Source organism: Priestia sp. D3YE.R1 (genome assembly GCF_049199565.1).
GTDB lineage: Bacteria > Bacillota > Bacilli > Bacillales > Bacillaceae_H > Priestia > Priestia aryabhattai.
In genome coordinates, this window is record NZ_JBLTHW010000004.1 from 1 (window position 1) to 57,671 (window position 57,671).

The window sequence follows — 57,671 nt, forward strand, 5'->3', positions numbered from 1 at the left end:
GAATTGCTGGAGCGCCGTGTGAGGTGAAAGTCTCACGCACGGTGTGGAACGGGGGAAAGCCCAAAAGAGAATGGAATCATACCAGATTTTACACTTAGTAGGCTACCTATCGTTATCATTAGGACCTCGCTTTACCAAAAATGAAGGAACAGGAAACGTGGTGACGCTCATCACCACAGGCCTACAGAAGCTTCGCACTTATCTTGAGCTGTTTTTGCCTAAACTGGCCGCCATCAGCGTTGCACCTTGGCTAGTGCTCGCTTTCGTTTGGTACCATGATCGGCTTTCAGGCATTATTTTGCTTGTAACTATGCCAATTCTAATTTTATTTATGATTTTACTTGGACTGGCTGCCCAGAAAAAAATAGATAGTCAATGGGAGACATATCATGTGCTGTCCAATCACTTTGTAGATTCGCTTCGAGGATTAGAAACTTTAGCATTTCTCGGGAAAAGTAAGGAGCATGCTGAAACGATTGAAAGAGTCAGTGACCGTTATCGAAAAGCCACAATGGGAACGCTCCGAATTGCTTTTTTATCTACGTTTGCTCTCGATTTCTTTACGATGTTATCTGTAGCCATCGTAGCTGTTATGCTCGGCTTGCGACTGGTGAACGGTTCGATGACGTTAGAGCCTGCACTTATGATTTTATTGCTGGCGCCTGAATACTTCCTGCCGATAAGGGAAGTCGGAAACGATTATCATGCAACATTGGACGGAAAAGAATCCGGAGATGCATTAATTAAGATTGTAAAGCAGGCTGAAAAACCGTCGGCTAAAGAAGAAGATGTTCCTAATTGGACTGAAAACAGTGAAATTCAATTACGTCATATCACCGTAAAATATGACGAAGAGCAGCCGCCTTCTCTCGAAGATGTGTCACTTCATGTTAAAGGAAGTAAAAAAATTGGGATTATAGGAAAAAGCGGAGCTGGAAAATCGACGCTTATTGATATACTGAGTGGCTTTGTACCATTTACAGAGGGGTCTGCTGAAGTAAACGGCGTGCCGGTTGATTTACGCTCAGATGCTTGGCAAAAGCAGATTACGTATATCCCTCAGCACCCATTTATTTTTAATGGAACAGTGAAAGAAAATATTGAATTTTATCAGGATAGAGGCGGTTCTTATGATTATGAAGATGCTTTAACGAAAGCAGGACTTTTATCTACGATTCAACAGATGCCTAAGAAGGAAAATGAAATGATAGGAGATGGAGGACGGCAGCTTAGCGGCGGCCAAGCTCAAAGGATTGCCCTAGCTAGGGCGTTTCTAAGCGATCGTCCTATTATTATGCTTGATGAACCAACGGCGCAAGTAGATATTGAAACGGAATATGAATTAAAGCAAGATATTTTAACGATGTTTCAAGACAAGTTATTTATTCTAGCTACGCACCGTCTGCATTGGATGAAAGATATGGACCTAATTGTTGTAATAGAGAACGGAAAGGTTGCAGAAGTCGGCAATCATCAAGAACTGATTCAAAAAAAAGGAGCTTACTATCAATTTTTACATAAAGAGGAGGAGGTATGATGAAATATAAAAGTTGGATCTGGCCCTACTTTAAAACATATAAATATCGTATCTTTTCTATCTTATTATTAAGCTTGTTAACGATTGGTTCTGCTTGTGCGCTAATGTTCACATCAGGTTACTTGATTTCAGCTTCTTCCTTACGGCCAGAAACAATCTTACTAGTCTACGTTCCCATTGTACTTGTGCGTACATTTGGTTTAAGCCGAGCAGCCTTTCGTTATGCGGAGCGTCTTGTTAGTCACGATTTTATTCTTCGGATTTTAGCTAAAATGCGTACACGTCTTTATCATTTGATTGAACCGTTAGTTGCTGCATCTCGCTATCGAACGGGAGATGTTTTAGCGGTTCTCGCTGAAGATATTGAAAGTTTACAAGACTTGTTCTTACGTACCATTCTTCCAACAATCTCAGCTGTTATTTTATACGTTATTTCGATTGTAGCTTTAGGATTCTTTAGCCTGAAATTTGCGTGTTTGATTGCCGTCTATTTATTTTTATTAGTAGCAGTGATGCCGCTTTTTTCCCTTTGGCATATGAAAGCGGCCAATCAGCGATATAAATCAAGCAAAGCACGGTTATATGCCAAGGTCACAGACGGGTTTTTAGGAGTTGCTGATTGGGTGTTAAGCGGTCAGCAGCAGTCATTTTTTCATTCGTATAACAAAACGGAAGATGAGCTAGACCGCATGGATCGCAAGCTTAAACTATGGACGTATTACCGAGAATTGATTGGCCAGGTTATCGTAGCAGGTTTAATTGTCACAATGATTTGGTTTGGGGCTTCTCTTTTTGCAGACAAAGAGCTTGCAGGTGTTTTTATTGCTGCTTTTATTTTAGTAGTATTTCCTTTATCTGAAGCACTGCTGCCAGTATCTAATGCAGTAGAAAAAATTCCTCAATTTGAAGAGTCATTAAATAGAGTGCAGGAAATGGAAAAGAACTGGGAAAATGTGAATGAAAAGAAAAAACATACTCTTTCCCTACCTTATAAAGGTTCATGGGACTCGGTTAGCTTAAAAGTCGAGCATATAAGCTTTCGCTATAGCAATGAGGAAGAGTCAGTTATTCATGATCTTTCATTTCAAGTCGAGCAAGGGAAGAAAATTGCGATTCTTGGCAAGAGCGGAGCTGGAAAATCGACTCTGTTAAAGCTGCTGCAAGGCTCCTTATTGCCTACAGAAGGTATAGTTCAACTAAACGGTCAGTCTGTTGATGAAGTTCGTGAAGATGTACCAAAACTCATCTCTGTATTAAATCAAAATCCTTATTTATTTAATACAAGCGTAGCAAACAATTTATTACTAGCTAATGAAGAGGCCACAAAAGAAGAGGTAATTGAGGCAATGAAGCAAGTCAATATGCACTCCCTTTTAGAAGGTTTGCACCAAGGATATCAAACGTCCATGCTCGAAACAGGTCAGCGTTTTTCAGGAGGAGAGCGTCAGCGGATTGCGTTAGCACGTGTTCTGCTTCAGCGTACGCCAATTGTTATGCTGGATGAGCCAACTGCAGGGTTGGATAACGTGACTGAAAATCGTTTGTTATCCACTATCTTTGAAACTCTTCATGACAAAACTTTAATTTGGGTTACGCATAATTTAGTTGGGATGGAAAAGATGGATGAAATCTTATTCCTACAAGATGGAAAGGTAGCAATTCGCGGAACGCATGAGGAATTACTTGCTACGAACAGTCACTATCAAAAGCTATATGAATTGGATCATCCGGCAAAAAGCCTTTAGCAGCAGCTAAAGGCTTTTTATTATTTTATACTAACGTGAAATTCGACAAACACGAGTAAGATACGTGTCGAACGAAGGAAAATAGCTTGGATTCAAAGAGAGGAGATGCGTTTAGCACTTTTGAAAAAGTGGTAAAACAAGGTAGTGTTTGTTTCTTCCTGTATAACATCGGTTTATTTTAGGGAAAATATATACACATTATGCGAACGAGAGAAGGAAGATACAATGGAACCTATGCTTATACATATCACACTTGTAGTGGGACTAGGAGTTCTATCTCAGTGGCTGGCTTGGAGATTTAAGCTACCAGCAATTGTCGTGATGTCGATTATCGGACTGCTAACAGGCCCTATTTTAGGTTTAATTGATCCTAAAGCACAATTTGCTCAGCTTTTTGATCCTTTTGTATCGATTGCTGTAGCTGTTATTTTATTTGAAGGCAGCTTGAACTTAGACATGAGAGAGGTAAGGGGAATCGAAAAGCCCGTGTTTCGCATTGTGACATTGGGAGCTATGCTAGCTTGGATTTTAGGCTCTTTAGCTGCTCATTATATAGCAGATTTATCCTGGGTGGTGGCAATTGTTATCGGAGGGCTTTTTATTGTGACGGGTCCAACCGTGATTTTACCTCTTTTACGACAAGCTAAATTAAAACCAAAACCAGCAGCGATTTTAAAATGGGAAGGTATTATTGTCGATCCATTTGGTGCATTGCTGGCCGTTTTTTCGTTTGAAATTGTTCAATTTTTAGTGCTGAGAGAAGTGAGTGGAAAAACAATTCTCTTTTTCTTCGTGGCCTCTATTATTGCCGTTTTAATAGGATGGATTCTTGGCCGCGGAATAGGATGGATGTTTCAAAAGGGGCATATTCCAGAGTATTTAAAATCTCCGGTCGTATTTATTGTCGTTATTGCCTGCTTCACAGTAGCTGATGAAATTAAGCATGAAACAGGTCTTCTAGCAGTAACAGCGATGGGGATTACCCTTGCTAATATGCATATTTCATCTATTAGTGATATGCGACACTTTAAAGAGAATATTTCGGTTCTATTAACTTCTACTATTTTTATCATGTTAACGGCTGGACTGACGATGAAGACCATTACTGAAATTTTTCATTGGAATATTATTTTGTTTGTTTTACTTATGCTGTTTATTGTCAGACCTGTCTCCATCTTTTTATCAACGGTAGGGACAGATTTATCTATAAAAGAAAAAATACTGATTGGCTGGATTGCCCCGCGCGGAATTGTGGCGTTAACGGTCTCGAGCTACTTTGCGAAAGTACTAATTGATGAAGGATTTAAAGATGCTTCCATCCTAACAACGCTGACATTTGCTTTAGTGTTTGCTACGGTTTGTGCACACGGTTTTTCCCTTTCATGGGTAGCTAAAAAGCTGGATTTATCGATTGGCGAAGAACCTGGTATTTTGCTTGTGGGAAGCAATGATTTTACGGTTGCCTTTGCTTCAAAGTTAAAACAGCTAGGCTATCCAGTATTAGTTGCTGATTCTTCGTGGGAGCGGTTAAGAGTTGCGCGCAGAGCGGAGGTAGATGTGTATCACGGAGAAGTTCTAGCTGAGCAAACGGAATATCATCTAGACTTAACTCCTTATGAATATGTGATTGCTGCAACTGAGTTAGATGCATATAATGCGCTTGTTTGTACTGCTTTTCTTCAAGATATGGGACGGAATAATGTTTTTCAATTGAGCATTCGTGACCAAGAAGATTCAAGAGAAGATGTCGATGAAATTATGCATACAGTAAGAGGACGTATGCTCTTTAAGAAAGGAATTACGTGGGAGTTTCTGCATCATAAAATGGAGCATGGATATACGATTTACAATACAAAAATCACGGATGAATATACGTATGAAACATATCTTGAGGAGAAAAGCGATGATTCTCTTTTACTAGCAGTGAGTACGCAAGGAAAGGCATTGAGTTTTTTTGCTCATGATCAAGAAATAAACGTCAATGCGGGCGATACGGTATTAAGCCTTCAGCCATTAAAAAGATAAAAAAACAGGCCTTTAATGGCCTGTTTTTTTATGCTTGTCTTTGTTTAAAATGAATGACGAACAGATAAGCAGCAGCTGCTGCAAAATAGATGGTAACGGCTGGTGCTGTAAAGACATGCCCAGCTACAAAAGCAATTCCAAGAGCTAATACAATTGCTGTACTATACATCATAAAGCTTTCATCAAGAAGTTGTGATGGCTCTTTAAATAATCGAACCAATACGGTTAAACCAACTACTAGAAGTGGAAGAACCCATAGTAAAAATCCGATGATACCTAAAGAGAAAAACAAATCATAAAAGTCCATTTCAATCATCTTTGGCGGAAGCTGTTTTGTATAGTCACCAGAAAAGCCCATGCCTATCATTTTTCGTGCAATAGGTGCTTTTGCATACTCTTCCTTATGATGAGCTAAGAATTGCTCACGGCTGCTTAGAATCAGATTTTGAATATCTTTGTCATCTAAATTTGATTCCTTTTGTTTTTTCTTTTTAGCAGGCTTTTCTTTTTCTTTCTTTTCCGGCTTTTCTTGCTTTGTTTTCTCTTTTTTAGCCTCTAACATATCGATGTGCGTATATGTGTTTTTATAAGCTGGAGAAATCGGAGTAGTTGCTCCGGTTATAATTAAAAGCAGAATTGAGATTACTAAGTTGGCTTTAATTAAGCTACGTTTATTCGTAAATAATTTGGCAAATAAGACAACTGTTGCTACAACCAAAGAAAGAATAACGGCACCTAAGCCTACTTTCGTTCCAAGCATGATGGACGAAACGGCTAACAAGATAAAAGGAATCCAGTAATAAGCTTTTGAAAACGAACGTACTTTATCTAAAGCTAAAAGCAGTGTGAGAGGAAGCAAAATAGCAATGGTTGCTCCTAGCTCATTCGCTGCATAAAACCAGCCTTTAAATCCGATTTTATTATACTGATAACTCTCTAGTGCTGTACCTGTTAGCATTGTACCGATAAAAACGATACTGATGATGAGTGAAGCAGTCAATAAGTTTTTGCTCAGTATTCTTTTTACATCGACAGACGATCGATAATGTGAAAACATCACAATCATTCCAAGCAGCGTAACGTTCATATAAACAACTTTATTGAAAAATTTAATTTCTTGCCCAATATAATAAGGATCTTTCCATTGATGATTTAAGTAGATATTGAGTCCAAGAAAGAGTGCAAAAACAATAAGATAGATAATCGAATATCTAGCCCATTTTGATTGTTTGGCAAACACTAAAAGTAGGACACCTGCAAAAATCATATATAGAAAGCGAATAACAACCCCAATTGAGAGACCACTATCCATGTTCAAAACCATGTACGTCGTTAGCATATCAATAATCGGCTGAATTGAAATAAAACCAACGAACAGAAAAAATAACCAGTATGTGTTCTTCATATAGTACTCTCCTGTTTTACGTGAATTAACGTTTTCTTTTAACTAAAAGCATAACACCTTCTACTTTGCATAATAGCGTCGACATTAAGTATACTAAACCACCTGCAATACAGACAATACCAAATCGTAAGATAACATGTAATGAATTCAAAAATGCGATGTCCTTTAAGAAGAACATGACGATAGCAACAGGTACGGAAGCTAAAAGAATTTTTCCTGTTTCTTTCACTAGATATCCGTAATGGAAGTGATTGATTTGTTTTGCCAGCATAACGAATACGATGGCCGTATAGAAAAAGGCAACCACTGACATGGAAAGTGCTAATCCTTGGTATCCCATAAATTTAGTGAAAATCATGTTAAAGATGATATTTAACACAATGGATAATAAGCCTGCTCTCATAATAAGATAACCTTTTTGAAGAGAATAAAATCCTTTTGCAAGAACAGCTTGCAGCGAATAGAAAAACACCGAACCTAGGTAATAATAAGATACATCCGTTGTTTTTAACGTCGAATGTGCGTCAAATGCACCGCGCTGGTAAGCAATCATTACAATGTCTTTCATATAAAAGATCATGATAACAATCGTCGGAATCAGCAGCATCAGCATAAACGTAATCCCTTTTTCAATTCCCGATTTAAAGCGCTCTTCATCTTTTTCAGAAATGGCTCTTGCAATCAGCGGATAAATAATGGTTGCGACCGTAACCCCGAATATTGCCTGGGGAATACTTACAAGTCTGAAAGCATAATTCAAGTATGAAATAACACCTTCGCCAAAGGAACCAGCAAAGAAGAAGTTTACAGTTAAATTAATTTGACCGACCATAATGGTTACACCAACAGGGATGAATACTTTATAAAAAGCCACTACTTCATCACGGTCAATTTTTTGCTTCCATAACAGCAGGTGCTGCGGTTTAAAATAGACAACTTTAATTAAGAAAGAAGCAATTGTTCCTATAAAATAGCCAAGAGCAATTGCGTAGCCGCCCATAATTGAATGTAATAGGATTGTACTTAAAATCGTAAATAGTACAACAACCGTTTGAGAAAACACAGAGAAAGAATATTGACTTCGTGCATCAAATACACCTTCGTATACGGCATTCACTCCAACTAATGAAAGAGATAAGAAGTACATAACGCCCGTATAAATTCCTAGTTCAATTGCTGCTTTGGAAAAATTAGAATACGAAGCGGGAAAGTAAAAGAAAGCAGCAATTGATCCGAGAACCGAAATAATGAAACAAATAAGAAAGGTTGATTTAACAATATTAGTCAAATGAACCTTTCCTTTATTTTCTTTTTCATAACGTAAATAACTAGGGATAAACGCATCCTTCATCCCCGTTAACATAAATAAAATAAAAGCGTTTGGAATAATCATTGCTGCGTTGTATGAATCGACGATATAACTTGTACCGAAATAGTTAGCAATAACTAAATCACGAATCATACTAGAAAATTTCAAAAATAATGTTGATATGAGCAGTAAAATGCTCGCGAATTTTAAGTTTTTCATGCGAAACTCCTACCTTTTCAAGTTATCTCATCAACTATTAGCAATAAAGAAGCATCCGACAATTAGAAGAATACAGCCGATAACTTGTTTTGTTGTAACTTTTTCTTTAATTAAAAAGTAACCGAAAGTTAATGTCCAAATATACGTAATAGACGTGAGCGGAAATACAATAGAATAAGGTAACAGCGTTAAAACATACACATTAAGCAGAGCTGCTGCCCCGTAAAAAAGGCCGCCACCCACAAAACAAATGAGCGCTAGCTTTATCTTTTTTTCATTTAAATACGTAGAAATATACTTGAAAAAGACAGCTCCAACTGAACCTAAAAGAGTCATAATAATTAAAAGTGGGATACTATTCATCTTGGCCACCTACTAAAATTACACCTACGATAATAATAAGAGTACCGACCAGCTTCATAAGGCTAATGGTTTCATTTAATAGAAAGAAACCAAGAGCGATGCTGATTACATATCCTAGGCTTAAAAATGGATGAAGCAAGGAAACTCTTTCAAATTTAAAAGCGGCAATCATAAACACCGCTCCTAATCCATAAAGGAAAAAACCAATAATTAAATTTAAGTTAAATGAAGCTTCGGACAACTTCCAAAAAAGTTGTCCAACAGCTGTAAACAGGGAAGCCACGATAATGAGCGTGATTCCTAGCTTTTTGTTGTAATTGCTCTCCATCAGGAGGTCACATCCTTTTCTTTCTGATCAAATCGGATAAAAGGAAGACCAATAAAGAAGAAAGACACAAATACGCTTGCTAATAAATATCGAAAATCTTGAGCCGGCAATGCTGCAAGAACAGAAAGCGTGTTAAGAGCCCACGGAATGACGATAATAAGTGACGTAATTCCTCTTCGAACCACTAGCATTAATGAAAATAATAAAATGACACAGTGATAAAAAGCTGGTTTCCATAAGAATGTAAAAACAGGGTGCTTAAAAATAGCTAAATAAGCATTAGCAGTATGTGTAATAAAAGGCTCGATTACTTTATTTTTAAGACCTAAATCATTGCCGTAATAAATGTTGGTTACATACGTATCCGTGTAGCCATCTTTAAAAGGATTGATTTGCCATACTAAAGCTGTTTGTTTGAGAAAGCCTTCCGTGGCTAGATAAGGATTTTTGATGACAATGCTAGCATAGTTCTTAAAGTAAAGGCCTAAATCATTAAAAATAAATTCGCGGTCATAGTATTTCCACGTAAATTTAATGGGATCACTTTTGTATGGATTATACTTTTCTTTCCACAATTCAATAGGGAGCACTTTATTAAAATATTCGCGCTCTTCTTTTGACATCTCCCCATCATTTGAAATGATGTTTGCAATTTGTTGAGTTGGAATAGACAAAGCTTCATTTGGATCTGAAGGTTTTACATCAAGCCACGTGAACACAGGTCCTGTAACAATCTTTTGTAAAATAAAGACGACTAAAAAAATCGTGACAAGAGGTTTCCAATTTTTTCTGAATAAGACAATCATTAAAAGGAAAGTCAAAACAAATACAGGAAAACCATTATGTCTAAAGAAAGCTACTCCAAATGCGGAAAGTAAAAGTAAGAAAAAGCTCGCTTTACTTTTAACCCAAGCACCTTTTGAAAGATAAATTTTTGCAATGTTAACCGTAAAAAACAGCAGAAAAGCACTGTATAAAATGTCTTTCCAAATAATAATTGAAAAGATTAAAAAGCTTGGAATAATGACAATAATAGCTGTTAAAAGTCCAATCATAACAGGATGTGCTTTGCGTTTAATGAAAAAGTCAAACGTATAGGCGTATATGCTAACTACAACAACAATTTGTGTGAACGCTACAATGCCTGGATTATCCCATATTTTTGTCAGCAGCATAATGAGCCACGTAATCATAATAGGGTGCCAGTCGTTAAATTCTCCGTTATGTGCCTGTCTCCACTGTGCTAATGAATCGGGAGTCATGGCCGCTGGGAAAAAGGCGAACCAGTAATATAGACTAACGGCTAAAATAAGAATCGTAACAATTCCTAGATACCGCTTTGGGTGTGCAAATGTATAATGAAAATCGTTTATCTGTTTGATAGCGCTGAGTACAGCGGCCGTCAGCAGCATTGCCAATAAAGTACGGCTGATGGCATACAAAACGAGTGAAAAAATAGTTGAGCTCGTCATATGTAAGTTATCTAAAAGTGAAAACTGTACGATAAACGAAAAAACAATCAGCAATAGCCATTCTAGCGGTTTAAATGAAGCATAAGCTCTATTTTTATAAATAAAAATAGAGCTTATGCTGGTAAATACAAGTGCAGCAAAAAGGGAAAGATAGTGAACACCGTCTGGATTACCAATACTTAAACCGATAAGAATAATTAAAGCTGTTACTATAAGCAGTAAAATACTTTTTTTATTCTTCATCATTGTTATTCTCCTACTTGTTCAATCTGTTCAATTTTTTTATTTAGTTCTAATTCATACTGCTTGCGATTTAATGAAGCGATTGTATCTAGAATTAATCCACAGACGAAAGATAAAACACCTAACACCATCAATCCAGTTGCTAAGATAGATGAAGGTACTTTCGTAATAAAGCCTGTATCAAAAAATTCATAAAGTACCGGAGCACCAACAGCTAATCCTGCGACAATAAACAACACTGTCCAAATGGAGAAGAACTGAAGCGGCTTGTACTCTTTAAATAACGTAAAAATCATTCGTAACACTTTAAATCCATCAGAGAACGTATTAAGTTTCGATTCGCTGCCCTCAGGTCGATCGCGATAATCGATCGCGATTTCTTTTAGGCGGAATCGTTTATCTAACGCATGAAGACTCATTTCTGTTTCAATCTCAAATCCCGGACTCATCACAGGAATTGATTTTACAAATAATTTATCGTACGCACGATAACCTGTCATGATATCTTTAATGTTACTTTTGTACAGGCCGTTAATTAAAGAACGTACTAAGTTGTTACCAAAATTATGGAAAGCACGTTTGTTTTCTTCGAGATACGTTCCGTTTGATAAGCGATCTCCAATGACCATGTTAGCTTCTCGATTTCTAATAGGCTCAATTAATTGATGAACAAATTCTGCAGGATACGTATCATCCCCATCTACCATGACATAGCAATCTGCATCAATTTCTTGGAACATTGAACGTACAACGTTTCCTTTTCCTTGCTTGAATTCTTTTTTGACGATTGCGCCGTGTTCAAGTGCAATTTCACTTGTACGATCTTTTGAATTGTTGTCGTATACATAAATATCTGCACTAGGCAGTTCGCGTTTGAAATCGTCAATTACTTTTCCAATTGTTACTTCCTCGTTATAACAAGGAATTAAAACTGCGACTTTCATTTTTCCACCTCATCAAAAAAAATTGTTGGGAGCTGTTCAGCAATTACATCTACTGTGTAGCGGTTTGCTGTTTGTAACGCCTGTTGAGACATTTGCTGTTTCACATCTTCAGGAAGATTAATAAAAGCCTGTAGCTGTGAAGCTAGTTCGTCTACATTTTTAGGCTCAAAGAATAGACCATTCTTTCCGTCTATAATGTAATCTTTTAGACCACCAATCTGACTCCCAATCACGGGTGCTCCGCAAGCCATAGCTTCGAGGCCGACTAAGCCCAAACTTTCTCCTTTTCTTACGGTCGGAAACACGAATGCTTCAATCGCATTATATACGTAAGCAAGAGAAGACTGAGGGAGCAGAGGGAAATGGATGACTTTTTCCTCTAGACCTAGAGTCTTGATCATTTCCTTAAATGCAGCTTCGTCTTTTCCGCTTCCAACGTATAGGTATTTGTAAGAAGAGGGAGTTTGTTGTTCAGCTTTTGCAATTGCTTGAAGGTAGTATTCCCATCCTTTACCCACATCAATGCGGCTTACACATCCAATATAACGGATAGTAGGGTCCAAGTTTAGTTCTTGATAAGCTTGGCTTTTATCTGCATAAGGATGAAACAGATCTTTATTCACTCCTCCGCTTGGAAAAATATAGATTGGGTTATGAATCTTATATTTCTCTTCAACGAGCCCTTTATAGTAGGGAGAAGGAGTAATAATTTTAGTGGAATGGTGCAATAAGTCATTTACTCTAGGCTGATATTTTTCCTGTGAAGCTACTTCAGGTACAACATCTGAACCATGCACGTTTGTCACAATCTTCACATTCTTCTTTAGCTTTTTGAGAATCAGCAGCGGAAGAGCATTATGAGATGCATAATGTACGTAAAGATAGTCGTAGTTTTTTGTTAAGCCCGTCACAATGACATTAGCATAATGAGAAGCATAGCTAAAAAGCTTGCTCAATTTGCTTGTCTTTTTTTGCATGACAATTTTATCAACTTGAATATCATGTTGAACTAAAATTTTTTCAGTGTTTTGAACAAATACACCATAGCTCGGGAATTGTTCAGAAGGATACATATTTGAAATCAACAAAATTTTCATGATTGTTTCACACCTATTTTTCTTTATTAGTTTATGATAATGACAACGGGTGTTCATTTAAATAGAGCTTACATGTATCATCTTACTATTAAGTTGAGCGATTTCATTGATAAACATGCAAAAATGGGTTGCATATCGTCAACATCACAATATTATAGCACACCTACTTTTTAAAATGCGAAAGTTTATCGGACACTTCTAAAACGATAGATAAAGCAGTAAAGAAGATGATTTTCACATAATCATAATCACAAGAAAAAAGCGAACGCTATTCGTTCGCTTTATGTCACTTATTTCACTTCAACGCTTACCCCAAAATGGTCAGAAACAACGGGATAATGGATGCCGTTAAAAACTACAGTCGATGATTGAATATCCTGCGCATGACTCGATAGAATTAGATCAAGGCGCAGTGCCCGTTCATTATCATCCCATCCAGCAATGTTCCCTTTAACTGTAATACCGCTATCTTTTTTGTTCGATAGAGTATACGTATCATAGAGGCCTTGACTCAACAGGTAGTCGTAACCTTCATTTCGTCTATGAGCGTCATTATTAAAGTCTCCAAGTAGGAAAAACGGGTTATCTTTGTGTACATGAGCCAGCAGTGTATCAACTTGCTGCTTGAATGGCTCTTCCTCGTCATCCCACCAGCCGAGATGACAAGAATAAAACGTAAGGAGCTCTTTTTCATATTCAATTGTTGCTCCAACAATTCTTCTTGTTTTCCAATAGTCAATATTTGACGTCTGTGAAACAAAAAATGAATGCTCTTCAATAATCGGGTGTTTCGTTAAAATGGCAATTCCTTCTTCATATACTTCATAGCCTATATGAGATAAATCCCATACCAATTGATAGTCTTCACCTTGTTTACCCAGTTCTTTTGCTAAAAGCCAAGCGTAATTATCGCTACGAATGTAGTCATGTACATAAGGTGCGTTTATTTTTTGGCTTACTTCCTGTAAAGCAATGACATCATATTTTTCTTTTTTAATTACTTCAGCTAGACAAGATAACTTGTCTAGCTGATTTTCCTCTTGCCAAGAGTGGCAATTTAACGTTAATAGCTTCATTATGTTAAGCTCCTAACAAATCTTGAATGTCGGATTTCAAAACATCCGCTTTAGGTCCATAAATAGCTTGTACCCCTTTATCTTTCAAGATTAAACCAAGGGCTCCGTTTTGTTTCCACTCACTTTCTCCTGCAACGGCATGTATATCTTTTACCGTTACACGTAAGCGAGTCATACAAGCATCAACGTCTTCAATATTGTTTTCTCCACCAAGCAGTCTAATAATGACTGGGGCAAGCGAATCATTTTTCACCTGCTTGCTGCTTGTTGCAGTTGTTTCTTCATCAATATAGTTTCCGTTGCGTCCCGGCGTTGGGAAGTTAAAACGTTTGATTAAGAAGTTTGCCACTCCAAAGTTTAAGCCAAAGAATACAAGGCAGGCGATGACAAAATTCATTAAGTCAGCCCATAGTCCCGCTTTGATAATCATTGGTGTACGTGTTAATAGTTCAATTACGCCAAATGAGTGTACACGAACATGAACAATATCAACAATGGCAAAAGCCAGTCCCGTCATAATGGCGTATACGACGTATAGAAGAGGCGCCGCGAACATGAACATAAATTCAATCGGTTCTGTTACGCCTGTTAAGAAAACAGCTAGTCCAGCTGAAAAGAACATTGAACGATATTTTGAACGTTTGTCAGGATCTACGTTGCGATACATTGCTAAAGCGATTCCAATTAATGACGCACAAGATAAAATCATTTGTCCTACTTTAAATCGTGCAGGTGTAACGTCATGTAAGAGCTGCTTGTAGCTGTCCATATCTCCTGCAGCGCGGAAGTTGTTTAAGTCTGCAATCCACGCAAGCCACAAAGGATCTTGACCGGCAACAGTGGAACCTGCTCCAGAACCCGTTAAAATTTTGTACGTACCGCCTAGCTCCGTGTAGTTCATAGGCACTGTCAGCATATGATGTAGACCAAACGGAAGAAGGAGACGCTCTAATGCTCCGAAAATAAATGGTGCCAGAATAGGAGCTGTATCTCTAGATGTTGCAATCCACTGTCCGAAGCTGTTTAGCGAACCTTGGATGAACGGCCACACAATGGATAAAAGCAGTGCCGTTACAACTGAACCACCGATGACCACAAATGGTACGAAGCGCTTGCCGTTAAAAAACGAAAGGGCTTCAGGCAATTTATCATAATTGTAATATTTGTTGAATAAATTTGCGCCTAAGAAACCAGCGATAATTCCTACGAATACTCCCATGTTAAGAGCGGGAGATCCTAAAATAGATGTGAAGTAGTCTTTTACAACTAATTCTTGTCCAAATAGTGATTGAACCGTTGCTTTTGAATCTGAGAGCATTTCTGCTTTAACTCCAAAAATGGTTCCTGTAATTCGATTAATAAGAACGAATGCAATGAGTGCAGCAAATGCACCGCCAGCACGTTCTTTTGCCCAAGATCCCCCGATGGCAACAGCGAACAAGATGTGAAGATTTGTAATGATGCCCCATCCTATATCTTCCATCACTCGTGCAATTGTTTGTACAGCAGTGATGTCTCCCCCAGTCATCGCAACTAGTTTTCCAAGTGAAATCATAATACCAGCTGCGGGCATAACCGCTACTACTACTAATAAAGCCTTACCAAATTTCTGCCAAAAATCAAATGAAAAGAACTTCTTCATAGTTTTTCCCCTTCCCCTATGTATGGGTTTTCATTTTATTTTTTGATAAACTATATCTTTAATATAGTGCAACCGTTTGCATAAACCTATTGTAATAAAAGGGCTTTCATAATGCAATACTGTAATTTCTCTTTTTTTGAAAAAATTATTCGTGAATTACAAATGATGAAAAAATTTTTATGATAAAGTGAACAATATCAACGGTATTTTAACATGATGGAATGTAATAAAAGCATTTAAGTAATGGCATAAAGATAAGTACAGAGGAGGATAATATGAAAAAAGAAGAGCTACAAGCGATTATTTTTGATTTAGACGGTGTTATTGCAGATACGGTGCATTTATATTATAGAGCAAATAAAAAAGTAGCAGATCAACTTAACGTTTCATTTTCTCCAGAACTGAATCAGCAGCTGCAGGGCATCAGCCGAGTGAAAACTGTAGAGCTCATTGCTGCACAAGGCAATGTAAAGCTGACAGAGGAAAAAAAAGAACAGCTTGCTTATGAAAAGAATAAGCATTATCAAGCATTAATAAGGGAAATGACAAGGGATCATTTACTTCCAGGAATACAATTGTTGTTAGAGGATTGTAAAAAACAAGGCATTAAAATGGGAATTGCTTCTTCTAGTTCAAATGCAAATACTGTAATAGATGCGCTAGGAATACGCTCTTTTTTTGATTGTATTGTGGATGTGAGAAAAATCAAGAAGGGAAAACCAGATCCAGAAATATTTTTGACAGCTGCCGATCAATTAAAAGTAAAACCCTATGCATGTGTGGCAATAGAAGATGGAGAGGCTGGTATAAAAGCTATTAATCAAACAGATATGGTTTCTATCGGCGTTGGTAAGCATCTGAGGGAAGAGGATGTAAATTTTCACGTATATTCAACAGCTGATTTGCATTTAAAGACGGTCAAAGAGGTTTTCGAAAAAGCAAGAAAAGGAACAGATTATAACAGCGCGTATACAAAAAATTAGTAAATCTTTTACATGCAAGTAGCAAAGCGCTAAAAAACATATGCTAGAATACAATAAGAGAGCAAAGATACATAGGAAGGGGTACATCATGATTAAATGTATTGCGATCGATATGGATGGAACGCTAGTAAATAGTGAACAAGTTGTAAGTAAAGAAAATGCCCAAGCGATTAAGACAGCTCAAAAGGCAGGGGTGGAAGTTGTTGTTGCTACGGGACGTTCTTATGAAGAAGCCCGTTATGTTTTAGAAGAAGCAGGACTTCATACATATTTAATTTGTGCAAACGGAGCAGAGCTTCGCAATCCACAAGGGGAAAAACAATATTCAGTAGGCATGACGATGGAATCTATTCGCGAAGTAGAAGATATTTTTAAGAAGTTTCAGCTGTACTTTGAAGTCTATACAAGTGAAGGTACGTATTCAAATGACTACGAAAAAGCTTTGTCCGTATTAATGGATATTTATTTAAGTGCTAGCTTAAAAGATAATTATGAAAAATCGTTAGAAGCGGCAAAAGAGCGTTTCAATAGCGGCAGAGTAAAGCTTATTGAAGAGTATGAAGCGTTGTTTCAAGATCCAAACAAGGACATTTATAAGCTGCTTGCTTTCTCTTTTGATGAAGAAAAGTTAGAACAGGCAAAAATAGAACTTGTGAAGTTAGATTCTATTGCAGTCAGTGCATCTGGTAAAGAAAATATTGAAATAAATGATGAAAATGCTCAAAAAGGAATTGCGGTTACCTCATTTGTTCAAGAACGCCATATTTCTTTAGAAGAAACGATGGCCATTGGAGACAATTATAACGATGTATCGATGTTTCAGCGAGTTGGACGTGCCGTAGTGATGGGAAATGCTCCTCAAGAAATTAAAGAGTTTGCCCATATAGTAACAGGAACCAATGACGAGCACGGCGTAGCTCAAGCTATCTTAAATGCGCTTGAAACAGTCAAACAATAAGCAAAATAGAAAAGCATGCCTTTAGGCATGCTTTTAGTTTGTTACTTTTTCTTTTTTACGACGGTATGCACCGTGATTTGTTGGTCCGACATATTGATTTAAAGCAAATGAATGGCGAATTGCTTCTGTAATAAACTCTTTTGCTGTATAAATAGCTTGTTTGACGTCACTGCCTTTTGCCAATTCAGCAGCAATCGCAGCTGAATATGTGCATCCAGCACCGTGTGTAAATGTCGTTTCAATACGTTCAGACTCTAAGATCTCAAACGTCTTTCCATCATAAAGCAAATCGATTGCTTTTTCGTGTGCTAATTTACTTCCACCTTTAATCAATACATATTTGGCACCAAGTTCAGAAATTTTCACGGCTGCTTCTTTCATTTGATCAACCGTTTTGATAGGGCCAAGTCCGCTTAATTGACTAGCTTCAAATAAGTTAGGGGTTACGACTGTTGCTTTTGGAACTAGTACATCACGCAAGCTGACAGTTGTTTCCGGGTGAAGCGCTTCGTCTTCTCCTTTACATACCATCACAGGATCTACTACAACATTTTTTAAATCGTATTCTTCAATTGTTTTTGCGGCTAGTTCAATAATTTCCACTGAGCCAAGCATACCAGTTTTTAGAGCTTGTACGCCTACGCCTTTTACAATTGTTTTCAACTGCTGTTCAACGGTTGCAGTTTCTTGTGGAAATACGTTATGAGACCAGCTGTTATCGGGATCCATTGTTACAATTGTTGTTAAAGCTGTCATTCCGTAAACACCAAGTTCTTGGAATGTTTTTAAATCCGCTTGAATACCAGCTCCGCCGCTGCTATCAGAACCGGCAATGGTTAATGCTTTATTCATTGTCATAAAAAATCCTCCCGTATTTTAAGTTCATAGAGAAAATCGAGTAAAATTTCTACCGGGCGGCTTTTAGTTGCCCAATGTGTTTTAGATAAATTTCTTCCATTCACTTTTTCTTCTATTTTATCGCTTTTAATGTAGATATTCAATTTCTAAAAACTGTATGAATCCTAAGTGTAATTTAGAATTATTATGACTGACTGTGAAGCATGAGTTAAATGAAAGTTAACGAATGAAATGTAAGGTGGCTTGAACATTTACTTTACATAAACTTAAGGGTAGCCACCTTCAGAAGTAATCGTATGCTAAAAAACCTCTTATTAAAAGGCTTTTTACCTTATTGTACAAGCACTCTTTTTCTTAATGAATAAAATAAATAGAAACTTAAGAAAGGGTGATTCACATAAAAAAACATTATAATCATGACAGTTATAAAGACGGCCCGGATTCTTCTAATCAGTCACAACTTCAAAAGAAAGATCACAAAGATTGTTATATAAAATCGAATTTAATAAGCGATAACTTCAAAACTATTAAGACAGGTACTTTAAATGTTTGTATAATCGTATTACCAGGAGCTAAAGTTGATCGAAATTCCAAAGATAATCAGTCTATAGTTCCCAACCGTGTAAAAAGAGACATAGCGGCTGCTAATAGGATATGGAAACAATATGAGAAAAACCGATTAATCCAAGGTGTTACATTTACCATTACACGTTCATTTGTTTTTTTAGAAAACATCAGTGGCATTGTTAGCAATGCGGAAAACTTTCCAATTGGAGGGGCTAGTCATCTCACAATGGTACAAGCAATGCTTAAAACTGGCCGAAAAATTTGTCAAAACGCTGATGTATATGTGTTTTATATGAATGGAAACAGATTTGGGCCTATTAATTTTGACTATTCATCTACTCTTGCTGTAACATATAACTCTTTTCCGCTTATTATTATGACAAATGCAAGTACAGATGAGTATCTCCTCGCACATGAATTAGGTCATTTTATGTTTATTACGAATCGGTTTAGCGAGACGGATGATCCAGAACCTTTTCATGAACTAGATAGAAATCATAACAGAACGCCTGGTAACCTTATGTTTCCTACTCCTGAATTCTGGCCAATAGTACCGGAGATTACCGGTGAACAGATATACAAAGCTTTAAATAGTCGCGTTTTTTACAGCTAATTGTTGTTCATTCAAAATAAAAACGCCCTTAACAGAGGGTTAAGGACGTTTTTCACTATTTATTAGATAGAAGCTAATTCTTTTTCAAGAGCTACGTCTACTGATACATAATCATAACCTAAATCATGTGCAACTGCTTCGTACGTAATGGCTCCGTTTGCAACGTTCACTCCTAATTTTAACGCTTCGTTTTGAGCGATTGCTTTGTGAACACCTTTAGAAGCAATTTGAAGTGCGTAAGGTACCGTTACATTTGTTAGAGCAATCGTTGACGTGCGAGGAACAGCTCCCGGCATGTTTGCAACTGCATAGTGTACAACACCGTGCTTTTCATACGTCGGCTGATCGTGTGTTGTAATGTGATCGATTGTTTCAACGATACCACCTTGGTCGATTGCTACGTCAACAATAACAGAACCTGGCTTCATTGATTTCACCATTTCTTCTGTTACTAGTTTTGGAGCTTTTGCACCTGGGATTAATACTGCGCCAATCACTAAATCTGACTCTGCTACTGCATCCGCAATATTATAAGGATTTGAAACTAGCGTATTGATTTGGTTGCCAAAGATATCGTCTAATTGACGTAGGCGTTCAGGACTTAAATCAATAATTGTTACATCAGCACCGAGGCCGATTGCGATTTTTGCAGCATTTGTACCAACACCGCCGCCTCCAATAATCGTTACTTTTCCGCGGCTAACTCCGGGAACGCCTGCTAATAAAATTCCTTTTCCACCGTTTGATTTTTGAAGGAATTGTGCACCGATTTGAGCAGCCATACGACCTGCTACTTCACTCATAGGTGTTAATAGAGGCAATGTACGATTTACCGCCACTGTTTCATAAGCAATAGCTGTTACGCCGCTATCTTTTAATGCCTTTGCAAGTGCTGGTTCAGCTGCTAAGTGAAGGTATGTGAATAAGATAAGACCTGGTCTAAAATAACCGTATTCACTTGCTAATGGTTCTTTTACTTTCATGATCATTTCAGCTTGTGCCCAAACGTCAGCTGCTGTCTCAACAATTTCAGCTCCAGCTTTTACATAATCTTCATTTGTGAAGTTACTTCCAATACCCGCTTCATTTTCAATTAATACACGATGACCTGTACCAACAAATGATGCTACGCCTGCTGGTGTAATCGCTACTCGGTTTTCGTTGTTTTTGATTTCTTTTGGTACGCCAATAATCATGATTAATTTCCCCCTTGGTCGTTTGTGTACCTTTAGTATAAAGAAAGTTTTGTGGAATTTCTTTGTCTAGAAAGAAGAATTGAAGAAGTGGTTTTTGTTTAAACACACAAATGTAAACGCTTACTTATCGGAATTTTTGGTTTTTATGTAAGGTCACCTAACATCATAAGGAAATAAAAGGTAAAAAAAGAGCTATTCATTTATTTTCTAATAAATGAATAGCTCAATGTTAAAAGAAGTTACATTATCTGTTATTTTTTATATTTCATTAACTTAATATCAATATAAAGAGTCATTTTTTGATTAACGTCCTTTAAGTTGATATCACCAATCTCGGAAATTCGCTTTAACCGATAGCTAAGTGTATTCATATGCACATTTAATTCTTTGGCTGCTTCGTTAATGTTATTATCATTATTTAAAAATACTTCGAGAGTCTCCACCAAGTTGCTATTATGACGAAGATCGTAATCAGTTAGCTTCTTTAAAGAATGGTTTTCAAATTGATCTTGCACGCGCTTGTCTAAAATAACATCTAGAAATTGATAAATACCTAATTCTTGATAGTTAATAATCTCTTTCGTTTCTTCTGGAAACTTACTTTTCATATCTAATACGTTCAAGGCTTCTTTATAGCTTTTTTCGATATGATCGTGCGATGAATAAATACTGCTGCAGCTGGCTTTAATTTGAGTAACATCAAAGCGTTCATACATGTTACCTCTAAAATAGTCTACAAAATCTCGCTGTTCATCAAGAGGATTTTCAACCGCATCCAAAGAAAGCAGTAAGATTAAATCATTGCAATCAATCGTATAAAGAACGATTTTCAAGCGATGCATTGTTTTTAACATATACGAGATTTGGCGTTCAGCTTCAGGCGTAATATCTTCTTGGAAGCGGAAGATAGCAATGGAAAACGTTGATGGAGCCGTAATTTGAGCTTCATAAAACGCTTCTGAAATTTCTTGGCGAGACTTAATATGACCAGTTAATAATTTCCAGAAAAATTCCTGTGAGCGCTCTTCTCGTTTATATTTTCGAATTTGAAGCTGCAGCAATTTGTTTTTTAATACATTCGCAGCTTTTTTTAATAGTTCTACTTCTTCATCGCCTAAGGCTTTCTCAATTTCAACAGCCCAGATGAATCCTAGAACTTCTTCATTTTTCCAGATGGAAATAGCTATACGATCTCCAAGCCCAATTTCATTTATATTTTTCACTCGCACAGGTTCATTTGTCTCAAGCAGTTTAGGAATAATGCCTTCTTTCCATAAGTTGTTGATGACTTTTTCCGGAACTCTTCTTCCAATAATCGTGGCAATACGCGCCTGGTCCGTTCTTTCGTCATGGGTGCTATAAGCTAATAAGCGATGATTAGCATCTTCAATCGTAATAGGACAATTCAATACCTCGCTAATGCGATCAGCGAATTCTTCAAGCGTATCAAAATTTTCTTTGAACGGATCTTTGATTGGTTTCGTCATATATAAAATCCCTCTTCATAAAACAAAATAAGTACTAGTGCGGCCTTTTTAGCTGCAGTAAATATAGTAAAACGGTAACAACCGTGTTGATCATCAATTCGTTGAAATGATTAACTGCTTAATATTTTAACAAAAGTAATTGTTTAAGAAAATGTTAAAATGCGTCTAAAAGTAGTTAAGAATGTACGGATGATTAGTAACTGCGTTCATTTCACTTATTTTATCGAAATTTTCTTCAAAATAATCAATGTTCGGTGAGCATGATTCTTTTCAAGTGTGTATAATAAAACGTATGATTATGGTTATATCAAACTTGAATCTGTAACTTTCTTTATGATATGTTCAGTTACGATTAGGTTGACCAATTCATATTACACATGAAGGGAAGAATTTAACATGGCAAAACAACAAATCGGTGTTATCGGTTTAGCGGTTATGGGGAAAAACTTGGCGCTAAACATTGAGAGCAGAGGCTATTCTGTTTCAGTTTATAACCGCTCTCCTGAAAAGACAGAAGAGTTCCTAAAAACAGAAGCAGAAGGTAAAAATTTTGCAGGTACATACAGTGTGGAAGAGTTTATTAATTCTCTTGAAAAACCGCGTAAAATTTTATTAATGGTTAAAGCTGGTGCTGCTACAGATGCAACAATTGATTCGTTAAAACCATACTTAGAAAAAGGCGACATTTTAATCGATGGCGGAAATACATTCTTCCAGGATACAATTCGTCGTAACAAAGAGCTAGAAGAATTAGGTATCCATTTCATCGGTACAGGCGTATCCGGCGGAGAAGAAGGCGCATTAAAAGGACCTTCAATCATGCCTGGCGGACAAAAAGAAGCATATGAACTTGTAAAACCAATCTTAACAGCTATTTCAGCGAAAGTTGAAGGCGATGATTGCTGCACGTACATTGGACCAAATGGTGCAGGTCACTACGTGAAAATGGTTCATAACGGCATCGAGTATGGCGATATGCAGTTAATTTGTGAAGCATACTTCATTATGAAAAACGTATTAGGCTTAGAAACAGATGAATTACATGAAGTATTTGCTGAATGGAATAAAGGCGAGCTAGATAGCTACTTAATTGAGATCACAGCTGATATCTTTACGAAAAAAGATGAAGAAACAGGAAAAGCACTTGTAGACGTTATTTTAGATACTGCAGGTCAAAAAGGTACAGGTAAATGGACAAGCCAAAGTGCGCTTGATTTAGGTGTACCACTACCAATCATTACGGAATCTGTATTTGCACGCTTTATTTCAGCTATGAAAGAAGAACGTGTAAAAGCAAGCAAAGTATTGAGCGGTCCTAATGCAGCTGCATTTGAAGGCGATAAAACCGAATTAGTAGAAGCAATTCGTAAAGCATTGTACATGAGTAAAATTTGTTCATATGCGCAAGGGTTTGCTCAAATGAAAGCAGCTTCTGAAGAATATGACTGGAATTTACAGTACGGTGATATTGCAATGATCTTCCGTGGTGGTTGTATCATCCGTGCACAATTCTTACAAAAAATTAAAGAAGCTTACGATCGCGATGCAGATCTAACAAACTTATTGTTAGACCCATACTTCAAGGATATTGTAGAAGGCTATCAATCGGCTCTTCGTGAAGTTATTTCAATTGCGGTTAAACAAGGTATTCCTGTACCAAGTTTCTCAAGTGCATTAGCTTACTATGACAGCTACCGTACAGAAACGCTACCAGCGAACCTTTTACAAGCGCAACGTGACTACTTCGGAGCTCACACATATCAACGTGTTGATAAAGAGGGCGTATTCCATACTGAGTGGTTAAAATAAAAAATAAGAAAAGCAGCTGTATACTACAGCTGCTTTTTTTTATTTACTCTTTAGGTGAGAAGTTGTCTTCTCCGACTGGCCACCAGTGGAAACCGTCTTCAGCGAGCAATGCGTCTGATTCTTTTGGTCCCATTGAACCTGATTCGTAGTTCGGGAAGTTTTGTGCTTTTGTACTTTCCCATGCTTCTGAAATAGTATCAACAAATTTCCAAGAAAGGGCTACTTCATCCCAGTGAGTAAAGTTCGTTGCATCTCCAAGCATGCAATCATAAATAAGGCGTTCATAAGCTTCCGGTGTATTCATTTTATCTCCACAGTTATTGCAATAGTTCAAGTTAATCGGTGTGGATGATGTGGCACCTGGCGTTTTACGCGCGTTTAAGTGAAGCGTAATGCCTTCTTCCGGTTGGATATGAATGACAAGCAAGTTTGGATGAATTTCTTTATCTTTATTGAAGTACAGGTTCATTGGTAAGTCTTTGAACTGTACAACAATTGTCGTTGCTTTTTCTTTCATGCGTTTACCTGTACGGATATAAATCGGTACGCCAGCCCATCTGAAGTTATCAATCATAAGCTTACCAGATACAAACGTTGCGGTATTAGACTCAGGATCAACCGAGTTTCCTTCGCGATAGCCGATAACTTCTTCTCCTTCAAGTACACCTTTGCCGTATTGGCCTCGTACAAAATAATCATCTACTTCATCCACTGATAAAGAGCGAAGAGCACGCAGTACTTTTACTTTTTCACTGCGAATTTCTTCCGGTGTTAATTTAATCGGCGGTTCCATTGCAAGCAGGGCCACCATTTGAAGCATATGGTTTTGTACCATATCTCGAAGGGCGCCTGAAGATTCATAGTAACGGCCACGATCTTCTACACCAAGCGTCTCGCTAGACGTAATTTGGATGTTTGAAATGTATTGATTGTTCCACATCGGTTCAAATAGAGCATTTGCAAAACGGATAACTTCGATATTTTGCACCATTTCTTTACCGAGGTAGTGGTCGATACGATAAATTTGATCTTCCTTAAATGCATGGCGAATTTGTTCATTTAATTCTTTAGCAGAAGGATAATCATGGCCAAACGGCTTTTCAATGACTAGGCGACTCCAACCTTCTGTTTGTGTTAAACCTTCATTTTTTAAATTCGAAGCAATTGTTCCGAAAAATTCAGGTGCCATTGCTAGATAGAAAATACGATTTCCAGGCACGTTGTATTGCTCATCAAGGCTTTCTGTTAGGCTTTTTAATTCTTGATAAGAAGCGACATCTGTTACGTCAAACGGTTGGTAATAAAAATGTGAAGCAAACTTTTCAATGTCAGCGTCACTGTTTTTGAAACTGCTCACTGATTTTTTTACATTTTCGCGTAATTCGTCATTAGTCCAAGGTCTTCTTGCGACACCAACAACAGCGAAATCTTCCGATAGTTTGTTCGCTTTATATAAGCGGAAAATAGAGGGGAATAACTTACGTTTTGCTAAATCACCTGTAGCGCCAAAAATTACGATAATGGATTTTGGTTGTACATTTGTCATTACTTCTAGGACCTCACTTTGTCGTAGTTACGTTCAATTTTTTTCCGCTTTAACAGACAACACTTAAATGAAATCTGGGGATTCATTGCCCGTTAAACCCGGCCTTTATAAACAAACGAATGATTGCTTGTTTACCTTTTCCTTTATGTATAGAACTACTAATAAATTGTAACGATTTTAAAGGGTTAACGCAAATAGATTAAAACAATTTGTAGTTATTATTCCATGTTTTTAACAAGTTTAAAAGTATTTTGTTTCGAATACGGAGAAAAAGCTACTGTTATTTTAACAGTAGCTTTTCTCATTTATTTATATTGATACAGGGAACCGATAGATTTTTTTGTTGAAAATGGCAGCTCAGGGCTATCGGCAATGATAAAAATAGGACAGTGCATTAAAAGTGGATGTTTTTCGAAAAAAGAAGCATCAGCGTGATAGATAGACGATAGAATGACAGGGAGCTGTTCTAAAAAGTGAAGGTAGCGTGTAATGGTTTCATCTGTTGATGTATGCGCACCGATGTAATAATACACAGTAAGGGAATAAAAACCTTTATCGAAGACGAAGGATGCTAAATATTCGTTCCGCTCTTTTTGCATATGATCGTAGGCAAATTCAATGCCGATTTGAATGGAAGGAACAGAAGTGTGTTGACCTGGGAAAACGGTGTATTTTCTTGGTATCATCGGTTCAACGGGTGTAACACCCAGGCTGTAGGTTACGTCTATTTGGTGGGGATTGCTGATGATCATATGGAATCCCTCCTTTAATATAAAAATACACTCTTTATAAGTGTATACAAAGTTTCATTGAACATGACAATATTAAAATATGCCCAGGCTCTCAGCATATTTAAAGCAGGCAACGTTTGAGCAGGGGGCAGAGTTTACGATAAAATAACAAAAAAGATTATTATGAGGTGATAAGCAATGAGTATTTTAAAAAATGACTGGGCTCCTTTATTAGAAGAAGAATTTCAAAAAGACTATTACATACAGCTTCGAGAATTCTTAGTGGATGAATATAATCACCACACCATTTACCCTGATAAATATGATATTTTTAACGCTTTACACTATACGGATTATAAAAATGTAAAAGTTGTCATATTGGGACAAGATCCTTATCATGGACCAAATCAAGCGCATGGACTGAGCTTCTCTGTTCAGCCAGGAGTAAAAACACCGCCTTCTTTAGTGAATATTTACAAAGAGCTGAAAAATGAAATGGATTATCACATTCCGAATAACGGTTATTTAGTCAAATGGGCAGAACAAGGCGTTCTTTTGCTTAACACTGTTTTAACAGTTAGAAAAGGAGAAGCGAATTCTCACAAAGGAAAAGGATGGGAACAGCTGACCGACCGCATTATTGAATTAGTGGCACAAAAAGAGGAGCCAGTCGTGTTTTTGCTGTGGGGCAAACATGCACAAGCTAAAAAAGAGCTCATTCATCATTCCCATCATTTAATTTTGGAAAGCCCGCATCCTAGCCCATTTTCAGCTAATCGAGGCTTTTTTGGCAATAATCATTTTCAACGAGCAAATGAGTTTTTGCTCCAACACGGACGTCAATCCATCGATTGGCAAATTGATGATGTGTAAAAGTGAGCATTTCATGAAGATTAGCTTCAGACATAGCCTCCTATTTCATCTTTTGATAAAATAGCTGTATAAAGTCATATTGAATGTAAGATGAGGTGTCTACATGGATATAAAAATGGCGCAGCTCCTTGATAAAATTGGTGCAGAAGTACAAAAAGCAAAGCACCATTCGAATAGTGCGAACGTTCGAGATCAATTGGTTGCCATAAAAGCACTGTGTGAGCTTGCATTAGATCAAAATGAAGAGGTTCCAGTATCGAAACCTGTCTCGGTTTCAAAACCTGTTGTCATGTCTTCACCGGAAATTATGCAATCGCCTGAGATTATGCAGCAACAGATTATTCAGTCATCCAAACCTAATTTTGAGGGAACGAAATTGAAATCAGATGATGCAAACGGCGATAGTTTGTTTGATTTCTAAAGTGAGGAGAAAAAAATGAAACTATTTTTAATAATCGGTGCAATCAATGCGATGTTAGCGGTTGCTCTTGGTGCTTTTGGAGCACACGGGTTAGAAGGGAAAATCTCAGAGAAGTATTTAGAGGTATGGAAAACAGGAGTGCAGTACCAGATGTTCCATGCAATGGGGCTGTTTGTCATTGCGTTTCTATTAAGCAAATTTCCTCAGTCTTCTTTGTTAACAGCTTCGGGCTGGATTATGTTCGCAGGGATTGTGCTGTTTTCAGGCAGTCTTTATGTATTAAGTACGTCCGGCATTAAAGTTCTCGGTGCAATTACTCCCCTAGGTGGAGTAGCGTTTATTGTGGCTTGGATTTTAATTGTTGTTGCAGCTGTAAAATGGCTATAAAAAAACCCCTGAAAAGGGGTTTTTTTAACGCGGAGAATAATTGCTCAACTGCTGGCCTCCTCCACCGCTAAACGGATAATTATATTTGATTGGACCCTCAAAAGTAATGTAATCGAGATAAACCATAAGCAGTAAATAACGGGTGCCAGTTTGCGGATCACTTAAAATGATATGATCGCGTCCGGCTGCTTCAATTTCTCCTCTAAAGACCTTCGCGTTCCACTGCGTATTATTTTCAAACGTCATATATACAGTCGCTATTTTTCCTCGATTTAAACGTAAAATATTTTCAATATATGATTCTTCAATGGGCAGTTGATTTGGGTCTTGCGGGGCACCACTGCCTCCAGAAGAGGTAGGGGGCGGACCTCCTTGGCTTTGCCCTTGAACCTGCTGGCCTCCTGGTTGGGGCTGCTGCGGCTGAGGCATATAATAAGGGTAGTTTGGACTCATATACGGATTTTGCATATATTGCTGTTGCGGTTGATTAGACTTTGGTTTTTTCATAGGAACCTCCTTCAAACAAAAAGAAATTAGTAAACTCCTGGACAATCAGCTTGAGTTGGTGCAAAGAAACAGTGAGATTTAAATCGTCCTGTGTTATTTTGGTTATACCATTGAGCAGGACAGTCGCCGCTGGGCTTGAAAAACCACAGTGAGTTTTCCGCGGGGTTAAAACGTTCCCCTCTTAATACACGTCGTGCAAGTGTAATTTCAGACTGGCGGGCACGCTGGTAAAAGTAGCCTTTTTGAGTTGCTTCAAATCCGCCTGGGTTTTGAAACACCATCTGACGAATGGTTCTTATATTTCTAAAATCCAAACAGGGAGCTTTAGCGCGGTTCACGCCTACATTTCCTACCAGTAACATCCCTTGTTTTCCTTCACTTTCAGCTTCAGCTCGAATGAGTCTGGCTAGGAGCTTAACATCTTCTTCGTTGTGTGCAACGACTGCCATTATCCCACCTCGCTTACTTGTGACACTGTTGTATATATATGGTCCTGCAAGTGCGAATATGCCATGGCTAGAAAATAAAAAACCTGTTTCCACTTGGAAACAGGTTTTTTACAGGTGAAGCTCATTGATGTTCATTGCTCTAGGCGTTACAAAAGAGATGAACGCTTTTGCGGCTTAGTTTACACGTGTAAAAAGCGTGCAATAGCTTCTTCTTTTAATAAATTTCCCACAAAGAAGCTGCCAAATTCCCCGTAGCGAGCACTTACTTCGTCAAAACGCATTTCGTATACTAATTTTTTAAATTGAAGTACGTCATCTGCAAAAAGAGTAACGCCCCACTCGTAATCATCAAAACCAACAGAACCCGTGATGATTTGCTTTACTTTTCCAGCGTATTGACGTCCAATCATTCCATGACTGCGCATTAAGCTGCGTCGTTCTTCCATAGGAAGCATGTACCAATTGTCATTTCCTTGACGACGTTTATCCATTGGATAAAAGCAAACATGACCAGCTTTTGGTAAAGTTGGATATAGTCTAGCTTGGATTTGAGGATTTTCATAAGGATCCTCACCGGCAGGTAAGTAGTTGCTTAATTCAACTACTGATACATATGAATAAGTAGGAATGGTAAACTCAGCAAGCTTTGTTTTATTAAATTCTGTTTCAATTTCATTTAGTTCTTCCATAGTAGGACGAACAAGCATTAGCATAAAATCTGCTTTTTGACCGACAATGGTATATAAAGCATGACTGCCTTGCTGCTCAGCTTCAGTTCCTTTCCATTTCTCAATCAATCCTAAAAATTCATGGATAGCCGCTTGACGATCATCGCTTGATAACTGCTTCCAAGCGCCCCAATCGATTGAACGGAAATCATGAAGTGCATACCAACCGTCTAATGTTTGTGCTGCTTCTGCCATTTCGTTTCACTCCTATTGTCCGATTATGATAAATTCCAATTCTACTATATCATAGTTTGTCCGAAGATCTGGAATGAAAAACCTGTGATTTTGTGACTAAACTTTAAACAATTGTCACAAAGTAAAAACAGGTTTTATTTTAGGTGTTAGTGGAAAATTAAGAATTAAAAGACTTTTTCGTAATCATGGATTCTTGAAGGACATGCCTTTGATTTTTAAAAAAAGTGGAGTATCCTATTATGAGAAAAGTTTTTTACATATCGAGGAGGATTTACTTTGAGTGATTTATTTACAGGTTTAAAACAAAAAGTATCAGCTAGCGATGTATCAATCGTATTCCCAGAGGGATTAGATGAGCGCGTATTAGGTGCTGTTTCTCGTTTAGCTGCCGACAATATCTTAAAGCCTATCGTTGTTGGAAATAAAGAAGCTGTAGCATCAAAAGCAGCAGAACTAAATGTAAAATTAGACGGTGTTGAGGTTTTGGATCCTCAAAGCTACTCTGAATTTGATGAAATGGTTGCAGCATTTGTTGAGCGTCGTAAAGGCAAGGCAACAGAAGAAGATGCTCGCAAAATTTTATTAGATGAAAATTATTTTGGCACAATGCTTGTTCACATGAACAAAGCTGACGGTCTTGTAAGCGGAGCTGCGCATTCTACAGCAGACACAGTGCGACCTGCTCTACAAATTATCAAAACAAGACAAGGTGTTAAGAAAACATCTGGCGTATTTATCATGGTTCGCGGCGACCAAAAATACGTATTTGCTGACTGTGCAATCAATATTTCACCTGACAGCCAAGATTTAGCTGAAATTGCTATCGAAAGTGCTCGTACAGCTGAAATGTTCGATATCGATCCTCGTGTTGCTATGCTAAGCTTCTCAACAAAAGGATCAGCAAAATCTCCGGAAACAGAAAAGGTAGCAAACGCAGTAGAAATTGCAAAAGAATTAGCACCAAGCGTAACATTAGACGGCGAATTCCAATTCGATGCAGCATTTGTTCCTTCTGTAGCTGAAAAGAAAGCACCAGGTTCAGTGATCAAAGGAGATGCAAATGTATTTGTATTCCCAAGCCTTGAAGCAGGTAACATTGGTTACAAAATTGCACAGCGCTTAGGAAACTTCGAAGCAGTAGGTCCAATCTTACAAGGTCTAAACAAACCGGTAAACGATCTATCTCGCGGTTGTAACGAAGAAGATGTGTACAAGCTTGCTTTAATCACAGCAGCTCAAGCACTTTAATAAAAAAAACTCCGTCCTAGGGCGGAGTTTTTTTATTCGGCTAATGAACCCAATGCTTTTTCGTTGCGGTCATACATGCGCTGCAGCTGCGTCTCAAACAGCTCTTGTTCGGTAGCATTTAAAGGCATATTTACAAGAGAAGAGCTCATGCTATTTAGTGTTTGCAATAAAAGCAGCATGACATCAGAAACGGTTAAATCAATCTGTAATAGCTCAGATAGAGAAGCCATTGTATGAGGCTGGATATCTGGGTATGAAAATTTAGTTTCTGTGTTTTGGAGACCTTTTTTGTAAAACTCTCGAATGAGAGAAGCGCGTTTAGAGCCGCTTCCGTTAACGCATAAGTAAATTTGTACAGCCACTCCGCCGCGAACGCGTCGCTGTGAAATGCCTGCAAACTTTTGATTGCGAATGCTTAAATCAAAGCTGCCAGGGCAATAGGAGCCTACGATTTCCTTCGCTTCAATTGCGGTACCGTAAGATGCAAACATGGCCTTAATCAAATCAAACATGGCTTCATAGCCACGATCAATATCAATTCCTTTTTCGGCATCTGGAAAAATTAAAGAAATGTTTAGAACATCCTGATCAAGTACGACAGCGAGGCCGCCTGAATTGCGGACGATTGTTTTATACCCTTGTTCATTTAAATAAGCTGCACCTTCAGCTAGGTGAGGGAGCTTTGTATCTTGAATGCCTAATACAATCGTATCGTGATGAACCCATGAGCGCATGACAGCTGGAGATTCACCTCTTCCAACGGTTGTACAAAGCGTGTCATCGATGGCAAAAGAATGACGGGCATCAAAATGAGGACCTAGACTGGATTGATCAATAATACGCCAAGCGGGCTGTGCTAAAAGTTTTAAACTATTCTGCTGCATATCTCAAACCCCTTTATAAACAGTAAACGAACATATTATAGCATAAAGGCGTCATATCATTGTCTGTAAAATAGAAAAAGAAGAAAGAAGAGCCAAGTTTGGCATCTCTCTTTCTTCGTTCGTATAGCTTATTCAGCCATTTTCTCAAGATTTCCGTTACGATCCATTTTAAACGTAGTAGAAGAACGTTCTTCTTCATCAAATAGAGCTAACTTCCGCGCACGGTTCATGATTTGCATTAATGTTTCATAGTCTTCTTGAATAGTAGTAGCATTAGCTTCGAGATGTTTAATTTGTTTTTCCAACTCTGTGTTTTTCTTAGCTAACTCTGCATTTTCTTGCATCAAGCGTTTGTTTTCACTTTGCAATGCCTGTAAATTGCTCGCTTGATTTGGCATTGTTTGCAAAAAGCGAATAACGTCAGCCATTGAAAGCTCTTCACTGCTGCTTTTTTCTACTTGTGTTTCAGATAAGCTATATGTTGCTGTAGGTGCAGACATCATTTGTTCCACATGCTCTACAGATGCTGGTGGCGTATATAATAATTTCTTTTTGCCTTGCTCTTGTCCAAGTGCACGCATGCGCTGTTTTCGCTGTTTTTTAGCCAGCTGCAGTGCTTTTTCATACTGATGGCGTACCACAGCATTCCATCTGAATCCACATGCTGCTGACGTTCGATTTAATTCATCTCCAACTTCTTCAAACGCATTCAGCTGCGTACTTCCTTCGCGGACATGGCGCAATACTGTTTCAGCTAATAATAAGTCGTTTTCTTCTGTCCAAGCATCTTGTCTATCTTTCACTTTGTTCACTCCTCTATTTTCCATGACTCATAGTAATCATGTTTTGTAGTATCATCATGTACAAAAAATCCATACTTTATACCATTTCTTCTAGGAGTATGATAGATTTTGCTTCTTTCTTTAACTTGCATCGGACTTCAAATAGGGGTAAAATACCCCTTAGACAAAATGATGAACCAATTTTGAAAGGATTGTGTCAACATGGCAAATGAATTTAGAATTTGTGATGATTGTCAGGCAACAAACGTCAAAACGTTGTTACCTCGACTTAAAAAAATAGATGAACAAGCTGAAGTACAAATCGGTTGCCAGTCTTACTGTGGGCCCGGACGTAAAAAGTCATTTGCATTTGTAAACAACCGTCCTGTAGCAGCGCCAACAGAGGATGAACTAATCGAGAAGATTGAGAAAAAAGTAAAAAAATAGATAGTGAAACAATAAATAGCTGCTTTTCTGCTACTTATTTGTCGAACGAGCTTCTTACAAACAGAATCGCCTTGTTTGTTAGGTAAATCACCTTGGTTGCTTGACAAGGTGATTTTTTATTCTGAATAGGAAAATAGGAAGTGAGTGTCGAAAAATTATAGCAACAACAAAGTGAAGATAGAGAGGTATGTAAATGACATATCCTAATGAAAAACTCAGTGAAGAAAAAGTATTTAAAGATCCTGTTCACCGCTATATCCATGTAAGAGATCGTGTTATTTGGGAGCTAATTGGGACAGCCGAATTTCAAAGGCTCCGTCGTATTAGACAGCTAGGAACGACATACTTAACGTTTCATGGGGCTGAGCACAGCCGTTTTAGTCATTCCTTAGGTGTTTATGAAATTGTGCGCCGTATTATTGATGACGGCTTTCAAGGACGCCCTGAATGGAATGAAGATGAGCGTCTTCTTTGTCTTTGTGCTGCTTTACTGCACGATTTAGGTCACGGTCCGTTTTCACATTCGTTTGAGAAGGTTTTCCACTTAGATCATGAAGAATTTACACAAGCCATTATCGTAGGTGACACGGAGGTAAATCAAGTGTTAACGAAAGTAGGAAAGGATTTTCCTAAAAAAGTGGCCGAAGTAATCGCGAAAACATATGAAAATAAGCTTGTCGTTAGTTTAATTTCCAGTCAAATTGATGCAGATCGCATGGATTATTTGCAGCGTGATGCGTATTACACAGGAGTAAGCTACGGTCACTTTGATATGGAACGAATTCTTCGTGTTATGCGTCCTCGGGAAGATCAAGCCGTGATTAAACACAGCGGTATGCATGCGGTTGAAGATTATATTATGAGCCGCTATCAAATGTACTGGCAAGTGTATTTTCATCCTGTTACGAGAAGTGCTGAAGTTATTTTGACAAAAATTTTACATCGTGCGAAAGAGCTCCATCATCATTACTATGAATTCAAGCAGGAGCCCACTCATTTTTATTCGATTTTTGAAGAAGAAATATCGCTAAAAGAGTATTTGAAATTAGATGAATCTGTTATTTTATTTTATTTTCAAGCATGGGAAGAAGAAGAGGATGAAATTTTATCTGATCTATGCCGAAGATTTATGAATCGTCAGCTTTTTAAATACATTGAGTTTAATCCAAATTCACAAATGAAAATGTGGATGGAGCTTACAACACTTTTTAAAAAAGCGGGCATTAACCCAGATTATTATTTAGTCGTCGATTCTTCAAGCGACTTACCATACGATTTTTATCGACCGGGTGAAGAAGAAGAACGTTTGCCGATTCATCTGTTGATGCCAAATAATGAAGTGCGTGAATTATCACGTCAGTCGGAGATTGTTGAAGCAATTTCAGGGAAAAAGAGAACCGATCATAAATTATATTTTCCACAAGATCTCATTGATCAATTGTCGTCTAAGCGAAAAGTTAAAGATCAGATTATAAACTTACTAAAAGGAGATCAGAGTTAAATAGTATAGGAGTTGAAGGGGCTGTGTTAAACGATCACGCAAAGATTGTGAAAGTATTTTCCGCGGCGGGAGAAGTTGTTGGCAGAAAAAAGTTACAAAAGATGATATTTATCGGAAAAAAACTGAAGTTTCCTTTTTATGAAAAGTATAATTTTCACTTTTTTGGGCCTTATTCTGAGGAATTAACGCTTCGAATTGAAGAGCTGTGTAACTTAGGCTTTTTAAGTGAAATTAAAGAGAAAAAAGGCGGGTATATGCAGTATCGCTACGTATTAACAGAAGCGGGAGAAGGATTTTTAAGTCATTATGACTTGGAGCTTCCTCACTTGCAGGAATGTATGAAGGATATGAACGAACAAAGCTCTAAATTTTTGGAGCTCGTCTCTACGATTTTATATTTTGATAATTTACCTAAAGAAGAAGTAAAAGAAAAAGTGTTTACGTTAAAGCGTAAGCAAAATTATACAGAAGAAGACATTGCAGAAGCATACGAATATATTGAAAAACTTCAGGCAACTCTGTCTGTGCATTAAAAAGGTGCCATAGGTCAACTCCTATGGCATCTTTTTTATGTAGGCGTTATTGATCACTCATGCGCTTGCCTGCTACAGCATAATGGCTTTTAGACATTTCTTCGATGATAATGGATACTTTTTCAGGTGATGCACCTGTTGTTTCTACAACAGCATCCGTTACTTTTTCAACAAGAGCTCTTTTTTGATCATCTGTACGCCCCTCAAGCATCTTAACAGTTACAACTGGCATAATGTGTACACTCCTTTTTGGTCAGTATATGATTAGTGTACCCGTTTTCTGAATAAAATGACAGTATGAGGTAGTGATGCAGGTCATAATCTGTAGTATACTTTTATCATAACATCGATGCAGAAAACTAGGTGTGGCCAAAGGGAGCCCATGTTTGGTTTTTGAGACCTTTGAGGCCATATTAAAGAAGCCTTGTATCCTTTTTAGCGTAAGCAAACGTTTTATTTAGTAGATATGATGTGTAGAAATTATTTTAAAATAAAGGAGATAAAGAGTGGAACATTTTTTAGCTTTTTCATTGCAAGATCTTCCTTACGTGGTGATGACCCTTATTGTTGCATTCACACTGCATGAGTTTGCACATGCATATGTAGCTTATTTATTTGGAGACCACACGGCTAAAAAGCAAGGAAGGCTAACGCTTTCTCCGCTGGCTCATTTAGATCCATTTGGAACGCTTTTGTTAATTATTGCAGGTTTTGGGTGGGCAAAGCCGGTTCCTGTTAATCGCTATTTCTTTAAAAAGCCTCGTTTAGCTGGTATTCTAGTATCGATAGCGGGACCGTTTAGCAACTTGGTATTGGCATTTATCGGCTTGCTTATTTACTATTCGATGAATAATGCCGCAGTGGACAACGATGCGCTTTATCGTTTTGTTACATTATTTATTCAAATAAACCTAACACTAGGTGTATTTAACTTGTTGCCTTTTCCGCCTTTAGACGGCTACCGCGTGATTGAGGATCTCGTTCCGCCGTCTACGCGAGCTAAAATGACGCAGTATGAGTCTTGGGGTATTTTTGTATTTTTGATTCTTGTGATTACACCTCTGGATCGAATTGTGATCTGGCCGCTTCTAAACGGAGCAGCAACGTTTGTTATGAATATCTTTCAGCAGATATTAGCACCACTGATTTAATGAATAGAGGAGGCTTACTATGACTCAGCCAAAAAAGAAAAGTATAGGATTTAATATCATAAAAGACGATTCAACCGACGGCCACGGTGGCTACGGAGTTGGAGCGTTAAGTTTAGAAAACATTTCACCCGTTTTTGTTTGTCCCAGCGACGAAGAAGTATTTGTGGATATCGGTGCGATGCATGCAAGAAGTGTAGTGGAAAAAGGAATTAAGTTCTTACCGAATAAAGACGAGGTGCCAAACGGCAAGTTATATTGGCTCGTATGGGTAACGATTGATCGCAAGCAAGAAGGACCTTACTACGCAGGTATGACAGCATGTGAAATGACCGTTGATCGTGAAATTCGCCGCGGCTATAAGTCACTTCCTGAACATGTGAACAAAATGGATAAATCTTTAAAACGACGCATTATGGTAGAAGAGATGGATAACAAGTCTAAGGCTTTGCTTCGCGAGTTTTTGAAGTCTCATAATGAAGAAATCTGGACGTTATCTAATGATGACTTAAAAGAAGCGCTTCAAACATCGTAATGCTAAAAAAAGCTTAAGGCCTTGGCCTTAAGCTTTTTTTAATCAAACCATTTTGGTAGCCAATGAAACTTTTTATTCTCTGCTTCATGCTGTTTCTTCTTCGTTTTTGCTGCATGATCGATGTGGTCAGTACAATATGTTTTCGGCTGTGTACCAGTTAAATAATAAGCTTTATATTGAACAGGGCATGATTTGGATGCTAACTTTCCATTTTGAGGATTAATGTTTACGCTCATTAATCCATTTGGTGCTTTAAACTTTTCTTTTTTCTTTCCTTTTAAAGCATCTTCCATAAATAGCGCCCACATTTTTTTTGCGTATCCTTTTTCAGCTACATCATCCATTGTCCTTCCTTGATCATACCCAACCCAAACGCCTGAAACGAGCTGAGGAGAGTAGCCAATCATCCAGCTGTCCGTAGAGGTTGTGCCGGATTTTCCCGCGTAAGGACGAGATACATATTTAGAAATAGGCTTTCCTGTGACGGTTGTATAGCCATTTAGCTTTTGATTAAACATGCCTGTCATTAAATGGGTAGTAAGAAAAGCATAGCGTTTATCAATGACTTGTTTCCGTTCAGAAGGAGCTTGATAAACAACTTCTCCATCATGGGTTTCAATTCGTTTAATAAATGTTGGACGAATTTCTTTTCCGCCATTAGCAAAGATGCCGTACGCATTAACCATATCAATGACTTTGACAGGTGAAGTTCCAAGAGCTAAAGATGGAACTTTCTTTAAAGGTGATGATATACCAAGTGTTTTAGCGGTTTCGATCAAGCGGTTTTCCCCAATGAACAAATGCGTTTTTACCGCATAAATGTTGTCTGAAAGTGCGATGGCTTGAGCCATTGTAATAGGAGCATCTGCATAATAATTGTGATAGTTACTAGGTGTGTATGTCGAAACACCATCTTCTAATTTGAACGTCGTTTCTTCACTTTTCATTGGAGTGGATTCAGTAAAACCATCTTTTAATGCCGCATAGTATAAAAATGGCTTCATCGTTGAGCCAGGCTGTCTTATTGCTTGAGTAGCGCGATTAAATGGGCTCTTTTCATAATCTCTTCCACCAATAAGAGCTTTCACTTGTCCATTTTTAGGATTCATGGCAACAAATGCACTTTGTACGTCTGAAGAGCTGCTGATAACATCTTTCATTTTTTCTTCTGCCGTTCGCTGCATCTTTTCATCCAGCGTTGTATAAACGCGAAGTCCATTTGTATAAATCATGGTTTCATCAATGCCTAAATCTTGCTTTAATTCTGCTAGCGCTGCATCCATAAAGTAAGAAGCATCTTCTTTATTAGGATCTTTTTCGGCAGGCTTTGCAAATGCTAGAGGGGTTACAAGCGCTTTTGTTGCCTGCTTAGCTGTAATAATTCCATCCTCTTTCATGAGAGATAAAATGATATTTTGTCGTTTTTTTGCATTTTCTTGATGAATAAGAGGAGAGTAGTAGCTAGGGCCTTTTGGGATACCTGCTAACATACTCGCTTCACTCAACGTCAAATTTTTGGCATGCTTATCAAAATACAGCCTAGCTGCCGCTTCAATTCCATAAGCTCCATGGCCATAGTAAATCGTATTTATGTAGCCTTCTAAAATTTGGTCTTTGCTATAATTCATTTCTAACCGAATCGTATACAGAGCTTCTTGAAGCTTTCGAGTCCACGTTTTATCGTGCTCTAGAAACAAGTTTCGTGCATACTGCTGGGTAATGGTACTCGCACCCTGTACTTTTCCCATAGCTTTTATGTCAGCTACAATTGCTCCGGCGATTCGATGCATATCAAAGCCGTGATGCTCATAAAAGCGCTTATCTTCAACGGCTAAAGTTGCATCTTTTACGTAAGGTGAAATTTGATTAAGTGAGACCCAGTAGCGCTTTTGTCCATTGTGAACTTCATCAAGAACTTTACCGTTTGCTGAGTAGAAAACAGCTGTTTGAGAAACGTTTAGCGGAGGAGGGCCAGCGATTTTGGCGTAGAGAAAGATGCTTATATAGGCAAACAACAATAAAGCCCCCGCTAATATACCAAGGACGAGAAGAATTCGGAAGACGCGTCTTGCCTTTTTTAAATGTTCGGTTAATACCGTTTCCATTTCCATTCACCACCAATATGTGTCACTATGCACCGTACATGTTGCTTATAACGCAACAAAATTCTATTAAAAGAGCGGTGCAAGTAGATTCTAAAGCTTGTATCTATCATCAGTATGAAATAGAAAAGGTGGTTTTAAACCTCCATTGTTAAAAATTTTACTTGCTTTTTTGCTGAATTCATCTATACTTTTTTCATGTTTGTATAAATTATGTTAGGGTAATCTATGCATAGGTTAATTCTCAAAATAGAAGGGAAGAGTTTGAAATGGAATTATGGTTCACAGAAAAGCAAACAAAGAACTTTGGTATTACAGCTAAAATTAATCGCACTTTACATACAGAGCAAACGGAGTTTCAAAAATTAGATATGGTTGAAACAGAAGAGTTTGGTAACATGCTCCTACTTGACGGTATGGTTATGACAACAGAAAAAGATGAGTTCGTTTATCATGAAATGGTTGCGCATGTACCGTTATTTACGCATCCAAATCCAGAAAACGTACTAGTTGTAGGTGGAGGAGACGGAGGCGTAATCCGTGAAATCTTAAAACACCCAAGCGTAAAAAAAGCAACGTTAGTTGACATCGATGGAAAAGTTATTGAGTACTCAAAAAAATTCTTACCTTCAATTGCGGGCAAACTAGAAGATCCTCGTGTTGATGTACAAGTAGATGACGGATTTATGCACATCGCTAAAAGCGAGAACGAATACGATGTCATTTTAGTGGATTCAACAGAGCCAGTAGGTCCAGCTGTAAATTTATTTACAAAAGGGTTCTATGCAGGTATCTCAAAAGCACTTAAAGAAGATGGTATCTTTGTTGCTCAATCGGACAACCCTTGGTTCACGCCAGAGCTTATCTCAAATGTTCAGCGTGACGTAAAAGAAATCTTCCCGATTACACGTCTATACGTAGCGAATATTCCAACATACCCAAGCGGTTTATGGACATTTACAATGGGCTCAAAAAAACATGATCCATTAGAAGTAAGCGAAGATCGTTTCTTCGATATTGATACAAAGTATTACACAAAAGAATTGCACAAAGCGGCATTTGCTTTACCTAAATTTGTGCAAGATCTTATTAAATAAGCTATCACATACAAGTTAGATGCCAGAGGTTTAAGGCTGGCATCTTTTCTATGAGTAATGAAGGAGGAACAAAATATGCGTTTTGATGAAGCTTATTCAGGTAATGTATTTATCGGCAGTCACCCTGTTTTTGAAGAAAGTGAAGCGGTTCTTTACGGAATGCCAATGGACTGGACAGTGAGCTATCGTCCAGGTTCACGATTTGGCCCAACTCGTATTCGTGAAGTATCAATTGGATTAGAAGAATACAGCCCGTATTTAGATCGGGAGCTAGAAGAAGTAAAATATTTTGATGCAGGAGATATTCCACTTCCATTTGGGAATCCTCAGCGCAGCTTAAATATGATTGAAGAGTATATCGACCAGCTTTTAGCAGCGGACAAGTTCCCATTAGGCATGGGCGGAGAGCATTTGGTTTCTTGGCCTGTTATGAAAGCTATGTATAAAAAATATCCTGATTTAGCCATTATCCATATGGATGCTCACACAGACCTTCGTGAAGAGTATGAAGGAGAACCACTTTCTCATTCCACTCCAATTCGTAAAGTTGCTGAACTAATCGGACCGGAGAATGTTTATTCATTTGGTATTCGTTCAGGAATGAAAGAAGAATTTCAATGGGCAAAAGAAAACGGCATGCATATTTCAAAGTTTGAAGTTTTAGAGCCGTTAAAAGAGATTTTACCAAGTCTTGCAGGTCGCCCTGTTTATGTAACAATTGATATCGACGTATTAGATCCAGCGCACGCTCCTGGTACAGGAACAGTAGATGCAGGCGGTATCACATCAAAAGAGCTTTTAGCTTCTATTCACGCAATTGCTAAATCAGATCTTCGCATTGTCGGAGGGGATTTAGTAGAAGTAGCTCCAATTTACGATCCGTCTGAACAAACAGCTAATACAGCAAGCAAGCTTATTCGCGAAATGATCTTAGGCTGGGTTCAAAAGAAATAAATAAAGTAAAAAGGCGGCCGCCTACGGCCGCCTTTTTTGTTTGAAATATGTGAGTACGTCAAACACAGTGAAAAGAGGAATTCTCGGCTTATCTATCATATTTCCTTTGAAGTATTATTGAATTCTTTCTTTAGAATGTTTATACTATTTAAGTTATAACGTATTCATTTTAATAAGGAAGTGTCTTTTGTGAGTAACGCTTCAGAAGTCAAGAAACCCATTGAAGTTAAAATTGTGACGGATATCCGCGATGGTCATCGAAAAGAGACAACATCGGTAAATGCAAAAGGTATGTATTATGAAAAAGGATCGAAAGTTTATCTTACATACACAGAGCGCCAAGAGGAAATCGGAGATATTAGAACAATGGTGAAAATTAGTGAAGATGAAGTATCAATTAACCGAACCGGTGCTGTTCAAATGAAGCAATCGTTTCGTAAAAAGGTACAGATCGAAGGAACTTATATAAGCCCTTATGGACGTATGGATTTACTAACATTCGCTCATAACATTGAATATAAACAAATGACTCAAAAGGGTCGATTATTTTTAACGTATGATCTAGAAGTACAGGGTCAGCCTACCGGGAAATATGCGTTAACCATTACATTCAAGGAGGAGAAAAAATGAACATCGTCGAACAAGTGCAGCAAAAATTAAAAGCTGAAATTCAAGATGCTGTGGTCAAAGCAGGACTAGCTGAAAAAGCAGAACTTCCAGAAGTTCTATTAGAAACCCCAAAAGATAAAACACACGGTGATTATTCTACCAATATGGCTATGCAGCTAGCTCGTATTGCCAAAAAAGCTCCGCGTGCTATCGCTGAAGAGCTTGTAGCAAACTTCGATAAATCAAAAGCATCTATCGAAAAAATTGACATTGCAGGCCCTGGATTCATCAACTTTTATATGAATAACTCTTATTTAACAGAGCTTATCCCAACGATTGTAAAAGCTGGTGAAGCGTACGGTCAAACAAACGTAGGGAACGGACAAAAAGTACAGGTTGAGTTTGTTTCAGCTAATCCGACAGGGGATTTACATTTAGGACATGCCCGCGGTGCAGCAGTTGGAGACTCACTGTGTAATGTTCTTGAAAAAGCAGGTTATGATGTGTCACGTGAATACTATATCAATGATGCCGGTAACCAAATTAATAACCTGGCTTATTCAGTAGAAGCACGCTACATGCAGGCTCTTGGTTTAGAGAAAGAAATGCCTGCAGACGGCTATCATGGTGCTGATATTATAAACATCGGAAAAGAGCTAGCAAAAGAGCACGGAGACAAGTATGTAAACGCCTCTGAAGAAGAGCGTTTTGAATTCTTCCGTCAATACGGATTAGATTATGAGTTAGCTAAATTAAAGCGTGATCTTGAACAGTTCCGTGTGAAATTTGACGTATGGTATTCTGAAACGTCTCTTTATAAAAATGATAAAATTTCAGTTGCACTTGAAACGTTGAAAAAACAAGGCCACGTATATGAAGAAGAAGGTGCTACGTGGTTCCGTTCTACGACATTTGGTGATGATAAAGACCGTGTGTTAATTAAAAATGACGGTTCATTTACTTACTTAACGCCAGATATTGCGTATCACCAAGACAAAATTCAACGCGGATTTGACAAGCTAATCAACATTTGGGGAGCCGATCACCATGGATATATTCCTCGTATGAAAGCGGCGATTCAAGCGCTTGGTTATGAAAAAGATACGCTTGAAGTAGAAATTATTCAAATGGTTCAACTGTATCAAAATGGCGAAAAAATGAAAATGAGCAAACGTACAGGTAAAGCAGTAACAATGCGTGATCTAGTAGAAGAGGTAGGCCTTGATGCAACTCGCTACTTCTTTGCGATGAGAAGTGCGGATACACATTTAGACTTTGATTTGGATTTAGCTGTTTCTCAATCTAATGAAAATCCTGTATACTACGCGCAATATGCTCATGCTCGTATTTGCAGTATTCTTCGTCAAGGTGAAGAGATGGGGATTCAATCAACATCTGGCGCTGACCTTTCATTAATTAGTGCAGAAAAAGAAATGGAACTGCTGAAGAAAATCGGAGAGTTTCCTCAGGCCGTAGCGGAAGCAGCAACAAAACGTATTCCGCACCGCATTACGAACTATGTATTTGATCTTGCTTCTACGTTCCATAGCTTCTATAATGCAGAAAAAGTATTAGACAGCGATAATGTAGAAACAAGTAAAGCGCGTATTGAACTAGTGAAAGCTGTTCAAGTAACGCTTCAAAACTCCTTAAAATTAATTGGTGTTTCAGCACCTGAAAAAATGTAAAAAAAAAAGGGCCTCTTGGCTCTTTTTTTATTTAAAAAATAAGCGTGGCGCCTCCCGTACGTTTTACTCCTCTCATTGATGCTAAATCTTCCACTAATTTTAGCAGCGCTTTATCTTTTAACTTTGCTTCAATCATTACGTCAAAATCTTGTCCGATATCTTTAGCTATTTGCAAAAAAGGTGCGATGAAATCAGTCGAGACATAATCAGAGTGACTTCTAAATTCTTTTTCAGATTTAGGAGAAGAGATATGTACTTTTGGTTTTAACCCGATATGCTTCCACGTGTCAAAGATACGAGGGAGCAATAGGTCAAGGGATTCTTCTCCTTCATTTGCTTTGTGGTGGTGATAATCAAAGAGGAGAGGGACTTTCTCTTTTTCGCATACGGCTAATGTTTCTTCAGTTGTGTATGTTTTATCATCGTTTTCAAGAGTCATGCGCTTTTTAATGACAGGCGGCAGCGTTTGAATGTTTTCATGAAATCGACCGATCGCTTTTTCTTTATTGCCATAAGCTCCCCCTACATGAATATTAATAAGAGCTTGATCGGCTACTCCCATCGCTTCAAGCATTCTATAGTGATAATCCATATCTTTTACCGCATTTTCTGTAATGTGTTTTTTGTCACTTGTAAATAATGTGAACTGATTGGGGTGAAAACTCACGCGCAGCTGATGATTCCGAATCAATTCTCCTATCTCTGACCAGTCTTCTTGGAACGCATCAATGTAATTCCAATCTACTTCAGGATGAGTAGCTAAAGGGACAAGAGAAGATGATAATCGATACAGCATAATTTCGTGGGCAATATTAAAATGCAAAGCGCGCTTAGTGTGATTCAAATTTTGTTTTGTGACGTGATGAAGCTTATCCAGCCTCTCATCTTTTTTCATTTTCCCCCATCTAGTAAACGTGAGGGTTTTAGCAGGTGAGCAGTCCCAAAGCGACAGGGCATGTGATACATAGCCAAATCTAATTTTCATGATAAATCTTCCTCTTTTCGTTCATTAAAGTAACGGAGAAATAAAGGTTGCAAATCCTTGCTTTAGTTTTTCACTCCATTTTCGGTTTTTGACATCTTCTAAAGACAAAATTGGGCATTCTCCCATACAAGCTTTAAAGCTGTTCTTTACTTCTTCAATGTATGTTGCATCATAGATTAAACAGTTGATTTCAGCATTTAAGAACAAGCTTCTTTTATCAAAATTAGCCGTTCCTACATCGCAGATCACATTGTCTGCAATTAATACTTTGGCATGGTAAAAACCGTAATAATATTGATAAATCATACAGCCTGCTTGAAGTAATGTGGGAAGATAGGCAAACGCAGCATGATGAACAAGCGGTTGATCTGCACGCATTGGAATTAAAATATGAACTTGTACTCCCCGTGCACGAGCTTGCAGTAAAGCATTCATCAAAGGTTCGCTTGGAATAAAATAAGGAGTACCTATGTACAATTCCCTATTGGCTTTGTTGATAATCGATAAAAAGCTTTCTTCAAGTGAAAAACCTTCAGTCGACTGTAGCTGAATAACATAGTCTCCTTCAGAGGTTGGTGGAAAGTATCTTTCCACTTTACGCAGGTCTAAGCCGGTAGCAGCATACCAGTCGCTCAATAGCTGCATTTGAAGGTCTTGTATACCTTCCCCTTCCATACGCAGGTGGTAATCTTTCCACACCCCAAGCTTGGCGTCGAGTCCTAAATATTCTCTTCCAATATTAAAACCTCCAATGTAGCCAACTTTCCCATCAATAACGGCCATTTTACGGTGATTGCGTGCGTTGAGTGTATAAAACAAATAAGGCCACCGCAGCGTTCGACTGTAAGCAAAATGAACACCTTGTTTCTTTAAGAATGCAATTTTGTTTTTCTTAATTTTATAGCTCCCTACACGGTCTACCAATAATCTGACCTCAATATTTTGACGTGCTTTTTGGACTAGTAAATCTAAAAATTCTTGGCTAATTTCATCATTTTGTACAATGTAAAACGATAAATGGATAAATGAAGAGGCATTTTCTATTTCGTGAAATAAATCTTTATACAAGACATTCCCGTCTGCGAACAAAAAAAGAGAAGCACGGCGCTTTGGAAATGTATTTTCAGCCTGAGAAAATACTTTTTTTCCAACGCCAAGGTCAATTGCAAGCCAAGCAATAAAAATAATAAAAAGTAAAATTACAACCATGCCGCTCATCATGTCACCTCTTTTCCCGATGTAAATACATTTTATGTTGTTCTTAGTGTCACCTTGTTTAAATAGAATATGAACAAAAGAACGAAAAGATATTGACTGAATGCTCATTCATTATATACAATGAAAACAGATATATTATCAGAAAATTTAGTTGTCAGGAGGAAAGAAGGTAACAAATTATTCAAGGAGGGGACGAGATGACAGGGTTGCTGTGGGTGAATTTTCTCTTTTTTATTATTGTAACCGCTTACGCTGTTTCTTTGTTTGTCTATTTAATTCGCACACGCATTGAGTATATTCAATTAGGAAAAAAAGTTGAATTTGATCAGCGCTTAAAAGAAAGGCTGCAAAAAATTTGGGTGAACGTGTTTGGACAAAAGAAGCTGTTAAAAGATAAAAAAAGCGGAATTATGCACGTCATGTTTTTTTATGGGTTTATTTTAGTTCAGTTCGGCGCGTTAGACTTCATTATAAAAGGTTTGCTTCCAGGTAAGCATTTGCCGCTTGGACCTTTATATCCCGGCTTTACATTTTTTCAAGAAATTGTAACGTTTTTGATTTTAGTAGCAGTTGTCTGGGCTTTTCACCGCCGCTATATCGAAAAGCTTGTGCGTTTAAAAAGAGGGTTCAAATCTGGTTTAGTGCTGATTTTTATTGGAGCACTTATGCTGTCAGTGCTTGTTGGAAACGGCATGTCAATCATCTGGCATAATCATGAACCAGCATGGACAGAACCGATTGCGTCATCGATTGCCATCTTGTTTAAGGGAATCAATGATACTGCCGCTATCTCCATTTTTTATGTTTCATGGTGGATTCACTTAGCCGTGTTATTGACGTTTTTAGTATATGTTCCTCAATCAAAACATGCTCATTTACTGGCTGGACCGGCTAATGTATTTTTCAACCGTGTTTCTAAGCCAGGTAAGCTTGAAAAGATTGATTTTGAAGACGAGACGCAGGAGACGTTTGGGGTTGGAAAGATTGAAGAATTCACGCAGCATCAGCTTATTGATTTATATGCCTGTGTGGAATGCGGCCGATGTACGAATATGTGTCCGGCAACGGGTACAGGGAAAATTTTATCTCCAATGGATTTGATTTTAAAGATGCGCGATCACTTAACAGAAAAAGGAGCGGTTGTGACATCTAAGGCTCCTTGGGTTCCTACGTATGCATTCTCTAAAACAAAAGGAAATCAGCTGGCGATGATGGCGGCCGGCCAAGGCGGAGCAGAAGCCGCAGCAACAGCGGAATATAATCCCGCTTTAATTGGAGATGTCATTACGGAAGAAGAAATCTGGGCATGTACAACGTGCCGAAACTGTGAAGATCAATGTCCCGTAATGAACGAGCATGTAGATAAAATCATAGATTTACGACGTTTTTTAGTATTAACCGAAGGAAAAATGGACGCGGATGCTCAGCGTGCCATGACGAATATTGAGCGTCAAGGAAACCCTTGGGGATTAAACCGAAAAGAGCGTGAAGAATGGCGACATGTAAGAGAAGATGTTCACATTCCGACTGTTAAAGAAGTAAGTAAAGCCGGTGAAACGTTTGAGTATTTGTTCTGGGTAGGTTCCATGGGGTCTTATGACAACCGCAGTCAAAAGATCGCTCTATCGTTTGCAAAGCTTCTCAATGAAGCTGGTGTTTCATTTGCGATTTTAGGAAATAAAGAAAAAAATTCTGGTGATACGCCGCGCAGGTTAGGCAATGAATTCTTATTTCAAGAATTGGCTTCTAAAAACATCGCTGAATTTGAAAAAAATGAAATCAAAAAAATTGTTACCATTGATCCACATGCTTACAATATCTTTAAAAATGAATATCCAGATTTCGGTTTTGAAGGAGAAGTGTATCATCACACAGAATTATTAGCTATGTTGGTGAAAGAAGGTAAGCTGTCACCAAAACATGCGGTTAATGAAAAAATTACCTTCCATGATTCCTGTTATTTAGGAAGATATAACGAAGTATACAGTCCACCGAGAGAAATTTTGAAAGCGATTCCAGGTGTTAGTTTGATTGAAATGGATCGCAACCGTGAAAATGGTATGTGCTGTGGAGCAGGAGGAGGGTTAATGTGGACGGAAGAAACGACCGGCCAGCGTATTAATGTAGCGCGCACGGAACAAGCCTTAGCCGTTAATCCAAGCGTTATCAGTTCAGGTTGCCCGTACTGCTTGACCATGCTAAGTGACGGAACAAAAGCAAAAGAAGTAGAAGAAAAGGTTCATACGTATGACGTAGCAGAACTGCTTGAAAAGTCAATTTATGGTGACGTGCAAGAACAGGTTTCATAAAGGAGAAGTAGAGATGGTATTCATCTCTACTTTTTACAGAAAGGAAATTGAGCAAGCGTTCAATCGGCAAGGACAAAGTTCAGGAAAAAGAGGAGGAAACAATAGTGGGGAAAACAGTCATTGTGAGTGCAGTTCGAACACCTTTTGGAAAATTAGGTGGCAGCGTAAGCGGACTAAAAGCGGCAGAACTAGGCGGGAAAGCGATTCAAGCAGCATCAAAGGGACGTACAGAAATTGATTCCGTTATTATGGGGTGCGTGCTGCAAGGGGGCCAAGGACAGCTGCCTTCTAGGCAAGCCATGCATTATGCAGGTTTACCGTGGCAAGTAGAGACGGAAACCATTAATAAAGTTTGTGCATCGGGCATGCGCAGTATTACAACTGCTGATCAGCTGATTCGGTTAGGAGAAGCAAAAACAATCATTGCAGGGGGAATGGAATCGATGAGTAACGCACCGTATCTTCTTCCAAAAGCAAGGTGGGGATTCCGTATGGGAGATAGCGTGGTGACGGATCTGATGGTTCACGATGGTTTGACATGCAGCTTTACAGGGGTTCAAATGGGTACGTATGGAAATGAAATAGCTTCTGAAATGAATATTTCCCGAGAAAAGCAGGATGAATGGGCGCTTCGCAGTCATCAGTTAGCGGTAGAGTCAGAAGAGAAAGGGAGATGGGATGCAGAAAGAATTTCAGTTGATATTCCGTCTAAAAAAGGAACGATAACAGTTCAAAAAGATGAAGGACCAAGAAAAGATACGTCGTTAGAAAAACTCTCGTCTCTTCGGCCTGTATTTGGCCACAGTGGGACCATTACAGCAGGAAATGCACCTAGCGTGAATGACGGAGCGGCTGCGCTCATGCTAATGGATGAAGATGTGGCAAAAGCAAATGGCTATGAGCCGTTGGCTACGATTGTAAACCATACTTCTCTTGCGATGGAGCCAAGGGAATTTCCGAAAACGCCTGGGTTTGCTATTAACAAGCTACTGCAAAAAACAAATAAGACAGTAGATGATATTGCGCTGTTTGAAATCAATGAAGCTTTTTCAGCAGTAGCGTTAATGAGTATGGAGATTGCAGGGCTTCCGGCTGAAAAAGTAAATGTGAACGGCGGGGCAGTGGCACTTGGACATCCGATTGGAGCAAGCGGCGCCCGTATTGTTGTAACGCTCATTCATGAATTAAGACGACGAGGCGGCGGACTAGGCATTGCTTCTATTTGCAGCGGCGGCGGCCAAGGTGATGCCATCATGGTAGAAGTGTAAAAGGGGGATATCAACTTGAATATTGAAACAGTTATGGTTATTGGAGCAGGTCAGATGGGGGCGGGAATTGCGCAAGTATTTGCTGCGAGCGGATATCAAGTCTCTTTGTATGACGTTGATCAAAGAAATACACAAAAAGGAATAGAAGGTATTGATAAACGCCTGAAAAAGCAGGTGGGAAAAGGTTCTCTCTCAGCTAAGGAATATGAAGGAATTATGGAGCGCCTTCACTTGGCAAATGAAATAACAGCAGCACAAAAAGCAGATTTAATCGTCGAAGCGGTTGTGGAAAAGATGGAAGTCAAACAAGCTATTTTTGCGGAGTTGGATTCGTTAGCTCCGAGTCATACTATTTTAGCAACCAACACGTCTTCGCTTCCTATTACTGAAATTGCAGCTGTGACGACTCGACCTGAAAAAGTAATTGGCATGCACTTTATGAATCCTGTTCCCGTGATGAAGCTCGTTGAAATTATTAGAGGGCTGGCTACTGGTGATGAAGTGTATCAAGCAGTCTATGAAACAACAAAAAAATTAAATAAAACCCCGGTGGAAGTTCATGATTTTCCAGGGTTTGTTTCAAATCGAATTTTAATGCCAATGATTAATGAAGCTGTGTTTACGCTCTATGAAGGCGTAGCAAACGAAGAGGATATTGATCAAGTGATGAAACTAGGAATGAACCATCCAATGGGACCTTTGACATTAGCAGATTTCATCGGGCTCGATACATGTTTGTTTATTATGGAAACGCTTCATAAAGGGTTTGGCGATGACAAATATCGTCCTTGTCCATTGCTTAGGAAATATGTAAAGGCAGGGTGGCTTGGCCGAAAAACAGGAAAAGGATTTTTTACGTACGAAACATAAAGGAGTGGCGAAATGATCTTTTTTACGTCTGAACAACACATGATTAAGAAGATGGTAGCTGATTTTAGTGAAAAAGAAGTCGCTGCGTCTGTGCCAAACATGGAAAAGGGTGAATTTCCTCGAGGTTTATTAAAGCAGATGGCTGATCTTGGCCTGATGGGCATTCCCGTTCCTCAAACATACGGAGGGGGCGGACTGGACTTTGTGTCGTACATGATTGCCATCCATGAAATATCAAAAGTAAGTCCAGCCCTCGGTGTCATTTTGTCTGTTCATACTTCTGTAGGTACGAATCCTATTGTCGTATTTGGGACGGAAGATCAAAAACAAAAGTATGTAAAAAAACTGGCGACAGGTGAATATTTAGGTGCTTTTTGTTTAACAGAACCTAGTGCAGGGTCAGATGCCGCAAGCCTAAAAACAAAAGCAGAACGAAAAGGAGACCACTATCTTTTAAATGGATCAAAGCTTTTCATTACAAACGGGGGAGAAGCGGATACGTATATTGTATTTGCTAAAACGAATCCCGAACGTGGGTCGAGAGGAATGAGCGCTTTTATCGTTGAAAAGACGATGGAGGGATTTTCAGTAGGAAAAGATGAACATAAGATGGGTCTTCACGGTTCTCGAACGGTTCAACTGCACTTTGAAAATATGAAGGTGCCTGTAGAAAATCGTCTCGGAGAAGAAGGTGAAGGATTTCGAATTGCTATGGCTAATTTAAATGCCGGAAGAATTGGTATTGCTGCTCAGGCGGTAGGAATTGCTGAAGGTGCGTTAACGGCAGCCAAAAACTATGCAAATGAACGATATCAATTTGGAAAACCGATTTTATCTCAGCAGGGAATTGCCTTTAAGCTGGCTGATATGGAAACAGCTGTTGAATCAGCGAAGCTTTTAATGTACAGAGCCGCTTTTTTATATGATCAAAAACTTCCTTGCAAAAAAGAGGCCTCAATGGCGAAATTATTTGCTTCCCAGACGGCTATGAATGTAGCAATCGATGCGATTCAAGTTTTGGGAGGCTATGGTTATACGAAAGATTATCCAGTAGAGAGGTATTTTCGTGACGCCAAAGTGTGCGAAATCTACGAAGGTACAAGCGAAATTCAGCGCATCGTCATTAGCAGTCAACTATAGGGGGAATAATCATGTTTTTTAAACTTTCAGAAGAACACGAAATGATTCGCAAAATGGTGCGAGATTTTGCCAAAAACGAAGTGGCTCCAACAGCTGCAGAACGAGATGAAGAAGAGCGTTTTGACAGAGGAATCTTTACACAAATGGCCGATCTGGGATTAACAGGTATTCCATGGCCGGAGCAATACGGAGGAATTGGCAGTGACTATCTAGCTTATTGCATTGCCGTTGAAGAATTGTCTAGAGTATGTGCATCAACAGGCGTTACGTTGTCGGCTCATACGTCTCTTGCCGGCTGGCCGATCTATACATTCGGAACAGAAGAACAAAAACAAAAATACCTGAAACCTATGGCAACGGGTGAGAAAATAGGTGCTTATGGGTTAACCGAACCGAGTGCTGGATCAGACGCAGGAGGAATGAGAACGCTCGCTGTAAAGGACGGAGAAGATTATATTTTAAATGGTTCTAAAATCTTTATTACAAACGGCGGCGAAGCGGATATTTACGTCGTATTTGCTCGCATCGATCCTAATGAAAAACGCACGAGCGCTTTTATTATTGAAAAAGATATGCCGGGATTTTCAGTTGGTAAAAAAGAAAAGAAACTGGGCATTCGCTCTTCACCCACCACAGAAATTATTTTCGAGGACTGCCGTATTCCAAAAGAAAATTTACTAGGAAATGAAGGAGAAGGATTTAAAGTTGCCATGATGACGCTAGATGGCGGCCGAAATGGCATAGCCGCGCAGGCGGTAGGAATTGCTCAAGGAGCGTTAGATGCCGCGGTGGCTTATGCAAAGGAACGTCAGCAATTTGGTAAGCCAATTATTTCCCAGCAAGGAATTGCTTTTAAGTTAGCCGACATGGCCACGAGTATAGAAGCTGCAAGACTGTTAACCTATCAGGCTGCTTGGCTGGAGTCCCAAGGGCTGCCATACGGCAAAGAATCAGCTATGTCAAAATTATATGCTGGGGATACAGCAATGAAAGTAACGACAGAAGCTGTTCAAGTATTTGGAGGGTACGGTTATACAAAAGATTATCCAGTAGAACGTTTTATGAGAGATGCAAAAATCACGCAAATTTATGAAGGTACACAAGAAATTCAGCGTCTCGTCATTTCTAGGTATCTTGCTAAATAAAACACTTGTTGTAGGAGAGGTGAAAAAATGAAAAAGAGAGAAGTTCTCACATCCATTAAAGATGAAAAGCTGATTGTAGAGCGTCGTAATCAAATGATTAAAGGGGCCGTCACGCTATTTAAGGAAAAAGGTTTTCACCGAACAACAACGAGGGAAATTGCCAAAGCCGCTGGGTTCAGTATCGGTACACTTTACGAATATATTCAATCTAAAGAAGATGTTTTATATCTTGTATGTGACAACATTTACGATGAAGTGAGAGAGCGATTAGAAGAGATGGTAGTGGATCGTTATACAATCGCTGAGCTCCAACAAGCGATTCAGCACTATTTTAAAGTTGTAGATGAGCTTCAAGATGAAGTATTAGTCATGTACCAAGAAGCGAAATCGCTGTCTAAAGATGCGCTTCCATATGTATTAAAAAAAGAACTGGATATGGTTGAAATGTTTAAGGTTATTATCGAAGGCTGCGTAGAAAACAATCAATTTGCACTTACGGATAAAGAAATTTCGCTGTTTGCTCATCATTTATTTGTTCAAGGTCAGATGTGGGCATTTCGCAGATGGTGGCTGCAAAAGCATTATTCACTAGAAGAATATACAAATATGCAGTTAGATTTTTTACTTAAAAATTTTTCATTTCAACAACTGTGTGAGGGGGAGATAGTTTGAATACAAGCAAAAGACCGCTTCGTTTTTTAACCGCTTCTAGCCTGTTTGACGGCCACGACGCGTCCATTAATATCATGAGACGAATTCTTCAAGCCAAGGGGGTAGAAGTCATTCACCTGGGACATAACCGATCTGTCGAAGAAATTGTTAACGCTTCCATACAAGAGGATGTTCAGGGGATTGCCATTTCTTCTTATCAAGGCGGCCATGTAGAATATTTTAAGTATATGTACGATTTACTCCAAGAACAACAGGCTTCTCATATTAAAATTTATGGAGGAGGAGGAGGGGTAATTATTCCAAGTGAGATTCAAGAGCTTCATGATTACGGCATTTCTAAAATCTTTTCTCCAGAAGATGGACGAAAAATGGGGTTAGAAGGCATGATTCAATTCATGATTGATGATTGTTACTACACAAATCCTCCAGCATTGCCGAAGGATCGAACCTTAACGCCGGCTAATGACCGTTTAATTGCCCAGCTTATTACATGCGCTGAAAATGAGGCCTATGAATACACAAAAGAACACGCAGCCGCTCTTGAAGAAATCCGAGAAAGTCTAATCGAAAGCGAAACGGATCAAAAAATACCGGTTATTGGAATCACAGGAACAGGAGGAGCGGGGAAAAGTTCGCTTACGGATGAATTAGTAAGAAGGTTTATTGAACATATCCCAGATATTCATGTAGCTGTTTTATCCGTCGATCCAACTAAACAAAAAACTGGAGGAGCGCTTCTTGGGGATCGAATTCGCATGAACATCGCAGCGTCTCCTCGTGTGTATATGAGAAGTCTGGCCACACGTTCATCTGGCCATGAGCTATCGGCGGCCATTCGAGATGGAATTGCCGTCGTGAAAAAAGCGGGTTTCGACATTATTATTGTCGAAACAAGCGGCATCGGGCAAGCTGATGCTCAAGTTAAAGATATTGCAAACGTCTCTCTTTATGTAATGACAAGCGAATTTGGCGCGCCGTCGCAGTTAGAAAAGATTGAAATGATTGATTACGCAGACTTTATTGTAATCAATAAATTTGAAAAAAAAGGTTCCGAAGACGCAAAAAAACAAGTGCAGCGTCAATATCAGCGTAATCATCAGCTGTTTGAAAATAATCTCTCTACTATGCCAATTTACGGAACAATTGCGAGTCAGTTCAACGACGGGGGAACAAATATTTTATTTGAAGATCTTGTAAAACATCTGCAGCAAACATGCCGTACGTCTTGGCACGTAGAAAAATCATCAGAGCGCGTAAGTGAAAAGAAATATACCATCATTCCTAATGATCAACAGCAATATTTACAGGAGATTGTAAACAGCGTTCGCTCTTATCACCACAATACGGACGTTCAAGTGCAAACAGCGCGTAAATTTTATCAGCTAGAGGGTGCTCTGAAAGAAGTGGAAACAGAAACAGCCAAGCAAGAGCTCACTCAGCTAAAGGAGAAATATCAAAAACAGCTAACGGCTGAATCGATTGAAAAGCTGGAAAACTGGCCTAAATTAAAAAGTCAGTATCGACAAGAAGAACTTATTACAAAGATAAGAAATAAAGAAATTAAAACTTCTCTGCAAGTTGATACGCTATCAGGACTGCGTATTCCGCGCGTGGCCCTTCCAAAGATTGAAGAATATGGGGAAGTACTTCGGTTTCTTTATAAAGAAAATGTGCCAGGCGCATTTCCTTATACAGCAGGCGTTTTTCCGTTCAAACGAAAAGGAGAAGATCCTAAGCGTCAATTCGCAGGCGAAGGGACACCAGAACGAACAAATCGCCGCTTTCACTATTTGTCAAAAGATGATGAGGCTAAGCGTTTAAGTACAGCATTTGATTCTGTAACGCTTTATGGAGAAAATCCGGATTCAAGGCCGGATATCTTCGGGAAAATTGGCGAAAGCGGCGTAAATGTCTGTACGCTTGATGATATGAAACTCTTGTATAAGGGATTTGATCTGTGCCATCCTTCGACTTCCGTTTCGATGACGATTAATGGGCCGGCTCCAATATTATTAGCTATGTTTATGAATACAGCTATCAGTCAGCAGATGGAAAAGAAGGAAGAGGAGCTGAAGCGCTCTTTAACAGAAGAGGAATACAAGGAAGTAAAATCAGGTACGTTGAAACAAGTGAGAGGAACCGTTCAAGCGGATATTTTAAAAGAAGATCAGGGCCAAAATACGTGTATTTTTTCTACAGAATTTGCATTAAAAATGATGGGAGATATTCAGCAGTACTTTATTGACGAGAAAGTGCGCAACTATTATTCTGTGTCTATTTCAGGCTATCATATTGCTGAAGCAGGAGCGAATCCAATTTCTCAGCTCGCGTTTACATTAGCCAACGGTTTTACGTACGTGGAATATTACTTGAGTCGAGGGATGCACATTGATGATTTTGCTCCTAATTTATCGTTTTTCTTTAGTAATGGACTTGACCCTGAATACACGGTTATTGGACGTGTGGCGAGAAGAATCTGGGCAATTGTGATGCGTGATAAATACGGAGCAAATGAACGAAGTCAAAAGCTTAAATATCATATTCAAACATCCGGCCGATCGCTTCATGCACAGGAAATTAATTTTAATGATATACGTACGACGCTGCAAGCCTTAATGGCTCTTCATGACAACTGCAACTCCCTTCATACCAATGCGTATGATGAAGCAATTACAACACCGACGGAAGAATCTGTACGTAGAGCGATGGCCATTCAACTAATCATTACAAAAGAGCATGGATTAACTAAGAATGAAAATCCACTACAGGGCTCTTTTATTATTGATGAACTAACAGACTTGGTAGAAGAAGCGGTATTGGCTGAATTTCAACGCTTAAATGATCGAGGCGGCGTTTTAGGTGCGATGGAAATGCAGTATCAGCGAGGTAAGATTCAAGATGAATCGATGGAATACGAGATGCAAAAACATACGGGAGCTTTACCTATTATAGGAGTAAATACGTATATTAATCCACATGAAGAGGAAAGTTCTTCAGTTGATGACATGCAGTTAGCCCGCGCATCAAAAGAAGAAAAAAATCATCAAATTAATCAGCTTCAGAAGTTTCAACAGCAGCATGAAGAAAAAAGAGAAGATGCGCTGAAAAGGTTAAAGAAAGCTGCAACAGAAGGAGAAAACATTTTTAAAGAGTTAATGGAGACCGTTAAAGTAGCCAGCTTAGGAGAAATTACGCGAGCTTTATATGAATGCGGTGGGCAATATCGCCGAAATATGTAATAATGTATCGTTAGTATATAGTGATATATTAAAAGCCGAGACGACCATTTTTGGTCATCTCGGCTTTTATAGACTTAACCCTAACGGAGTCAGAATAACTGATGGTGAATTCCTTTTGATCAAAGGATGCTGTTGGCGTATTAAGTAGAATGTATTATAGTGATAAAATGTCTGTTTTTTCGTTGTTTTATGCGAAATTCTCGAGAATTTTAGAAACGAGGCTAGCATAAATGTATTGAATTTGTTTATAATGAATGGTATGTATTTATTCGTTTCCATCATTTACACATATGATGAATTGATTTAATAGATTTTCGATATACATAGCCATAGAAAGGATGTGCCAGATTTGAGTTTAGCACAGTACTCAAAAACGGATTTAAAAGAAATGTCGATGATTGAGATTGCTTATGCGCTTCTAGAAGAAAGAACAGATCGTCAAGCAATGTCATTCCAAGAAATTATTGCTGAAATTAAAGCAGCAGCGGAAATGTCAGATCAAGAATTAAAAACGAGATTAGCTCAGTTTTATACAGATATTAATATTGATGGTCGCTTTTTAACAGTAGGGGACAACCACTGGGGTCTTCGTGGATGGTATCCTTTTGACCAGGCTGAAGAGGAAGTTATTCCGGTTGCAAAACCTAAAAAGAAAAAAGCGAAAAAAGCTGTTGTTGAAGAAGTTGAAGATTTTGATGATCTAGAAGAAGATTTAGATTATGAAGACGTTGATGATCTAGACGAAGAAGAAGATTTTGAAGATATTGATGAACTAGAAGAAGATGAAGATGATCTTGCAGAAGACGACTTTGACGATTTAGAAGATGATCTAGACGATGATGAGGAAGACGAAGAAGAAGATTATGAGGACGAAAAAGAAAAATAATCCTTCTTGACTTTTTCAAGCGAAGTAGGTAGAATCTTTTTTGGGCTCTTTAAACAAGCATTTAAAAAGTTTTTATTTAAAATAGACTATTGCTCCCAATCCAGTTTTGGTATTGGGAGCAATTTTTTTATTTTATTTATCAATGTTTTACACCCCGATATGTTCTTATAAATCCTTGATAGAAACTTTCTTTTGGTTCTTGAACGTTTCACATTCATAAGGTTTCTTATAATTTCGCATGCACAATGAATGAATTGTGATTGTTTATGTGAAAACTTTTAATATTGTACAGTTCAAATTATTTAGAGGGGGAAGTATAGATGACAAAGTATATTTTCGTAACAGGCGGTGTTGTATCATCTCTAGGAAAAGGGATTACAGCAGCTTCTTTAGGCCGTTTATTAAAAAACCGTGGATTGAACGTAACGATTCAAAAGTTTGATCCATACATTAACGTAGACCCAGGAACAATGAGTCCATACCAACACGGTGAGGTATTCGTAACGGATGACGGCGCGGAAACAGACTTAGACTTAGGTCACTATGAGCGTTTTATCGATATCAACTTAAATCGCTACAGCAATGTAACAACAGGTAAAGTATATTCAACAGTATTGAAAAAAGAGCGTCGCGGTGATTATTTAGGCGGAACAGTTCAGGTTATTCCGCACATCACAAATGAAATTAAAGAACGCGTT

General features: G+C 38.4%; 52 protein-coding genes (1 of these 52 running past the window's edge). 29 read left to right on the forward strand and 23 right to left on the reverse strand.

Annotated elements, in window-relative coordinates:
• Window positions 1–70 precede the first annotated feature (70 nt).
• The 3 genes from cydD (at window position 71) to ACOZIR_RS21710 (ending at window position 5,307) form a co-directional block, all read left to right on the forward strand.
• Window positions 71–1,537 (forward strand): thiol reductant ABC exporter subunit CydD, encoded by a 1,467-nt coding sequence (gene cydD, locus ACOZIR_RS21700; RefSeq protein WP_421535816.1) that lies wholly within the window; start codon window positions 71–73, stop codon window positions 1,535–1,537.
• Window positions 1,534–3,282: a thiol reductant ABC exporter subunit CydC gene (cydC, locus tag ACOZIR_RS21705; protein WP_421535817.1), complete on the forward strand. Its 1,749-nt coding sequence runs from the start codon at window positions 1,534–1,536 to the stop codon at window positions 3,280–3,282. The genes cydD and cydC overlap by 4 nt, the downstream gene beginning before the upstream one ends.
• A gap of 225 nt (window positions 3,283–3,507) precedes the next feature.
• A complete protein-coding gene (locus ACOZIR_RS21710) occupies window positions 3,508–5,307 on the forward strand; it encodes a cation:proton antiporter (RefSeq protein WP_421535818.1) in 1,800 nt (599 codons plus the stop codon).
• Between the two features lie 28 nt (window positions 5,308–5,335).
• On the opposite strand, the gene ACOZIR_RS21715 is transcribed toward ACOZIR_RS21710, so the two are convergent.
• The 9 genes from ACOZIR_RS21715 to ACOZIR_RS21755 all read right to left on the reverse strand — a co-directional run bounded on the left by ACOZIR_RS21715 (window position 5,336) and on the right by ACOZIR_RS21755 (window position 15,405).
• Window positions 5,336–6,712 carry an O-antigen ligase family protein gene (locus ACOZIR_RS21715; protein WP_045293894.1) on the reverse strand — a complete coding sequence of 459 codons (1,377 nt, stop codon included), beginning with the start codon at window positions 6,710–6,712 and terminating at the stop codon, window positions 5,336–5,338.
• 25 nt (window positions 6,713–6,737) lie between these two features.
• The gene (gene murJ, locus ACOZIR_RS21720) at window positions 6,738–8,240 is read right to left on the reverse strand and encodes a murein biosynthesis integral membrane protein MurJ (protein WP_328120451.1); all 1,503 of its coding nucleotides are present in this window, start codon (window positions 8,238–8,240) and stop codon (window positions 6,738–6,740) included.
• A 30-nt stretch (window positions 8,241–8,270) separates the two neighbouring features.
• On the reverse strand, window positions 8,271–8,603 hold the full coding sequence (locus ACOZIR_RS21725; protein WP_014457712.1) for an EamA family transporter: 333 nt from the start codon (window positions 8,601–8,603) through the stop codon (window positions 8,271–8,273).
• On the reverse strand, window positions 8,596–8,931 hold the full coding sequence (locus tag ACOZIR_RS21730; RefSeq protein WP_045293892.1) for an EamA family transporter: 336 nt from the start codon (window positions 8,929–8,931) through the stop codon (window positions 8,596–8,598). Before ACOZIR_RS21730 ends, ACOZIR_RS21725 begins: the two co-directional genes overlap by 8 nt.
• Window positions 8,931–10,649, reverse strand: coding sequence for a DUF6020 family protein (locus ACOZIR_RS21735; protein WP_045293891.1), 1,719 nt, complete (start codon window positions 10,647–10,649; stop codon window positions 8,931–8,933). Before ACOZIR_RS21735 ends, ACOZIR_RS21730 begins: the two co-directional genes overlap by 1 nt.
• Window positions 10,650–10,651: 2 nt before the next feature.
• Window positions 10,652–11,590, reverse strand: a complete 939-nt coding sequence (locus ACOZIR_RS21740) for a glycosyltransferase family 2 protein (RefSeq protein WP_013059871.1) — start codon at window positions 11,588–11,590, stop codon at window positions 10,652–10,654.
• A complete protein-coding gene (locus tag ACOZIR_RS21745) occupies window positions 11,587–12,687 on the reverse strand; it encodes a glycosyltransferase family 4 protein (RefSeq protein ID WP_045293890.1) in 1,101 nt (366 codons plus the stop codon). Before ACOZIR_RS21745 ends, ACOZIR_RS21740 begins: the two co-directional genes overlap by 4 nt.
• A 290-nt stretch (window positions 12,688–12,977) precedes the next feature.
• Entirely contained in the window at window positions 12,978–13,763 is a 786-nt protein-coding gene (locus ACOZIR_RS21750) for an endonuclease/exonuclease/phosphatase family protein (RefSeq protein ID WP_340141660.1), read from the reverse strand.
• 4 nt (window positions 13,764–13,767) lie between these two features.
• Window positions 13,768–15,405, reverse strand: a complete 1,638-nt coding sequence (locus tag ACOZIR_RS21755) for a PTS transporter subunit IIBC (protein WP_421535819.1) — start codon at window positions 15,403–15,405, stop codon at window positions 13,768–13,770.
• Window positions 15,406–15,680: 275 nt separating this feature from the next.
• Between ACOZIR_RS21755 and pgmB the strand changes: the two genes are divergently transcribed.
• Together pgmB and ACOZIR_RS21765 are read left to right on the forward strand one after the other, a co-directional pair.
• Window positions 15,681–16,388: a beta-phosphoglucomutase gene (pgmB, locus tag ACOZIR_RS21760; RefSeq protein WP_045293887.1), complete on the forward strand. Its 708-nt coding sequence runs from the start codon at window positions 15,681–15,683 to the stop codon at window positions 16,386–16,388.
• 88 nt (window positions 16,389–16,476) lie between these two features.
• Entirely contained in the window at window positions 16,477–17,346 is an 870-nt protein-coding gene (locus ACOZIR_RS21765) for a Cof-type HAD-IIB family hydrolase (protein ID WP_328120447.1), read from the forward strand.
• A 33-nt stretch (window positions 17,347–17,379) separates the two neighbouring features.
• Here the strand turns inward: ACOZIR_RS21765 and pdxK are convergent, their stop codons facing one another.
• Complete coding sequence (pdxK, locus tag ACOZIR_RS21770) at window positions 17,380–18,204, reverse strand: pyridoxine/pyridoxal/pyridoxamine kinase (RefSeq protein ID WP_045293885.1); 825 nt, start codon at window positions 18,202–18,204, stop codon at window positions 17,380–17,382.
• A 388-nt stretch (window positions 18,205–18,592) separates the two neighbouring features.
• Here pdxK and ACOZIR_RS21775 point away from each other — a divergent pair, with 388 nt between their 5' ends.
• The gene (locus ACOZIR_RS21775) at window positions 18,593–19,384 is read left to right on the forward strand and encodes a hypothetical protein (RefSeq protein ID WP_045293884.1); all 792 of its coding nucleotides are present in this window, start codon (window positions 18,593–18,595) and stop codon (window positions 19,382–19,384) included.
• A 62-nt stretch (window positions 19,385–19,446) separates the two neighbouring features.
• Here ACOZIR_RS21775 and ald read toward each other — a convergent pair whose 3' ends face one another.
• Together ald and ACOZIR_RS21785 are read right to left on the reverse strand one after the other, a co-directional pair.
• Entirely contained in the window at window positions 19,447–20,580 is a 1,134-nt protein-coding gene (gene ald / locus ACOZIR_RS21780; RefSeq protein WP_045293883.1) for an alanine dehydrogenase, read from the reverse strand.
• 251 nt (window positions 20,581–20,831) lie between these two features.
• The gene (locus ACOZIR_RS21785) at window positions 20,832–22,067 is read right to left on the reverse strand and encodes a PucR family transcriptional regulator (RefSeq protein ID WP_025752458.1); all 1,236 of its coding nucleotides are present in this window, start codon (window positions 22,065–22,067) and stop codon (window positions 20,832–20,834) included.
• A 396-nt stretch (window positions 22,068–22,463) separates the two neighbouring features.
• On the opposite strand from ACOZIR_RS21785, the gene gndA reads away from it, so the two are divergent.
• Entirely contained in the window at window positions 22,464–23,876 is a 1,413-nt protein-coding gene (gndA, locus tag ACOZIR_RS21790) for an NADP-dependent phosphogluconate dehydrogenase (RefSeq protein ID WP_013059861.1), read from the forward strand.
• 43 nt (window positions 23,877–23,919) lie between these two features.
• On the opposite strand, the gene zwf is transcribed toward gndA, so the two are convergent.
• Window positions 23,920–25,422 carry a glucose-6-phosphate dehydrogenase gene (zwf, locus tag ACOZIR_RS21795; RefSeq protein WP_013085508.1) on the reverse strand — a complete coding sequence of 501 codons (1,503 nt, stop codon included), beginning with the start codon at window positions 25,420–25,422 and terminating at the stop codon, window positions 23,920–23,922.
• Between the two features lie 305 nt (window positions 25,423–25,727).
• Window positions 25,728–26,174 carry a staygreen family protein gene (locus ACOZIR_RS21800; protein WP_013085507.1) on the reverse strand — a complete coding sequence of 149 codons (447 nt, stop codon included), beginning with the start codon at window positions 26,172–26,174 and terminating at the stop codon, window positions 25,728–25,730.
• A 177-nt stretch (window positions 26,175–26,351) separates the two neighbouring features.
• Between ACOZIR_RS21800 and ACOZIR_RS21805 the strand changes: the two genes are divergently transcribed.
• The 3 genes from ACOZIR_RS21805 to ACOZIR_RS21815 all read left to right on the forward strand — a co-directional run bounded on the left by ACOZIR_RS21805 (window position 26,352) and on the right by ACOZIR_RS21815 (window position 27,834).
• Window positions 26,352–27,026 carry a uracil-DNA glycosylase gene (locus tag ACOZIR_RS21805; protein ID WP_013085506.1) on the forward strand — a complete coding sequence of 225 codons (675 nt, stop codon included), beginning with the start codon at window positions 26,352–26,354 and terminating at the stop codon, window positions 27,024–27,026.
• Between the two features lie 115 nt (window positions 27,027–27,141).
• Window positions 27,142–27,447 (forward strand): YwdI family protein, encoded by a 306-nt coding sequence (locus tag ACOZIR_RS21810; protein WP_237758522.1) that lies wholly within the window; start codon window positions 27,142–27,144, stop codon window positions 27,445–27,447.
• A gap of 15 nt (window positions 27,448–27,462) precedes the next feature.
• Window positions 27,463–27,834: a DUF423 domain-containing protein gene (locus tag ACOZIR_RS21815; protein WP_013059856.1), complete on the forward strand. Its 372-nt coding sequence runs from the start codon at window positions 27,463–27,465 to the stop codon at window positions 27,832–27,834.
• 24 nt (window positions 27,835–27,858) lie between these two features.
• Here ACOZIR_RS21815 and gerQ read toward each other — a convergent pair whose 3' ends face one another.
• From gerQ to hemQ, 3 genes are all read right to left on the reverse strand, one after another.
• Window positions 27,859–28,341, reverse strand: a complete 483-nt coding sequence (gerQ, locus tag ACOZIR_RS21820; RefSeq protein WP_045293879.1) for a spore coat protein GerQ — start codon at window positions 28,339–28,341, stop codon at window positions 27,859–27,861.
• Window positions 28,342–28,367: 26 nt separating this feature from the next.
• Entirely contained in the window at window positions 28,368–28,790 is a 423-nt protein-coding gene (locus ACOZIR_RS21825) for a cell wall hydrolase (protein ID WP_016765947.1), read from the reverse strand.
• Window positions 28,791–28,969: 179 nt separating this feature from the next.
• Window positions 28,970–29,713, reverse strand: a complete 744-nt coding sequence (gene hemQ, locus ACOZIR_RS21830) for a hydrogen peroxide-dependent heme synthase (protein WP_045293877.1) — start codon at window positions 29,711–29,713, stop codon at window positions 28,970–28,972.
• A 276-nt stretch (window positions 29,714–29,989) separates the two neighbouring features.
• Between hemQ and pta the strand changes: the two genes are divergently transcribed.
• Window positions 29,990–30,961: a phosphate acetyltransferase gene (pta, locus tag ACOZIR_RS21835; RefSeq protein ID WP_045293876.1), complete on the forward strand. Its 972-nt coding sequence runs from the start codon at window positions 29,990–29,992 to the stop codon at window positions 30,959–30,961.
• A gap of 32 nt (window positions 30,962–30,993) precedes the next feature.
• Here pta and ACOZIR_RS21840 read toward each other — a convergent pair whose 3' ends face one another.
• Both ACOZIR_RS21840 and ACOZIR_RS21845 read right to left on the reverse strand, forming a co-directional pair.
• A complete protein-coding gene (locus ACOZIR_RS21840) occupies window positions 30,994–31,845 on the reverse strand; it encodes a lipoate--protein ligase family protein (protein WP_045293875.1) in 852 nt (283 codons plus the stop codon).
• 128 nt (window positions 31,846–31,973) lie between these two features.
• Window positions 31,974–32,648 (reverse strand): RsfA family transcriptional regulator, encoded by a 675-nt coding sequence (locus ACOZIR_RS21845; protein WP_013085499.1) that lies wholly within the window; start codon window positions 32,646–32,648, stop codon window positions 31,974–31,976.
• A 201-nt stretch (window positions 32,649–32,849) separates the two neighbouring features.
• Here ACOZIR_RS21845 and ACOZIR_RS21850 point away from each other — a divergent pair, with 201 nt between their 5' ends.
• The 3 genes from ACOZIR_RS21850 (at window position 32,850) to ACOZIR_RS21860 (ending at window position 35,108) form a co-directional block, all read left to right on the forward strand.
• Window positions 32,850–33,074, forward strand: coding sequence for a DUF1450 domain-containing protein (locus ACOZIR_RS21850; RefSeq protein WP_013059850.1), 225 nt, complete (start codon window positions 32,850–32,852; stop codon window positions 33,072–33,074).
• A 193-nt stretch (window positions 33,075–33,267) separates the two neighbouring features.
• Window positions 33,268–34,575 (forward strand): HD domain-containing protein, encoded by a 1,308-nt coding sequence (locus ACOZIR_RS21855; RefSeq protein WP_013059849.1) that lies wholly within the window; start codon window positions 33,268–33,270, stop codon window positions 34,573–34,575.
• A gap of 23 nt (window positions 34,576–34,598) precedes the next feature.
• Window positions 34,599–35,108 (forward strand): YwgA family protein, encoded by a 510-nt coding sequence (locus tag ACOZIR_RS21860; protein WP_013085498.1) that lies wholly within the window; start codon window positions 34,599–34,601, stop codon window positions 35,106–35,108.
• A gap of 46 nt (window positions 35,109–35,154) precedes the next feature.
• Here ACOZIR_RS21860 and ACOZIR_RS21865 read toward each other — a convergent pair whose 3' ends face one another.
• Entirely contained in the window at window positions 35,155–35,340 is a 186-nt protein-coding gene (locus tag ACOZIR_RS21865) for a 2-hydroxymuconate tautomerase (RefSeq protein WP_045293874.1), read from the reverse strand.
• A 274-nt stretch (window positions 35,341–35,614) separates the two neighbouring features.
• Between ACOZIR_RS21865 and ACOZIR_RS21870 the strand changes: the two genes are divergently transcribed.
• Window positions 35,615–36,259, forward strand: coding sequence for a site-2 protease family protein (locus ACOZIR_RS21870; protein WP_045293873.1), 645 nt, complete (start codon window positions 35,615–35,617; stop codon window positions 36,257–36,259).
• A 19-nt stretch (window positions 36,260–36,278) separates the two neighbouring features.
• The gene (locus ACOZIR_RS21875; RefSeq protein WP_013085495.1) at window positions 36,279–36,791 is read left to right on the forward strand and encodes a YwhD family protein; all 513 of its coding nucleotides are present in this window, start codon (window positions 36,279–36,281) and stop codon (window positions 36,789–36,791) included.
• A gap of 38 nt (window positions 36,792–36,829) precedes the next feature.
• On the opposite strand, the gene ACOZIR_RS21880 is transcribed toward ACOZIR_RS21875, so the two are convergent.
• On the reverse strand, window positions 36,830–38,896 hold the full coding sequence (locus tag ACOZIR_RS21880) for a transglycosylase domain-containing protein (protein ID WP_421535820.1): 2,067 nt from the start codon (window positions 38,894–38,896) through the stop codon (window positions 36,830–36,832).
• A gap of 266 nt (window positions 38,897–39,162) precedes the next feature.
• On the opposite strand from ACOZIR_RS21880, the gene speE reads away from it, so the two are divergent.
• The 4 genes from speE (at window position 39,163) to argS (ending at window position 43,241) form a co-directional block, all read left to right on the forward strand.
• A complete protein-coding gene (gene speE, locus ACOZIR_RS21885) occupies window positions 39,163–39,990 on the forward strand; it encodes a spermidine synthase (RefSeq protein WP_045293809.1) in 828 nt (275 codons plus the stop codon).
• Between the two features lie 75 nt (window positions 39,991–40,065).
• A complete protein-coding gene (gene speB, locus ACOZIR_RS21890) occupies window positions 40,066–40,944 on the forward strand; it encodes an agmatinase (RefSeq protein WP_045293808.1) in 879 nt (292 codons plus the stop codon).
• Window positions 40,945–41,133: 189 nt separating this feature from the next.
• Window positions 41,134–41,574: a DUF1934 domain-containing protein gene (locus ACOZIR_RS21895; protein WP_224357625.1), complete on the forward strand. Its 441-nt coding sequence runs from the start codon at window positions 41,134–41,136 to the stop codon at window positions 41,572–41,574.
• A complete protein-coding gene (gene argS, locus ACOZIR_RS21900) occupies window positions 41,571–43,241 on the forward strand; it encodes an arginine--tRNA ligase (RefSeq protein ID WP_045293806.1) in 1,671 nt (556 codons plus the stop codon). The genes ACOZIR_RS21895 and argS overlap by 4 nt, the downstream gene beginning before the upstream one ends.
• Before the next feature lie 31 nt (window positions 43,242–43,272).
• On the opposite strand, the gene uvsE is transcribed toward argS, so the two are convergent.
• Window positions 43,273–44,226, reverse strand: coding sequence for a UV DNA damage repair endonuclease UvsE (uvsE, locus tag ACOZIR_RS21905; RefSeq protein ID WP_045293805.1), 954 nt, complete (start codon window positions 44,224–44,226; stop codon window positions 43,273–43,275).
• Between the two features lie 24 nt (window positions 44,227–44,250).
• Window positions 44,251–45,447 (reverse strand): cardiolipin synthase, encoded by a 1,197-nt coding sequence (gene cls, locus ACOZIR_RS21910; RefSeq protein ID WP_253202921.1) that lies wholly within the window; start codon window positions 45,445–45,447, stop codon window positions 44,251–44,253.
• Window positions 45,448–45,641: 194 nt separating this feature from the next.
• On the opposite strand from cls, the gene ACOZIR_RS21915 reads away from it, so the two are divergent.
• From ACOZIR_RS21915 to ACOZIR_RS21955, 9 genes are all read left to right on the forward strand, one after another.
• Window positions 45,642–47,753, forward strand: a complete 2,112-nt coding sequence (locus ACOZIR_RS21915) for a (Fe-S)-binding protein (protein WP_045293803.1) — start codon at window positions 45,642–45,644, stop codon at window positions 47,751–47,753.
• Window positions 47,754–47,857: 104 nt separating this feature from the next.
• Entirely contained in the window at window positions 47,858–49,021 is a 1,164-nt protein-coding gene (locus tag ACOZIR_RS21920; RefSeq protein WP_071269999.1) for an acetyl-CoA C-acetyltransferase, read from the forward strand.
• A gap of 15 nt (window positions 49,022–49,036) precedes the next feature.
• Window positions 49,037–49,891: a 3-hydroxybutyryl-CoA dehydrogenase gene (locus ACOZIR_RS21925; protein ID WP_045293801.1), complete on the forward strand. Its 855-nt coding sequence runs from the start codon at window positions 49,037–49,039 to the stop codon at window positions 49,889–49,891.
• A gap of 12 nt (window positions 49,892–49,903) precedes the next feature.
• Window positions 49,904–51,031, forward strand: a complete 1,128-nt coding sequence (locus ACOZIR_RS21930) for an acyl-CoA dehydrogenase (RefSeq protein WP_045293799.1) — start codon at window positions 49,904–49,906, stop codon at window positions 51,029–51,031.
• A gap of 11 nt (window positions 51,032–51,042) precedes the next feature.
• Window positions 51,043–52,176 carry an acyl-CoA dehydrogenase gene (locus tag ACOZIR_RS21935; protein ID WP_045293798.1) on the forward strand — a complete coding sequence of 378 codons (1,134 nt, stop codon included), beginning with the start codon at window positions 51,043–51,045 and terminating at the stop codon, window positions 52,174–52,176.
• A gap of 27 nt (window positions 52,177–52,203) precedes the next feature.
• Complete coding sequence (locus tag ACOZIR_RS21940) at window positions 52,204–52,848, forward strand: TetR/AcrR family transcriptional regulator (RefSeq protein WP_045293797.1); 645 nt, start codon at window positions 52,204–52,206, stop codon at window positions 52,846–52,848.
• A complete protein-coding gene (gene icmF, locus ACOZIR_RS21945) occupies window positions 52,845–56,087 on the forward strand; it encodes a fused isobutyryl-CoA mutase/GTPase IcmF (protein ID WP_340141663.1) in 3,243 nt (1,080 codons plus the stop codon). The genes ACOZIR_RS21940 and icmF overlap by 4 nt, the downstream gene beginning before the upstream one ends.
• Window positions 56,088–56,436: 349 nt before the next feature.
• Entirely contained in the window at window positions 56,437–56,973 is a 537-nt protein-coding gene (gene rpoE / locus ACOZIR_RS21950) for a DNA-directed RNA polymerase subunit delta (protein ID WP_045293795.1), read from the forward strand.
• 320 nt (window positions 56,974–57,293) lie between these two features.
• Window positions 57,294–57,671, forward strand: partial view of a CTP synthase gene (locus tag ACOZIR_RS21955; protein ID WP_045293794.1) — the beginning only. 1,230 nt of this gene lie beyond the right edge of the window; the window shows 378 of its 1,608 coding nt (coding positions 1–378); the start codon lies at window positions 57,294–57,296; its stop codon lies off the right edge, out of view.

What these genes read in the sequence shown, in the direction of transcription:
- cydD (WP_421535816.1), top strand. Translation starts at nt 71, where the DNA reads ATGGAATCATACCAGATTTTACACTTAGTAGGCTACCTATCGTTATCA.
- cydC (WP_421535817.1), top strand. Translation starts at nt 1,534, where the DNA reads ATGATGAAATATAAAAGTTGGATCTGGCCCTACTTTAAAACATATAAA.
- ACOZIR_RS21710 (WP_421535818.1), top strand. Translation starts at nt 3,508, where the DNA reads ATGGAACCTATGCTTATACATATCACACTTGTAGTGGGACTAGGAGTT.
- ACOZIR_RS21715 (WP_045293894.1), bottom strand. Translation starts at nt 6,712, where the DNA reads ATGAAGAACACATACTGGTTATTTTTTCTGTTCGTTGGTTTTATTTCA.
- murJ (WP_328120451.1), bottom strand. Translation starts at nt 8,240, where the DNA reads ATGAAAAACTTAAAATTCGCGAGCATTTTACTGCTCATATCAACATTA.
- ACOZIR_RS21725 (WP_014457712.1), bottom strand. Translation starts at nt 8,603, where the DNA reads ATGAATAGTATCCCACTTTTAATTATTATGACTCTTTTAGGTTCAGTT.
- ACOZIR_RS21730 (WP_045293892.1), bottom strand. Translation starts at nt 8,931, where the DNA reads ATGGAGAGCAATTACAACAAAAAGCTAGGAATCACGCTCATTATCGTG.
- ACOZIR_RS21735 (WP_045293891.1), bottom strand. Translation starts at nt 10,649, where the DNA reads ATGATGAAGAATAAAAAAAGTATTTTACTGCTTATAGTAACAGCTTTA.
- ACOZIR_RS21740 (WP_013059871.1), bottom strand. Translation starts at nt 11,590, where the DNA reads ATGAAAGTCGCAGTTTTAATTCCTTGTTATAACGAGGAAGTAACAATT.
- ACOZIR_RS21745 (WP_045293890.1), bottom strand. Translation starts at nt 12,687, where the DNA reads ATGAAAATTTTGTTGATTTCAAATATGTATCCTTCTGAACAATTCCCG.
- ACOZIR_RS21750 (WP_340141660.1), bottom strand. Translation starts at nt 13,763, where the DNA reads ATGAAGCTATTAACGTTAAATTGCCACTCTTGGCAAGAGGAAAATCAG.
- ACOZIR_RS21755 (WP_421535819.1), bottom strand. Translation starts at nt 15,405, where the DNA reads ATGAAGAAGTTCTTTTCATTTGATTTTTGGCAGAAATTTGGTAAGGCT.
- pgmB (WP_045293887.1), top strand. Translation starts at nt 15,681, where the DNA reads ATGAAAAAAGAAGAGCTACAAGCGATTATTTTTGATTTAGACGGTGTT.
- ACOZIR_RS21765 (WP_328120447.1), top strand. Translation starts at nt 16,477, where the DNA reads ATGATTAAATGTATTGCGATCGATATGGATGGAACGCTAGTAAATAGT.
- pdxK (WP_045293885.1), bottom strand. Translation starts at nt 18,204, where the DNA reads ATGACAATGAATAAAGCATTAACCATTGCCGGTTCTGATAGCAGCGGC.
- ald (WP_045293883.1), bottom strand. Translation starts at nt 20,580, where the DNA reads ATGATTATTGGCGTACCAAAAGAAATCAAAAACAACGAAAACCGAGTA.
- ACOZIR_RS21785 (WP_025752458.1), bottom strand. Translation starts at nt 22,067, where the DNA reads ATGACGAAACCAATCAAAGATCCGTTCAAAGAAAATTTTGATACGCTT.
- gndA (WP_013059861.1), top strand. Translation starts at nt 22,464, where the DNA reads ATGGCAAAACAACAAATCGGTGTTATCGGTTTAGCGGTTATGGGGAAA.
- zwf (WP_013085508.1), bottom strand. Translation starts at nt 25,422, where the DNA reads ATGACAAATGTACAACCAAAATCCATTATCGTAATTTTTGGCGCTACA.
- ACOZIR_RS21800 (WP_013085507.1), bottom strand. Translation starts at nt 26,174, where the DNA reads ATGATCATCAGCAATCCCCACCAAATAGACGTAACCTACAGCCTGGGT.
- ACOZIR_RS21805 (WP_013085506.1), top strand. Translation starts at nt 26,352, where the DNA reads ATGAGTATTTTAAAAAATGACTGGGCTCCTTTATTAGAAGAAGAATTT.
- ACOZIR_RS21810 (WP_237758522.1), top strand. Translation starts at nt 27,142, where the DNA reads ATGGCGCAGCTCCTTGATAAAATTGGTGCAGAAGTACAAAAAGCAAAG.
- ACOZIR_RS21815 (WP_013059856.1), top strand. Translation starts at nt 27,463, where the DNA reads ATGAAACTATTTTTAATAATCGGTGCAATCAATGCGATGTTAGCGGTT.
- gerQ (WP_045293879.1), bottom strand. Translation starts at nt 28,341, where the DNA reads ATGAAAAAACCAAAGTCTAATCAACCGCAACAGCAATATATGCAAAAT.
- ACOZIR_RS21825 (WP_016765947.1), bottom strand. Translation starts at nt 28,790, where the DNA reads ATGGCAGTCGTTGCACACAACGAAGAAGATGTTAAGCTCCTAGCCAGA.
- hemQ (WP_045293877.1), bottom strand. Translation starts at nt 29,713, where the DNA reads ATGGCAGAAGCAGCACAAACATTAGACGGTTGGTATGCACTTCATGAT.
- ACOZIR_RS21840 (WP_045293875.1), bottom strand. Translation starts at nt 31,845, where the DNA reads ATGCAGCAGAATAGTTTAAAACTTTTAGCACAGCCCGCTTGGCGTATT.
- ACOZIR_RS21850 (WP_013059850.1), top strand. Translation starts at nt 32,850, where the DNA reads ATGGCAAATGAATTTAGAATTTGTGATGATTGTCAGGCAACAAACGTC.
- ACOZIR_RS21855 (WP_013059849.1), top strand. Translation starts at nt 33,268, where the DNA reads ATGACATATCCTAATGAAAAACTCAGTGAAGAAAAAGTATTTAAAGAT.
- ACOZIR_RS21865 (WP_045293874.1), bottom strand. Translation starts at nt 35,340, where the DNA reads ATGCCAGTTGTAACTGTTAAGATGCTTGAGGGGCGTACAGATGATCAA.
- ACOZIR_RS21875 (WP_013085495.1), top strand. Translation starts at nt 36,279, where the DNA reads ATGACTCAGCCAAAAAAGAAAAGTATAGGATTTAATATCATAAAAGAC.
- ACOZIR_RS21880 (WP_421535820.1), bottom strand. Translation starts at nt 38,896, where the DNA reads ATGGAAACGGTATTAACCGAACATTTAAAAAAGGCAAGACGCGTCTTC.
- speE (WP_045293809.1), top strand. Translation starts at nt 39,163, where the DNA reads ATGGAATTATGGTTCACAGAAAAGCAAACAAAGAACTTTGGTATTACA.
- speB (WP_045293808.1), top strand. Translation starts at nt 40,066, where the DNA reads ATGCGTTTTGATGAAGCTTATTCAGGTAATGTATTTATCGGCAGTCAC.
- argS (WP_045293806.1), top strand. Translation starts at nt 41,571, where the DNA reads ATGAACATCGTCGAACAAGTGCAGCAAAAATTAAAAGCTGAAATTCAA.
- uvsE (WP_045293805.1), bottom strand. Translation starts at nt 44,226, where the DNA reads ATGAAAATTAGATTTGGCTATGTATCACATGCCCTGTCGCTTTGGGAC.
- cls (WP_253202921.1), bottom strand. Translation starts at nt 45,447, where the DNA reads ATGATGAGCGGCATGGTTGTAATTTTACTTTTTATTATTTTTATTGCT.
- ACOZIR_RS21915 (WP_045293803.1), top strand. Translation starts at nt 45,642, where the DNA reads ATGACAGGGTTGCTGTGGGTGAATTTTCTCTTTTTTATTATTGTAACC.
- ACOZIR_RS21930 (WP_045293799.1), top strand. Translation starts at nt 49,904, where the DNA reads ATGATCTTTTTTACGTCTGAACAACACATGATTAAGAAGATGGTAGCT.
- ACOZIR_RS21935 (WP_045293798.1), top strand. Translation starts at nt 51,043, where the DNA reads ATGTTTTTTAAACTTTCAGAAGAACACGAAATGATTCGCAAAATGGTG.
- ACOZIR_RS21940 (WP_045293797.1), top strand. Translation starts at nt 52,204, where the DNA reads ATGAAAAAGAGAGAAGTTCTCACATCCATTAAAGATGAAAAGCTGATT.